The 55,314-nt window shown below is 70.2% G+C and carries 54 protein-coding genes and 1 pseudogene (2 of these 55 running past the window's edge); 32 read left to right on the top strand and 23 right to left on the bottom strand.

Going from position 1 to position 55,314, the window contains the following annotated elements:
- Positions 1–974 carry the 5' portion of a sugar transferase gene (locus tag ACFQ9V_RS11015; RefSeq protein ID WP_382459201.1) on the bottom strand. 550 nt of this gene lie to the left of the window's left edge, so only the first 974 of its 1,524 coding nucleotides appear in the window; the start codon lies at positions 972–974; its stop codon lies off the left edge, out of view.
- Between the two features lie 423 nt (positions 975–1,397).
- Here ACFQ9V_RS11015 and ACFQ9V_RS11010 point away from each other — a divergent pair, with 423 nt between their 5' ends.
- The gene (locus ACFQ9V_RS11010) at positions 1,398–2,111 is read left to right on the top strand and encodes an SOS response-associated peptidase (RefSeq protein ID WP_382459200.1); all 714 of its coding nucleotides are present in this window, start codon (positions 1,398–1,400) and stop codon (positions 2,109–2,111) included.
- A gap of 86 nt (positions 2,112–2,197) precedes the next feature.
- Here the strand turns inward: ACFQ9V_RS11010 and ACFQ9V_RS11005 are convergent, their stop codons facing one another.
- From ACFQ9V_RS11005 to mgrA, 4 genes are all read right to left on the bottom strand, one after another.
- A complete protein-coding gene (locus ACFQ9V_RS11005) occupies positions 2,198–2,872 on the bottom strand; it encodes a DUF3800 domain-containing protein (RefSeq protein WP_382459199.1) in 675 nt (224 codons plus the stop codon).
- Positions 2,873–2,972: 100 nt separating this feature from the next.
- The gene (locus ACFQ9V_RS11000) at positions 2,973–4,076 is read right to left on the bottom strand and encodes a DUF998 domain-containing protein (protein WP_382459198.1); all 1,104 of its coding nucleotides are present in this window, start codon (positions 4,074–4,076) and stop codon (positions 2,973–2,975) included.
- 74 nt (positions 4,077–4,150) lie between these two features.
- Positions 4,151–5,743 (bottom strand): hypothetical protein, encoded by a 1,593-nt coding sequence (locus tag ACFQ9V_RS10995; protein WP_382459197.1) that lies wholly within the window; start codon positions 5,741–5,743, stop codon positions 4,151–4,153.
- Between the two features lie 326 nt (positions 5,744–6,069).
- Positions 6,070–7,107 (bottom strand): L-glyceraldehyde 3-phosphate reductase, encoded by a 1,038-nt coding sequence (gene mgrA / locus ACFQ9V_RS10990; RefSeq protein ID WP_382459196.1) that lies wholly within the window; start codon positions 7,105–7,107, stop codon positions 6,070–6,072.
- Between the two features lie 90 nt (positions 7,108–7,197).
- Here mgrA and ACFQ9V_RS10985 point away from each other — a divergent pair, with 90 nt between their 5' ends.
- Positions 7,198–7,383 carry a hypothetical protein gene (locus ACFQ9V_RS10985; protein WP_382459195.1) on the top strand — a complete coding sequence of 62 codons (186 nt, stop codon included), beginning with the start codon at positions 7,198–7,200 and terminating at the stop codon, positions 7,381–7,383.
- An 8-nt stretch (positions 7,384–7,391) separates the two neighbouring features.
- Here ACFQ9V_RS10985 and ACFQ9V_RS10980 read toward each other — a convergent pair whose 3' ends face one another.
- The gene (locus ACFQ9V_RS10980) at positions 7,392–7,550 is read right to left on the bottom strand and encodes a hypothetical protein (RefSeq protein ID WP_370054869.1); all 159 of its coding nucleotides are present in this window, start codon (positions 7,548–7,550) and stop codon (positions 7,392–7,394) included.
- A gap of 74 nt (positions 7,551–7,624) precedes the next feature.
- Here ACFQ9V_RS10980 and ACFQ9V_RS10975 point away from each other — a divergent pair, with 74 nt between their 5' ends.
- From ACFQ9V_RS10975 to ACFQ9V_RS10945, 7 genes are all read left to right on the top strand, one after another.
- On the top strand, positions 7,625–9,019 hold the full coding sequence (locus tag ACFQ9V_RS10975) for an FAD-binding oxidoreductase (protein ID WP_382459194.1): 1,395 nt from the start codon (positions 7,625–7,627) through the stop codon (positions 9,017–9,019).
- A 25-nt stretch (positions 9,020–9,044) separates the two neighbouring features.
- Positions 9,045–9,848, top strand: a complete 804-nt coding sequence (locus ACFQ9V_RS10970; RefSeq protein ID WP_382459193.1) for an alpha/beta fold hydrolase — start codon at positions 9,045–9,047, stop codon at positions 9,846–9,848.
- Between the two features lie 61 nt (positions 9,849–9,909).
- Complete coding sequence (locus ACFQ9V_RS10965) at positions 9,910–10,326, top strand: hypothetical protein (protein ID WP_382459192.1); 417 nt, start codon at positions 9,910–9,912, stop codon at positions 10,324–10,326.
- Positions 10,323–11,549, top strand: a complete 1,227-nt coding sequence (locus ACFQ9V_RS10960) for a serine/threonine-protein kinase (RefSeq protein WP_382459191.1) — start codon at positions 10,323–10,325, stop codon at positions 11,547–11,549. The genes ACFQ9V_RS10965 and ACFQ9V_RS10960 overlap by 4 nt, the downstream gene beginning before the upstream one ends.
- 61 nt (positions 11,550–11,610) lie before the next feature.
- Positions 11,611–11,928 (top strand): hypothetical protein, encoded by a 318-nt coding sequence (locus ACFQ9V_RS10955; RefSeq protein WP_382459190.1) that lies wholly within the window; start codon positions 11,611–11,613, stop codon positions 11,926–11,928.
- A gap of 62 nt (positions 11,929–11,990) precedes the next feature.
- On the top strand, positions 11,991–13,436 hold the full coding sequence (locus tag ACFQ9V_RS10950; protein ID WP_382459189.1) for an alpha/beta hydrolase: 1,446 nt from the start codon (positions 11,991–11,993) through the stop codon (positions 13,434–13,436).
- Complete coding sequence (locus ACFQ9V_RS10945; RefSeq protein ID WP_382459188.1) at positions 13,433–13,951, top strand: hypothetical protein; 519 nt, start codon at positions 13,433–13,435, stop codon at positions 13,949–13,951. Before ACFQ9V_RS10950 ends, ACFQ9V_RS10945 begins: the two co-directional genes overlap by 4 nt.
- A 7-nt stretch (positions 13,952–13,958) precedes the next feature.
- Here the strand turns inward: ACFQ9V_RS10945 and ACFQ9V_RS10940 are convergent, their stop codons facing one another.
- On the bottom strand, positions 13,959–14,660 hold the full coding sequence (locus tag ACFQ9V_RS10940) for a FadR/GntR family transcriptional regulator (RefSeq protein ID WP_382459187.1): 702 nt from the start codon (positions 14,658–14,660) through the stop codon (positions 13,959–13,961).
- A 145-nt stretch (positions 14,661–14,805) separates the two neighbouring features.
- Between ACFQ9V_RS10940 and ACFQ9V_RS10935 the strand changes: the two genes are divergently transcribed.
- A complete protein-coding gene (locus tag ACFQ9V_RS10935; protein ID WP_382459186.1) occupies positions 14,806–16,251 on the top strand; it encodes a GntP family permease in 1,446 nt (481 codons plus the stop codon).
- A 1-nt stretch (position 16,252) separates the two neighbouring features.
- On the top strand, positions 16,253–16,774 hold the full coding sequence (locus ACFQ9V_RS10930; protein WP_382459185.1) for a gluconokinase: 522 nt from the start codon (positions 16,253–16,255) through the stop codon (positions 16,772–16,774).
- Here the strand turns inward: ACFQ9V_RS10930 and ACFQ9V_RS10925 are convergent.
- Positions 16,740–17,270 carry a DUF2127 domain-containing protein gene (locus tag ACFQ9V_RS10925; protein ID WP_382459184.1) on the bottom strand — a complete coding sequence of 177 codons (531 nt, stop codon included), beginning with the start codon at positions 17,268–17,270 and terminating at the stop codon, positions 16,740–16,742. The two genes, ACFQ9V_RS10930 and ACFQ9V_RS10925, sit on opposite strands and share 35 nt — an antisense overlap.
- A 307-nt stretch (positions 17,271–17,577) precedes the next feature.
- Between ACFQ9V_RS10925 and ACFQ9V_RS10920 the strand changes: the two genes are divergently transcribed.
- From ACFQ9V_RS10920 to ACFQ9V_RS10890, 7 genes are all read left to right on the top strand, one after another.
- Complete coding sequence (locus ACFQ9V_RS10920) at positions 17,578–18,159, top strand: alternate-type signal peptide domain-containing protein (RefSeq protein WP_382459183.1); 582 nt, start codon at positions 17,578–17,580, stop codon at positions 18,157–18,159.
- A 49-nt stretch (positions 18,160–18,208) separates the two neighbouring features.
- A complete protein-coding gene (locus tag ACFQ9V_RS10915) occupies positions 18,209–19,813 on the top strand; it encodes a fibronectin type III domain-containing protein (RefSeq protein WP_382459182.1) in 1,605 nt (534 codons plus the stop codon).
- On the top strand, positions 19,810–20,394 hold the full coding sequence (locus ACFQ9V_RS10910) for a signal peptidase I (RefSeq protein ID WP_382459181.1): 585 nt from the start codon (positions 19,810–19,812) through the stop codon (positions 20,392–20,394). The genes ACFQ9V_RS10915 and ACFQ9V_RS10910 overlap by 4 nt, the downstream gene beginning before the upstream one ends.
- A 134-nt stretch (positions 20,395–20,528) precedes the next feature.
- On the top strand, positions 20,529–21,293 hold the full coding sequence (locus tag ACFQ9V_RS10905; RefSeq protein WP_382459180.1) for a polyprenol monophosphomannose synthase: 765 nt from the start codon (positions 20,529–20,531) through the stop codon (positions 21,291–21,293).
- Positions 21,294–21,307: 14 nt separating this feature from the next.
- On the top strand, positions 21,308–22,672 hold the full coding sequence (locus tag ACFQ9V_RS10900) for a hypothetical protein (protein WP_382459179.1): 1,365 nt from the start codon (positions 21,308–21,310) through the stop codon (positions 22,670–22,672).
- Entirely contained in the window at positions 22,669–24,024 is a 1,356-nt protein-coding gene (locus ACFQ9V_RS10895) for a glycogen debranching protein (protein ID WP_382459178.1), read from the top strand. The genes ACFQ9V_RS10900 and ACFQ9V_RS10895 overlap by 4 nt, the downstream gene beginning before the upstream one ends.
- 100 nt (positions 24,025–24,124) lie before the next feature.
- Complete coding sequence (locus tag ACFQ9V_RS10890) at positions 24,125–25,459, top strand: LCP family protein (RefSeq protein WP_382459177.1); 1,335 nt, start codon at positions 24,125–24,127, stop codon at positions 25,457–25,459.
- On the opposite strand, the gene ACFQ9V_RS10885 is transcribed toward ACFQ9V_RS10890, so the two are convergent.
- Entirely contained in the window at positions 25,413–26,474 is a 1,062-nt protein-coding gene (locus ACFQ9V_RS10885; RefSeq protein WP_382459176.1) for an acyltransferase family protein, read from the bottom strand. The genes ACFQ9V_RS10890 and ACFQ9V_RS10885 overlap by 47 nt on opposite strands.
- Positions 26,475–26,679: 205 nt before the next feature.
- On the opposite strand from ACFQ9V_RS10885, the gene ACFQ9V_RS10880 reads away from it, so the two are divergent.
- Entirely contained in the window at positions 26,680–27,876 is a 1,197-nt protein-coding gene (locus ACFQ9V_RS10880; protein ID WP_382459175.1) for a mannosyltransferase family protein, read from the top strand.
- Positions 27,877–28,065: 189 nt separating this feature from the next.
- Here ACFQ9V_RS10880 and ACFQ9V_RS10875 read toward each other — a convergent pair whose 3' ends face one another.
- On the bottom strand, positions 28,066–28,329 hold the full coding sequence (locus ACFQ9V_RS10875; protein ID WP_382459174.1) for a hypothetical protein: 264 nt from the start codon (positions 28,327–28,329) through the stop codon (positions 28,066–28,068).
- A gap of 154 nt (positions 28,330–28,483) precedes the next feature.
- Between ACFQ9V_RS10875 and ACFQ9V_RS10870 the strand changes: the two genes are divergently transcribed.
- Positions 28,484–29,854 carry a DUF1254 domain-containing protein gene (locus ACFQ9V_RS10870; protein WP_382459173.1) on the top strand — a complete coding sequence of 457 codons (1,371 nt, stop codon included), beginning with the start codon at positions 28,484–28,486 and terminating at the stop codon, positions 29,852–29,854.
- A 118-nt stretch (positions 29,855–29,972) separates the two neighbouring features.
- The gene (locus ACFQ9V_RS10865) at positions 29,973–30,914 is read left to right on the top strand and encodes a helix-turn-helix transcriptional regulator (protein ID WP_382459172.1); all 942 of its coding nucleotides are present in this window, start codon (positions 29,973–29,975) and stop codon (positions 30,912–30,914) included.
- Positions 30,915–30,957: 43 nt separating this feature from the next.
- On the opposite strand, the gene ACFQ9V_RS10860 is transcribed toward ACFQ9V_RS10865, so the two are convergent.
- Together ACFQ9V_RS10860 and ACFQ9V_RS10855 are read right to left on the bottom strand one after the other, a co-directional pair.
- Positions 30,958–31,824, bottom strand: a complete 867-nt coding sequence (locus ACFQ9V_RS10860; protein WP_382459171.1) for a nucleotidyl transferase AbiEii/AbiGii toxin family protein — start codon at positions 31,822–31,824, stop codon at positions 30,958–30,960.
- A gap of 49 nt (positions 31,825–31,873) precedes the next feature.
- Positions 31,874–32,422 (bottom strand): hypothetical protein, encoded by a 549-nt coding sequence (locus tag ACFQ9V_RS10855; protein WP_382459170.1) that lies wholly within the window; start codon positions 32,420–32,422, stop codon positions 31,874–31,876.
- Positions 32,423–32,804: 382 nt separating this feature from the next.
- On the opposite strand from ACFQ9V_RS10855, the gene ACFQ9V_RS10850 reads away from it, so the two are divergent.
- Positions 32,805–33,140, top strand: a complete 336-nt coding sequence (locus ACFQ9V_RS10850; protein WP_382459169.1) for a hypothetical protein — start codon at positions 32,805–32,807, stop codon at positions 33,138–33,140.
- A gap of 319 nt (positions 33,141–33,459) precedes the next feature.
- Complete coding sequence (locus tag ACFQ9V_RS10845; protein WP_382459168.1) at positions 33,460–35,163, top strand: SulP family inorganic anion transporter; 1,704 nt, start codon at positions 33,460–33,462, stop codon at positions 35,161–35,163.
- Between the two features lie 161 nt (positions 35,164–35,324).
- On the opposite strand, the gene ACFQ9V_RS10840 is transcribed toward ACFQ9V_RS10845, so the two are convergent.
- The 6 genes from ACFQ9V_RS10840 to ACFQ9V_RS10815 are packed head-to-tail and all read right to left on the bottom strand — an operon-like array spanning position 35,325 to position 41,438.
- On the bottom strand, positions 35,325–36,464 hold the full coding sequence (locus ACFQ9V_RS10840; protein WP_382459167.1) for an enolase C-terminal domain-like protein: 1,140 nt from the start codon (positions 36,462–36,464) through the stop codon (positions 35,325–35,327).
- On the bottom strand, positions 36,454–38,298 hold the full coding sequence (locus tag ACFQ9V_RS10835; protein ID WP_382459166.1) for a thiamine pyrophosphate-requiring protein: 1,845 nt from the start codon (positions 38,296–38,298) through the stop codon (positions 36,454–36,456). Before ACFQ9V_RS10835 ends, ACFQ9V_RS10840 begins: the two co-directional genes overlap by 11 nt.
- A gap of 36 nt (positions 38,299–38,334) precedes the next feature.
- On the bottom strand, positions 38,335–39,966 hold the full coding sequence (locus tag ACFQ9V_RS10830; protein ID WP_382459165.1) for a GMC family oxidoreductase: 1,632 nt from the start codon (positions 39,964–39,966) through the stop codon (positions 38,335–38,337).
- Positions 39,963–40,601, bottom strand: a complete 639-nt coding sequence (locus ACFQ9V_RS10825; protein ID WP_382459164.1) for a gluconate 2-dehydrogenase subunit 3 family protein — start codon at positions 40,599–40,601, stop codon at positions 39,963–39,965. The genes ACFQ9V_RS10830 and ACFQ9V_RS10825 overlap by 4 nt, the downstream gene beginning before the upstream one ends.
- Complete coding sequence (locus tag ACFQ9V_RS10820) at positions 40,598–41,062, bottom strand: hypothetical protein (RefSeq protein WP_382459163.1); 465 nt, start codon at positions 41,060–41,062, stop codon at positions 40,598–40,600. Before ACFQ9V_RS10820 ends, ACFQ9V_RS10825 begins: the two co-directional genes overlap by 4 nt.
- 28 nt (positions 41,063–41,090) lie before the next feature.
- Positions 41,091–41,438: a hypothetical protein gene (locus ACFQ9V_RS10815; protein WP_382459162.1), complete on the bottom strand. Its 348-nt coding sequence runs from the start codon at positions 41,436–41,438 to the stop codon at positions 41,091–41,093.
- Between the two features lie 155 nt (positions 41,439–41,593).
- Here ACFQ9V_RS10815 and ACFQ9V_RS10810 point away from each other — a divergent pair, with 155 nt between their 5' ends.
- The gene (locus ACFQ9V_RS10810) at positions 41,594–42,616 is read left to right on the top strand and encodes an SDR family oxidoreductase (protein WP_382459161.1); all 1,023 of its coding nucleotides are present in this window, start codon (positions 41,594–41,596) and stop codon (positions 42,614–42,616) included.
- Positions 42,617–42,776: 160 nt separating this feature from the next.
- Complete coding sequence (locus ACFQ9V_RS10805; protein ID WP_382459160.1) at positions 42,777–43,046, top strand: ATP-dependent DNA ligase; 270 nt, start codon at positions 42,777–42,779, stop codon at positions 43,044–43,046.
- Here ACFQ9V_RS10805 and ACFQ9V_RS10800 read toward each other — a convergent pair.
- Together ACFQ9V_RS10800 and ACFQ9V_RS10795 are read right to left on the bottom strand one after the other, a co-directional pair.
- A complete protein-coding gene (locus ACFQ9V_RS10800) occupies positions 43,024–43,740 on the bottom strand; it encodes a GAF and ANTAR domain-containing protein (protein ID WP_382459159.1) in 717 nt (238 codons plus the stop codon). The genes ACFQ9V_RS10805 and ACFQ9V_RS10800 overlap by 23 nt on opposite strands.
- Positions 43,741–43,762: 22 nt before the next feature.
- Positions 43,763–44,410, bottom strand: coding sequence for a GAF and ANTAR domain-containing protein (locus ACFQ9V_RS10795; RefSeq protein ID WP_382459158.1), 648 nt, complete (start codon positions 44,408–44,410; stop codon positions 43,763–43,765).
- Between the two features lie 166 nt (positions 44,411–44,576).
- Here ACFQ9V_RS10795 and ACFQ9V_RS10790 point away from each other — a divergent pair, with 166 nt between their 5' ends.
- On the top strand, positions 44,577–45,731 hold the full coding sequence (locus tag ACFQ9V_RS10790) for a fatty acid desaturase family protein (RefSeq protein WP_382459157.1): 1,155 nt from the start codon (positions 44,577–44,579) through the stop codon (positions 45,729–45,731).
- Between the two features lie 22 nt (positions 45,732–45,753).
- Here the strand turns inward: ACFQ9V_RS10790 and ACFQ9V_RS10785 are convergent.
- Positions 45,754–46,695 (bottom strand): annotated as a pseudogene (locus ACFQ9V_RS10785) (LacI family DNA-binding transcriptional regulator); the annotation flags it as partial.
- A 140-nt stretch (positions 46,696–46,835) separates the two neighbouring features.
- Here ACFQ9V_RS10785 and ACFQ9V_RS10780 point away from each other — a divergent pair.
- From ACFQ9V_RS10780 to ACFQ9V_RS10765, 4 genes are read left to right on the top strand one after another with little or no spacing between them, the layout of a single operon-like run.
- The gene (locus ACFQ9V_RS10780) at positions 46,836–48,218 is read left to right on the top strand and encodes an ABC transporter substrate-binding protein (protein WP_382459156.1); all 1,383 of its coding nucleotides are present in this window, start codon (positions 46,836–46,838) and stop codon (positions 48,216–48,218) included.
- A gap of 46 nt (positions 48,219–48,264) precedes the next feature.
- The gene (locus tag ACFQ9V_RS10775; protein WP_382459155.1) at positions 48,265–49,188 is read left to right on the top strand and encodes a carbohydrate ABC transporter permease; all 924 of its coding nucleotides are present in this window, start codon (positions 48,265–48,267) and stop codon (positions 49,186–49,188) included.
- 3 nt (positions 49,189–49,191) lie between these two features.
- A complete protein-coding gene (locus ACFQ9V_RS10770; RefSeq protein WP_382459154.1) occupies positions 49,192–50,133 on the top strand; it encodes a carbohydrate ABC transporter permease in 942 nt (313 codons plus the stop codon).
- 4 nt (positions 50,134–50,137) lie between these two features.
- Entirely contained in the window at positions 50,138–52,225 is a 2,088-nt protein-coding gene (locus ACFQ9V_RS10765; RefSeq protein WP_382459153.1) for a glycoside hydrolase family 2 protein, read from the top strand.
- An 83-nt stretch (positions 52,226–52,308) separates the two neighbouring features.
- Here the strand turns inward: ACFQ9V_RS10765 and ACFQ9V_RS10760 are convergent, their stop codons facing one another.
- Positions 52,309–52,971 carry a DUF1345 domain-containing protein gene (locus tag ACFQ9V_RS10760; protein WP_382459152.1) on the bottom strand — a complete coding sequence of 221 codons (663 nt, stop codon included), beginning with the start codon at positions 52,969–52,971 and terminating at the stop codon, positions 52,309–52,311.
- Between the two features lie 87 nt (positions 52,972–53,058).
- On the opposite strand from ACFQ9V_RS10760, the gene ACFQ9V_RS10755 reads away from it, so the two are divergent.
- Positions 53,059–53,931 (top strand): alpha/beta fold hydrolase, encoded by an 873-nt coding sequence (locus ACFQ9V_RS10755; RefSeq protein WP_382459151.1) that lies wholly within the window; start codon positions 53,059–53,061, stop codon positions 53,929–53,931.
- Positions 53,932–54,039: 108 nt separating this feature from the next.
- Positions 54,040–54,621 (top strand): Dps family protein, encoded by a 582-nt coding sequence (locus tag ACFQ9V_RS10750; protein ID WP_382459150.1) that lies wholly within the window; start codon positions 54,040–54,042, stop codon positions 54,619–54,621.
- 64 nt (positions 54,622–54,685) lie between these two features.
- On the opposite strand, the gene ACFQ9V_RS10745 is transcribed toward ACFQ9V_RS10750, so the two are convergent.
- Positions 54,686–55,314 carry the 3' portion of a glucose 1-dehydrogenase gene (locus ACFQ9V_RS10745; RefSeq protein WP_382459149.1) on the bottom strand. The gene runs 268 nt beyond the window's last position, so the window shows 629 of its 897 coding nt (coding positions 269–897); its start codon lies beyond the right edge, outside the window; it ends in the stop codon at positions 54,686–54,688.

The following is a 55,314-nucleotide window of genomic DNA, read 5'->3' as shown; positions in this document are numbered from 1 at the left end:
GCGAGACCGGACGCGAAGAAGTCGAAGGCGCGCTTGAGCACGTGCTTGCCACCCTCGAACTGCGGGATCTCGACCTGGATGAGCGGGAGCCCCTCGACCGGCCGGAAGTGGATGCGCGGGCCGGCGATGTCGGTGAGCGGCGCCGCCAGCACCAGCTCGGTCGCCGTCCCCTCCAGCTTCCACGCCAGGCGGCGGACGAAGTCCCCGCCGCTGAGCGCCCGGCCGGCGACGATCACAGTGTCGACGCCGAGCCGGGCGGCCGCCTCTGCGACCCCCGACAGGTCCGAGACGACGGGCACCTCCCGCTCCGGGGAGGCGATGCGGCGGCTCAGCTCCGCATCCTTCTTGGCGCCTGTCCGCTTACCGGTGTCGAGAGCGGCGCCTACGACGTTGTATGCCGCTCCCGAGTTCGCGTGTATCTGGCGCACGACCGTGTCGACGTCGTCGTACCGGCCGACCACCAGCGCGCAGGAGAGGTAGTGGTCGAACATGCGCTGCCGGATCAGCCAGTGCCGCCACAGCCAGCGCGAGAACAGGACGCCGCCCATCCCGAGCGGGAGGGCGAGGACGAAGTAGCCGCGGGCGATGTCGACCTTGCCCACGAGGAAGAAGATGGCGAGCAGCCCGAAGGTGATGGCTGTTGCCGCCACGACGCGACGGTACTCGGTGACGCCGACGCCCACGACGCGCGGGTCGCGGGTGTGATAGGCCGTGAGGGCGAACATCCAGGTGGCCGCGATGAGCAGCGAGACGGTGAGGTAGTCGACGCGGAAGCCGTCGCCCGTGGTGGTCGGGGTGTCCTCGAAGCCGAAGCGCACGAAGATGGCACCGATCGTGCTGAGGAGGATGAGGGCGGTGTCGGTCGCGAGCAGGCGGTAGCGGTAGTGCTTGGCCCAGCTCCGCTCGGAGCTGAGCGGGCGGGCGTTGGCGTGCGCGTGGGTGAGCGTGCCGAGGCGGGGGCGGAGGACGGTCACGGTGCCGCCTCCGTCTCCGCGGGGTGCGCCGCGAGGGCGCGCGTGGAAGAGCCGACGGCGGCTTGGGGGAAACCGTGGTCTCGAACGGATTCACCGCCGCCGGCTCCGTTCCGCGAGGGACGACCAGTGCGCCACGTGCTCCGCGCGCCCCTGCTGGGGTCGAGTGCGTGAGGCGCTCGGTGCGATCGTGTCGGGTTCACGGGTCGTCCCTGGGTTCGGATGGTGCGTTTTCGGGTTGAGTGAACCGGTGGAGAGTCTTCGCGCCGGGTTCGGGTCGTTCCCCCGTCGTAAAGTGATTGTTCCTCATCAATTCACAAAGGTGAGAATACATCGTTTTTAGGGGGGACGGGGACCCGCGTTCGGGGGGTGCGGACGTTCGGCGGCCTCCTGTCTGCTGTCGGAGGTCGCGCCTAAGCTGGCTGCATGTGCGGGCGCTTCGCGTTGGACAAAGAGACCGACGACATGATCCAGGACTTCGTCGCAGAGGGCGGCGACTTCCGCGACTGGCGCCCGAGCTGGAACATCGCGCCGACCGACCCCATCCCGGTGTTCCTGGAGAGCAAGCGCGGCGACGAGCCCAGCGTCCGGCGCCTGGAGCTCGCCCGCTGGTCGCTCGTGCCGTCCTGGTCCAAGGAGCTCAAGACCAAGGTGCCGACCTTCAACGCCCGCGCCGAGACCGCCGCCGAGAAGCCGATGTTCAAGGCGTCCGTGGCCTCCCGCCGCGCGATCATCCCGGCTCGCGGCTACTACGAGTGGCAGACCGACCCGGCGACCAAGAAGAAGACGCCGTACTTCATCCACTCCGCCGACGGCGACCTCCTCGGGTTCGCCGGCCTCTACGCCTGGTGGGCCGACCCGGCGATGTCCCGCGACGATCCGGAGCGCTGGCACCTCACGGCGACCATCCTCACCTCGGACGCCGTGCAGACGCTCTCGGACATCCACGACCGCAACCCGGTGCCGCTGCCGCGCGAGCTCTGGGACCACTGGATCGACCCCACGGTGGTCGGCGACCAGGCGCTGGTCGACGAGGCCGTGCGCGCGGCGCTGCCCGTGGCGGACGCGCTGGTGTTCGACCGGGTCGGGCCGGTCGTGGGGGACGGCCCGGAGCTGATCAGGCCGGTCGAGGGGGAGTAGCAGTTGCGAACCACGCCCGTATGCCTCATACTAGTTATGCGGACCCGCCCCACACTCGTGGATGAGCGGGTCTTGCTGTTTAACGACTAGACGCGTTTCGGGCCGCCGTTGACGTCGCTCCCGAGCAGGTGATCGTCGTACCAGCGCCAGCCGAACTCGTTGCCCCTGTGTCGGTTCAGATGTGTGAAGACGCAGTACGCGACGAGGTCCGCCATCTGCACCCACTGCGACCGAGCGGAGTCGTGCATCATCGGGTCCTCGATGATGTGCCGGTCATCGAGTGACAGAGAGCGGTGTGCGTTGAAGTAGTTCGGATCGTCGCCGTTTCCGTCCATGCTGACGAATGCGGAGTCGCCCGCGGCCTGATGCTCCGAGTTCCAGGAGTCGATGAGAGTGCGATACACCTCGCCGCGTTCGTCGTAGTAAGCGCGTCCAGTGGCCGAGGTCGTCCTCCAGACCGCCCCGACGGCGAGGTCGGGGCATGCCTCCAACGTCTTCAGGCAATCCACTGCGACGGCCCGACCGAGTGTCTTCCACTCGACTCGGTCCTCACTCGGGCGCATGGATATCCGCGCGCGCCCATTGACGAACTTTGTAGCGTGCAACTCCGTCGCCGGCGGAATCTGATGCTCGCGGTACAGCCGCTTGCGGAGTTCGAGAATCGACCTCAGCCCGTGCCGCCACCGCTCGGGTGCGACTTCGACCCACCCGTACACGATGAGGCCGCGGTCCACCGAGCCGGAGTCGTCGACATAGAGCATGCGAGTGATCGTCATGTGTGCTTCCCGTTCCTGGGGGTGTAGCGCCCGGAGGGATCGGGGGAAAGGTGTTCGCGGGCTGAGCTAATACAGTGAAAACATATTACTGTATCGCTGCGCCGCGCACATCCCTCCCCGCCGCCACGCTCACCCGCAGGAACACGATGATCCAGCTGAAGATCAGCACCGCAGCCACCAGCTCCACCGCGGTCAGGTTGTAGTACCCCACCGCGAAGAACAGCGTCACCAGCACGATCACGCCGATGAACACCCAGCCGAGCACGTAGAAGGTGCGGGGGAGGTGCGGCATCGCCCAGCGGATGCCGACCGCGAGCACGCAGAACACGACGGCCATCCCGGTCGCCGCCGTGTTGTGCAGCAGGAAGAAGTGGTTGACCGGGAAGAGCCCGACGCAGGCGAGCATCGCGCCGACGACCACCAGGGCGGCGCGGACCTGCAGCTCGCCGCGCGACGGGCGCCGGTCGGGCCCGCTGTCGGTGGCGTAGCGGGCGATGGCCGTGACGAGGACGCCGCCCACGATCACCGTGATGTTGAAGGTCGCCGACGACCAGTCGTCCGTGATGCCCAGCACGCTGAGGTTCTGCCTCCACCAGTGCGGGTTGGACGCCGTGAGCATGCTGGTCAGTGCCCCGACGACGAGGAACACCGCCAGCACTGCCGACAGCAGCAGCGGGTTCATGTTCGCCGCCGCGAGGAACACGTAGTAGCCGGTGACCGCGGCCGCCGTGCCGACCAGCAGGGTGGCCGGGATGGCGAAGACCTGGGCGTCCTGGAAGCTGCGGGCGAGCACGTCGCTCAGCACGGTCCAGAGCAGCAGCACCACGACGGCGTGCGCGACGGCGATGGCGAGCGAGTCGAACACCTCGATCGCGGCGCCGATCCGGGAGCGGTGCTCCTTGGGGCGGCTGTACCAGGGGATGCTCCAGCTCGCGACCCGTCCGCCGCCGTAGACGACCAGGGTCACGGCGCAGCAGGCGGCCGCCGCGAACTGGCCGACCGATCCCGCGCCCGAGATGGAGAGGTTGTGTCCGGCGAAGACGAAGAAGGCGATCAGGCAGACGGCCACGAACGCGACGCCTCCCGCGCCCAGCGCCAGCGACTCCACGGAGGCCGCGTGCAACCGGCGGGAGAGGCGATCGGCCGCGCCGTGCTCGCCGACGCCGTGTTCCGAGACGGCTTCCCTCATGGTCTGAGTGTAGGCAGCGGCGCCCGCTCTGAAGAGGGGCTGCTCAGCGCGCCCGCGCCCGCGCCTCAGCGCCGTCAGCTCGAGCGGGTCAGCTCGATGAGCATGCTCCTGTGCGTCGGGACGGTGCGCCCGGTCTTCTGGAAGCCGAGCGCCTCCAGGTCGGCCAGGCCGTAGCTGTGCAGCCGGCCGTCCACGTCGTTCTCGATCAGCCACACCCGCGTGAGGCCGTCGAAGCGGCCGCGCTCGGCGGCCTGGGGGACGGTCCAGACCTTGTCGGCCCAGCCGATGTTGTGGGTGTAGACGGTCCGCAGCGTCGGGTCGCTGACGCCCGCGAAGCCGGCGGAGTAGGTGCGCATGGCGAGCCGCGGCCGCTGCGACGGCCGGGTCGACTCGTCGAACACCACGGCGTCGCCCGGCTGCCGCACCGACGCCATCGCGCTGCTGACCTCCGACCAGTCCGAGTCGTTCTTCGAGTACGGTCCGCGCTGGCCCAGGTAGGCCGGAGTGCTGATCGCGATGAACAGCAGCGCGCCGGCCCCGGTCGCAGCGACGGCGGGGATCGCGCCGCGTCGCGCGACGGACCGGCCGAGGACGAGCAGGCCCTCCGCGATGAGCAGCGCGGCCGCCGGGGCGGCGAACGTGGAGTAACGCCCGGTGTACATCGGGACGACCAGGTTGATCAGCAGCATCGCCCCGGTCGGCAGGATGAGCCACGCCGCGCCGACGAGTGTGGCGCTGATGGGAGCGGGGCCGATGGGCTCCGAGGCGGCGGTCCGTGCCGCCCTCGCGTCCCGTCCCCAGCGGCCGTGCACCCACGCGCCGATCGCGACCAGGATCAGCGCCCAGGCAACGAGGGCCACCCAGCCGTTGTCGAACCACGGCTGCCACAGCAGGCTCGGCACATCGAAGGGCTGGTCGGCGAGGTAGCCGATCTGGCTGCGCTCGAAGTACGCGAGCAGGCCGAGCGGCGCGAGCGCCACCAGCACGCAGCCGGTGGCGATCAGCCAGGCCCGCAGCGTCGGCCGGGACGCCCGGGAGAGGAGCAGGATGCCGAGATGCGCGAGCAGGAGCGACGCCGTATAGAGGAAGAGGTACGAGGTGAGGGCCATGCCCGCCGCGTAGACCGCCCAGCACGTGCGGCGCACCGACGGGGGAGCCGAGCGTCCGCCGCCGTCGATCAGCCACACCAGCAGCAGGGTCAGCCAGGCCGCGGCGGCGGCCGTGAACGCGAACGACCGCGCCTCCTCGCCCGCGTAGGTCATGCGGGGGAGGACGCAGGCGACCAGACCGGCGACGATCGCCGCCTTCGCGCCGCCCCGGCGCCCAGCCAGCAGCGTGACCGCTGCGACCGCGAGGCCGATTGCCACGGCGCTCGGCAGGCGCAGGGCGAACGGACTGTCGCCCGCGAGCCGGATCCAGCCGTGCATGCCGAGGTAGTAGAGCCCGTGCACCGCGTCGACGTGGAACAGCATCGGGATGAGCGTGGACACCGGTCGCTTCGCCGACAACAGCGTGGCCGCCTCGTCGCCCCAGAGCGAGGGGATCCAGCTCCCGGCTGCGCAGATCACGGTGGCGACGAGGCCGAACGCGACGGCGATGATCCACGGCCGGACGGCGCGCAACGGCGGGGCGGCGGCCTCGCGTTCTGTCGCTGTCAGCGTGCTCATCCCACCCCGTCCCTCTCCACGCACATACCGGGACCAGCCAAGTAGACGTCCCCGGGGAGACCCTGAAGGTCTGCTGCGGAAACACATATTTCACACGCCGGCCTTCCGCCGGGTGGAAAGGGCGCCGGGTGGAAGGGCGAAAGTACTGGATCCCGGGTGGCGGGCGCACTCGCCCTGCCGCCCGGGATCCGCCCCACACGCGCCGGGAAGACGGGGTGTCCGTGATCCACGCTCCGCCGCATCCAGCGCGATGAAGGGAACAGTACGTGGCCGTGCGAATCCGGGGCAGGGGATTAACGCCGCGCTCCGGTGGTGGTACGACCCGTCTACAGCTCCCCGCGCCGTGCGCCGGCCCAGAGGTCGACGCCCGCGTCGACAGCGAGCGCGTCGATCGCCGCGAGCTCCTCCGCCGTGAACTCCAGGGCGTCCAGCGCGCCGACGTTCTGCTCGAGCTGGGCCACGCTACTGGCGCCGATGACCAGGGAGGTGACGCGCGGGTCGCGCAGCGCCCAGGCCAGCGCGAGCTGGGCGAGCGACTGCCCGCGGCGCTCGGCGATAGCGTTGAGCCCGCGCAGTCGCTCGACGGCCTCGTCCGTGAGCCAGTCCGCGTCGAACGACGTGCCGGCCGCGGCGCGGGAGCCCTCCGGCACGCCGTCGAGGTACTTGCCGGTCAGCATCCCCTGGGCCAGCGCGGTGAACCCGATGACGCCGACGCCGAGCTCGCCCGCGGCGTCGAGCAGCCCCTCGGTCTCGATCCAGCGGTTCAGCATGGAGTAGCTGGGCTGGTGGATGAGCAGCGGCGTGCCGAGCTCGCGGAGGATCTCCGCGGCGCGACGGGTGTCCTCCTCGCCGTAGGAGGAGATGCCTACGTAGAGCGCCTTGCCGCTGCGGACGGCGGTGTCGAGCGCCTGCATGGTCTCCTCGAGCGGCGTGCTCGGGTCGGGCCGGTGCGAGTAGAAGATGTCGACGTAGTCGAGGCCGAGCCGGGACAGCGACTGGTCCAGGCTGGCCAGCACGTACTTGCGGCTGCCGCCGCCCTGGCCGTACGGGCCGGGCCACATGTCCCAGCCGGCCTTGGACGAGACGATGAGCTCGTCGCGGTACGGCCGCAGGTCCTCCTGCAGGATGCGGCCGAAGTTGAGCTCGGCGGCGCCGTACGGCGGGCCGTAGTTGTTGGCGAGGTCGAAGTGCGTGATCCCGAGGTCGAAGGCGCGGCGGACGATCGCGCGCTGCGTCTCGAACGGGCGGTCGTCGCCGAAGTTGTGCCAGAGCCCGAGGGACAGCGCGGGCAGGTCGAGACCGCTGCGGCCGGTGCGGCGGTACAGCATCCGGTCGTAGCGGGACGGGTTCGGTACGTAGGTCATGTCACCAGCCTTGTCGACGGGAGCGGGTTCGTCCAACACGGGACGGCGATCCGATTGTTCTCCCGCACGGATGAATCGATTGTCACGGCGATGCAGGCGGGCGTCGCGCTCGGCGCCGCCGGGCTGGTGCTGCTGTTCCTGATCGCGATGGGCGCCGCCCGCGCCGCCATCCCCTCCGGGCGGGTGCGACTGACGGCGCTGGGACTGCTGTTCTGCGCGATGGCCGCTGTCGCGCTCGTCGGGGTGGTGCTGTCGGCGATCGCCGCGATCGGCTGAGGCGGCTCCTAGCTCTTCGACGCCCCTCGCCGCATCCAGCCGACGATCGCGGTGATGACGAAGAAGACGATCCCGAGGATCGCCAGCCAGATCAGCCCCTTGACGGCGAAGCCGAGGATGGCCAGGACGAGCCAGATCACGAGCAGGATGATAATCAGAGCAATCATGATCACACCGAACTCCTTGCAGGTGAGTTCGTCAACAGGCCGGGCGCGGTGCGCGTGGGGATAGCATCCCCGTTATGCACGATGTCGTCGCCGCACTGAGCGCGGTGCTCCCTCCCGCATCGCTCCTCACCGAGCCCGCCGAGCTGGAGCGCTACCGGCACGACGACGCCGAGTGGGCGGAGTCCGCCACGCCCGCCGCCGTCGTGCTCGCCGCCTCCGCGGAGGAGGTCGCCGCGGCCGTGCGGGTCGCGGCCGAGCGGGGCGTCCCCGTCGTTCCGCGCGGCGCCGGCACCGGTCTGTCCGGCGGGGCGAACGCGGTCGCGGGCTGCGTCGTCGTGTCGCTGGAGCGGATGACCGCGGTGCGCGAGGTGAACGTCGAGGAGCGGTACGCCGTCGTGGAGGCCGGCGTCATCAACGACGACCTCCGCCGCCAGGTCGCCGCCTACGGCCTCTGGTACCCGCCGGACCCCGCCAGCCAGGCCATCAGCACGATCGGCGGGAACGTCGCCACCAACGCGGGCGGCATCTGCTGCGTGAAGTACGGCGTCACCCGGGACTACGTGCTCGGGATGACCGTGGTGCTCGCCGACGGCTCCATCGCCCGGCTGGGCCGCACGACCGCCAAGGGCGTCACCGGCTACGACCTCACCGCGCTGATGGTCGGCTCGGAGGGCACCCTCGGCATCGTGGTGGACGTGACCGTGAAGCTCCGGCCCATCGGCGGCAGGGAGGAGCGCGCCGTCATCGGCTACTTCCGCTCGCTCACCGACGCCGGCCGCGCGGTCGCCGCCGTCTCCGCCGCGGGGATCGTGCCCTCCGCGCTCGAGCTGATCGACCGGATGTGCCTGCACACCGTCGCCGAGTGGCAGGGCTGGCAGCTCCCGGAGCACGCGAACGCCCTCCTGCTCGCCTCCGTCGACGAGGTCGGCGCGTCGGGGGAGGAGCTCGCCGGCCGCGTCGCCGAGCTGTTCCTCGCCGCGGGCGGCGCGAACGTGGAGCGGGCGACCGATCCGGAGGAGGTCGCCCGGCTGTTCCTCGCCAGGCGGCTGGCCTACCCGTCGCTGGAACGGCTCGGCCCCGTGCTCACCGAGGACGTGTGCGTGCCGCGCTCGGCCGTGCCGGAGATGCTCGCGCGCATCGAGCGGATCGCGGCCGGCGCGGACGTGGTGATCGCCAACATCGCGCACGCGGGCGACGGCAACCTGCACCCCCTGATCATCGCGCCGGAGGGCGACGACGCCGCCAAGGAGCGCGCGAAGGCGGCGTTCGACCTCATCGTGGAGTCGTGCCGCGAGCTCGGCGGCACGGTGACGGGCGAGCACGGCGTCGGCCTCCTCAAGCTGCACGGGGCGGCTGCTGAGCTGAGCCCGGTCGTGCTGCGCATGCACGCGGCGGTGAAGCACGCGCTGGACCCGCAGGGCATCCTCAACCCGGGCAAGGCGTTCCCGGCGCCCGCCGCCCTATCCTGACCTCCCACCGATCGAAAGGCGCCCCATGCCCTCCCTCACCGCCGACGACGGAGTCCGCCTCGACTACACCGACTTCGGCGACCCGAGCGGCCGTCCCGCCGTCCTGATCGCCGGCTTCAAGGCCCCGGCGACCACGTGGCGCTACCAGGTGCCCGCGTTCGCCGACGCCGGCTACCGCGTCCTCGCCGTCGACCTGCGCGGCCACGGGACCAGCGAGCACCCGGAGGACGGGGTGGACATGGCACGCCGCGGCCGGGATGTCGCGGCCGTGTTGGAGGGGCTCGACCTCCGGGACGCCGTGCTGGTCGGCGGGTCGATGGGCGCGAACACGATCTGGTCGTTCCTCGCGCAGTCCGGCGCCGAGCGCGTTGCCGCGGCGGTCTCCATCGACCAGACGCCGAAGATGCTCAACGACGACGGCTGGCCGTTCGGCTTCTACGGCTACGACGCCGCCAACCGCGACACCTACTTCGCGACCGGCATCCCGGAGACCGGCCACGGCACGCCGATGGCGAAGCGCGGGCTGCGGCTGGTGCGCCTGATGACGGCGATGAAGGGGATGAACCGCGAGTTCACGCCGGGCGAGCTCGCGCTGCTGCACGACCACGCCGTCGCGGACTGGCGCCCAGCGATCGCGGCCGCCGGCATCCCGCTGCTGTTCGTCGCGGGCGCGGAGAGCGAGTACTGGCCCAGCGGGCACGCGGCGGCGTCGGCGGCGCTCGCCGCGGACGCGACGGCGGTCGTGCTCGACGACGACGGCCACGCGGCGAACATGGAGCAGCCGAAGGCGTTCAACCGGGCCGTTATGGAGTGGCTCGCGGCGCGCTGACCTGGATACGCGGCTCCCCGGGTCGACTTCCGGCCGTTCAGCGACTACTGTGCTCTGGGCTATGAGACGACTACCCATCGCGGCTGCCGCCGTCGCCCTCGCGCTCGGCCTCAGCGGCTGCGCCGGGGGATCGACGTACTCGGCAGACACGGCGAGCACACTGCAGCACGGTGTGCTGAGCGTGGCGACGGCAGCGGAGGGGAAGGACTACGCCGGCGCGCTGACGCAGCTCGCCTCCCTCCAGCAGCGCAACGACGCCGCCCTCAAGGCCGGCGCCATCGCGGCCGACCGGCACGACGCGATCGCGAAGTCCCTCGCGGCTGTCAAAGCCGACCTCACCCACCTCCGTGACGCCGCTCAGAACGCGCAGTTGCAGCAGCAGCTCCAGCAGCTCCAGCAACAACAACAGCAGCAGCAGCAGGACAAGAAGGGCAAGGACAAGAAGGGCGGCGGCGGCGACGGAGGTGACGGCGGATGAGCGCGACGGGTCGCACACCGGCCGCGGCGCCTGACGCCGGCAGGATCGCCGACCGTTACCGGCTCCTGAAGCGCGTCGGCTCCGGCGGCATGGCGGAGGTCTTCCGCGCCCACGACGAGCTCCTCGGCCGCGACGTCGCCCTCAAGGTCTTCCGCCGCGAGTTCGCGTCCGCCGACGATCTGCGCCGGCAGAAGGGCGAGGTCCGGCTCCTCGCGAACCTGTCCCATCCGTCGCTGGTCACCCTGTTCGACACCACGTCGGACGACGAGGGCCGCGGCGTCCTGGTGCTGGAGTTCGTCGACGGCACCGACGCGGGCGCGCGTCTGAAGGAGGGGCCGCTGCCCGAGCCCGATGTGGCCGCGCTCGCCGTGGACGTCGCCCGGGCGCTCGCCTACATCCACGGCAGGGGCGTGGTCCACCGCGACATCGCGCCGGCCAACATCCTGCTCCCCAGCGCGACGTCCTCCGGCGTCCACGCGAAGCTCACCGACCTCGGCATCGCCCGCCTCATCGACGACGCGCGCATCACCTCCACCGGCTTCGTGATCGGCACGGCGAGCTACCTGAGCCCCGAGCAGGCGGCCGGCCGTCCGGTGGGCCCGCCGAGCGACGTGTACTCGCTGGGCCTCGTCCTGCTGGAGTGCCTGACCGGCACGCGGGAGTTCCCGGGCAGCGGAGTGGAGTCGGCCGTCGCACGCCTGTCCCGCGACCCGGACGTGCCGGACACGCTCGACGCGGAGTGGCGCCGCCTGATCCGCTCGATGGTGGCCCGCGAGCCGGACCACCGGCCGACCGCGGCGGTCGTGGCGGAGGAGCTCGCCGGGCTGCTGGCGCGCGACACGGCGCCGGCGAGCGCCGACGAGGGGCTGGAACGCACCCTGCTGCTGCCGTCGCCCGGCGAGGCGCCCGAGGCGCAGGAGGCGCGCGAGCCCACCGCCGCCACCTCCCTCCTCCCCGGCACCCGCCCGGAGCCTGTCGCACCTCGGACGACCGCCGCGACCTCCCGGATGCCCCGCCCCCTGCGCGGCGTCCGCCGCGGAATCCTCGGCATCCTGCTCGCCTGCGCCGCCCTCGTCGTGGTGGTCATCGGGATCGCCCTCGGCTCGATGGCCGGGGGAGGGCAGCCGTCACCGGACCCGGTGAAGTCCTACCCGGCGGTCGGCGGCACGCTCGGCGACCACCTCAAGCAGCTCGAGCACGACGTGTCGAACTCCGGGCCGTAAGCCCGAGCGGCTGGGCGTGGAGTTTTCACGCCCAGATGGTTTCGTGTAATATTTATCCGCTATGGCGGAGATTGAAGTTCGACCCGACGACGCCCGTGCTGCGTCGGCGAAGCTCGCGGCTGTCGCGGAGGCCATCGACCACGACGCGGCCGTGTTCCGATCAACGGGCGAGGAGCTGGCATCCTCCGTGCGCCACGCCCGCATCGGGTGGGCGCTGACGGAGCTGGTGCAGGGCCTGACGCCCGTCCCCGCCGAGGCGGCCGGCCGGTTCCGGACGCTGGCACGCACGGACGCCGAGGCCGTGGACGGCAAGGTCGCGGCGGACCTGGACGGCGCACGGATGTTCGCCGCGATCCCGGCGCCGGTGGTGGCCACGTGATCCGCGAGAGCGACCTGCTCGACCTGGCGGACGTGGACCCGACCCGCGCCGCGGAGGCCGCTGTGCTCTATCGGGACACCGCCGCGCGCCTGGTCGGGCACGCGCGCGACGCGGAGATCGCGCAGAGCCGATTCGCCGAGAGCTTCCGCTCGCGGAGGATGCCGGACACCGTGGCCCGGTTCGTGGCTCCGGAACGGGCGGCGCTGGAGGACGTCCACGCCACCGCCGGGGACCTCTGCCACGTGACCGAGGCCGCATACCATGCGCACCGCGAACTGGTCCGGCGGCGGGACGAGCTGCTGGACGCGGTGCAGCGGATGTACGCGTGGGAGATCCCGCCCCTCATCGAGGAGTGGATGGCCGCAACCGGAGCGATGCGCTACCCGGAGTTCGACGAGGTCCCCGCAGCGCTGGACCGCGAGGAGAGCGCGCGCTGGGAGGTCGCCGGCTTCAACCGGGCCGTCGAGGAGTTCGCCGCCGAGTTCGAACGGTCGATCCGGACGCTCCACGTGACCGCGCGGGAGCGGGGCGCGCAGCGTGCGGCGGTGGTGGCCGCCTCCGCCTCGACCCTGTCGGCGGCGAAGCTGACGGCGATGTCTCCCGCGCAGGTGGCGGCGTGGTGGGCGTCTCTGTCGCCGGCCGAGCGGCGAAAGTACCTGGAGAAGCTGCCCAGTGTGATCGGAGGCCTCGACGGGGTGGATGCGGCGTCGCGTTCTGCGGCGAACCGGGCGGAGCTCGAGCGGGCGCGGACTCAACTCAAGAAGATCGGGAAGGACGATCCGGGTTACGAGGCCGCGCAGGTGAAACTGCGTGCGATCGACGCGATCCGGAAGAAGCTCGGCGGCAACCCTGATGGGTGGACGGAGGCGAGTAGGAACCTCTACTACCGACAGCAGGACCTTGCCCACAAAAGCGGTGAATCGGCCCGCGTTGCAGTGGTCGCGTGGATCGGTTACGACGCTCCGCGAGACTTCCTTGAGGTGAACAACAGCTCGGCCGCCCGATCAGGTGGGAAGACGTTGGCGGGCGCGTTGGAAGGGACGCTCGCCGCACGCGGGTGGCCGGGGCAGTCCGAGCACCTCTCCGTCGTCGGGTTCTCCTACGGGTCTGCCGTGGCCGGGGAAGCGTTGAAGCGGGCGCCGGCCGGGGCATTCGTGTCGGTCGGGTCTGCGGGCATTCCGACGGACGTGGCCGGCCGACTCACGTATCGAGTTCCTCTGAACGTTCCCGATGGCGGGGTCTCCTCCGGTCAGGCCGGCGCCGATCTCGTCGCGACTCTCGGAAGGTTTTCGAGTGGGCGAGCGGATCCCTCCGACCACGGAGCTGTACCGTTCAGCACCGATAATGCCCACACACCCGACGGGAAGACGACCGCCGGGACAACCGATCATGCGGCGACGGTCCACGCCAGTGACCCAACGAAGTACGGGTACTACGACGAGGGCACGACCTCGCTCTTCAGCATGGCCGCCCACACGATGGGCCACCCGGAGGCGGTTGCGAAATGAGCAAGGGCATGGTGGTAAGCATCGTCCTCGTTTCGGCCGGTATGACGCTCAGCGCTTGTGCGTCGGCTCCCCCAACTGGAAAGGCACTTCCTTCGATGACATCTCCGTATCCGACCCCCGACGAATCACGAGCGACCACTCTGGAATTGTTCGAGGCGACCCGGGAGTTGATTGGCGGAACCGCCTGGGAAACTGACGGCGATGGGTATGGGACCTGCACACTGCCCGACGGCAGCGCAGGGGCCAACTACACTCGCCAGGATGGTCTCATCGGGGCAACGATCGACTCCGTGGCTGTGGCGAAGCAGATCGCGGAGCTGTGGGAATCCGGAGGCGATACGGGAGTCACGGTCAAGCTTTATCCCGATGGTGTCGGCTACGACGTCACCGATCCGGTGGATGCGAGGCGGCGATATCTACACGTGACCGTCACGGACTACTCCGCAACGATCCACATGTCCGGCGGCTGCATCCCCGGCGATGCTGACGAGCTTACCCACGCCCTCGTGAGCTGAGCCCCGGCTACCCGCCCGCACCCTCCCGCGCCATCGCCTGCACCGCAGCGTCCGCCTCCTCGACGATCGCCCGCATCGCCGACTCCGCGCGCGCGCCGTCCCCTGCGCGCACCGCCCCCGCGACCTCCTCGTGCAGCCGGATCGCCTCCGGGTTGGCGGTGTGCGGCATCAGCGCGTGCGCCGTCCGGCCGGACAGCGCCTCGACCACCGCCTTGCTGAGCGTGCGGAAGCCCGGGTTGCCGGAGGCCTCCAGCAGGATGCGGTGGAACGCCTGGTCGTAGGCCAGATACTCGCCGTGGTCGGCCGCGCGCTGGGTGGACGCCATGCCGACGATGGCCTCCGTCAGTGCGCCGCACTGCTCGGGCGTCGCGCGGGCGCTGGCGAGGCGGGCGGCGACGGGCTCGATCGCCAGGCGCAGCTCGCTCAGGTTGCCGAGCGCGGCGAGACGGTCGGGGCCGGCGAGGCGCCACGCGACGACCCGCGGGTCGAGCACGCGCCACTCGGTCACCGGCTGGACGACCGTTCCGCGGCGCCGTCTGGCCTGCACGAGGCCGAGCGCCTCCAGCACCCGGATGCACTCCCGGAGGACGGTGCGCGAGATGCCGAGGTTCTCGGGCGTCAGCACGGAGCCCGGCGCGATCTCGCCGGTGACGATGCGGCTGCCGACGGACTCGATGGCCAGCTCGTGGAGGGAGTCCGTGGGAGGCATTCCCTCATTATCGAGGATTCCTTACGTGCGATCAAACACCAGGCGAACGCGATTAATGCTTATGAAAACGATGGCAACTTCGTATTTACCTGATTTATCTGTAGGGTGGCCGAGCACACGTCACCATCACTGACCAAGGACGCTCATGATCACCTTCCTGTCCGGCGCGCTCCGCGTCGCCGCGGCCGCCGCACCGCCGGCCCCCCACCCGGCCTCCTCCGAGGCGCAGCTGATCCTCGCCGCCGTCGTCGGAGTCGCGGTCATCGTGGTCCTGATCACCTGGCTGCGGATCCACCCGTTCCTCTCCCTCCTCCTCGGCTCGCTCGTCACCGGCCTGGTCGCCGGGATGGCCGCCGACGCCGCGACCACGAGCTTCATCACCGGCTTCGGCGCGACGGAGGGCAGCGTCGGCATCCTCATCGCGCTCGGCGCGATGTACGGCAAGCTGCTCGCCGACTCCGGCGGCGCCGACCGCATCGTCGACACGCTGGTGTCCCGCACGAGCGTCCGCGCCCTGCCCTGGGTGATGGGCCTCGTCGGCGCGATCATCGGCCTGCCGATGTTCTTCGAGATCGGCCTCGTGCTGCTCATGCCGGTCATCATCCTGGTGACGCGCCGGTCGAAGCTGCCGCTGATGCGCGTCGCGCTCCCGGCCATCGCCGGCCTCTCGGCCATGCACGGCCTGGTCCCGCCGCACCCCGGCCCGCTCGTGGCCATCGGCGCGCTCGGCGCGAACCTCGGCGTCACGCTCGCCTTCGGCGTGCTCGTCGCCATCCCGGTCATCATCCTCGCCGGTCCGGTGTTCAGCCGCTTCGCCGCCAAGTGGGTGCCCGTGGACGTCCCCGGCCTCTTCCTCGGCACCGAGGGCGACGACGACGAGCAGGGCGCGGCGGAGGCCGCGGCCCAGCGCAAGCGCCCGTCGTTCGCTCTCGCGCTCATCAGCATCCTGCTGCCCGTCGTGCTCATGCTCGGCAAGGCCCTCGGCGACATCACCGCGCCGAACGCCACCGCAGAGTGGAAGACGATCCTCGACTTCCTCGGCACCCCCGCCATCGCGCTGACCATCGCCGTGCTCGCGGGCTTCTTCCTGCTCGGCATCCCCGGCGGCATGAATCGCAAGTCGCTGCAGGCGAGCCTCACCGCGTCCCTGCCCCCCATCGCCGGCATCCTGCTCATCGTCGGCGCAGGCGGCGGCTTCAAGCAGGTGCTCGTGGACACCGGCATCGGCCAGGTCATCGCGTCCTTCGCGCACGGCAGCAACGGCATCGGCATCCTGCTGCTCGCCTGGTTCATCGCGGCGCTGATCCGCGTCGCCACCGGCTCGGCGACGGTCGCGACCGTCACCGCGGCCGGGATCATGGTTCCGCTCGCCGCCCACCTCTCGACCCCGATGGTGTCGCTGCTGGTGCTCGCGATCGGCTCCGGCTCGCTGTTCCTCTCCCACGTCAACGACGCCGGGTTCTGGCTGGTCAAGGAGTACCTGGGCCTCAGCATCCCGCAGACGCTGCGGAGCTGGACCGTCCTGGAGTGCATCGCCTCTGTTGTCGGCCTCGCCGGGACGCTGGTGATCGCCCTGGTCATCGGAGCGTGACATGACCGCGAGCCAGCTGAGCACGATCGTCGTCATGGGTGTCGCGGGCTGCGGCAAGTCCACCGTCGCCGCCCTCCTCGCCGACCGGCTGGGCTGGGAGCTGCTGGAGGGCGACAGCCTCCACCCGGCCCGCAACGTCGAGCGCATGAGCGCCGGCGTCCCGCTCGACGACGCCGACCGTGCTCCTTGGCTCGCGGCGATCGCGGGCCGCGTCCGCGAGGGCGCCGCGGCCGGGAGGCCGCTGGTGGTCGCCTGCTCGGCGCTCGCCCGGCGCTACCGCGACGTCCTCCGCGGCCACGGCGTGGTCTTCGCCTACCTGTCCGGCACGCGCGAACTGCTCGAGAGCCGCATCGCCGCCCGCAGCGGCCACTTCATGAAGCCCGGGATGCTGGACTCCCAGCTCCGCACCCTCGAGCCGCCGCAGCCGGACGAGGCGGCCGTGACGGTCGGCATCGATGCGGAGCCGGAGGCGATCGTCGCCGGGATCCTCAGCGGGCTGGGTCTGGTGGCGGCGGCCGCCTGAACACCCAGTCGACCGTCCCCCGCCACGTCGTCCGCAGCTCGCGTCCGCGCCGCCACTCCCGCCAGGTCAGCCAGATGATGACCGCGTCGAACACCGTCAGGACCGCCACCGCGACGGAGGGCTTCGTCACCAGTTCGTAGAGCTGGAAGATCAGGAACACGCCCAGCGCCGCCATCGCCCACGGGTAGACCCGGCGCGACCCGACGAGCAGCGCGACCACGATCGCCAGCTTCACCACGCCGTGCAGCAGCAGGTACGCGGCGACGAACAGCACGCCGCCGGCGTGGAGGCGGGCTGCGCCGTGGACGATCAGGTTGGCGATGAGGTCGTGCGGGTCCTCCGACAGCTCCTCCGCCGTCACCCGGTTCGCGGCGCTGAGCAGTGTGGCCGGAGTGGTGAACAGCAGCAGGACCCCGCCCACCAGCTCCACCAGGCCGTCGAGCCCTTTGAACAGCACGCCGACGAGGAACACCAGGTCGAGCACCCGTTCCCGCATCGTGTCCTCCCGGCCGCATGCTACCCGGCGTGACCCCTGATCTGGGTGCGCGGACATTCTTGTCCTCCAATATGAGGACCGGTATCGTCCGAAGTGGGCCGACGTGACCTACCCGACAATCTGGTCGCGGGTGGCCCACCGAGTGGAACCCGACCCTCCCCTCGTGCACCGCCCTTCGGGAGACCGGAGGATTCAGCTCGAACGTCGACCTAGCGACGTCGGGGCCGCAACACACGTGCGTCGTCGCACGTGCGCTGACCCCTGCGCTGTGTGTGACGACGCTCCGAACAGATTGTGAGCACGTCCCATGAACAGGTTCGCCAAGGGCGCGATCGCCGGCGCGGCCGGTATCCTCCTTCTCCTCAGCGGCGCTGGCACGTTCGCGCTGTGGAACGGCTCGGCCAGCGCCGCGGCCGGCTCCGTCCAGTCCGGAACGATGACCATCGCGGCCGACGCCGCCGCCGGCACGTGGAGCGTGGTGCACGGCTCCGGCTCGGCCACCGCGATCCCGAACATCGCGAACTTCCGCGCCGTCCCCGGCGACGTGCTGACCTTCACGCAGAAGGTGGACGTCACCGCCACCGGCGACAACCTCTCCGCCATCCTCAGCGTCGACCCCACGTCGATCAAGACCGGAGACGCCTCCCCGGCCAGCGCGGCCCTCGTCACGGCGCTCACGAGCGGGATGACCGTCGTCGTCGGTGCGCCGCTGCCGACCGGCGTCACCGCAGGTTCCGCCGCGAACACCTACAACGTCAGCGGGACCACCGGCACCAAGGTGCTGACCGTCTCCGTGACGCTGCCGTTCGACCCCACGACGACCGGCACGGTCGCGCAGGGCGGCACCGTCAACCTGAGCGCGCTCGGGTTCAAGCTGGCCCAGCAGTAACGCACGCGGACCAGCGCACGAGCGGAGCCGAGGGGAGGTGCGAAGAGACATGAAGCGCTTCGCCCTCCCCCTGACCGCCGCCGGCGCCGCGCTGGCCACGTTCCTGCTGATGCCGGGAGCGGGCACCTACGCGCTGTGGAACGGCCTCGCCGCAACGAAGGCCGGGGCGATCACGGCCGCGACCGTCGCGGTGAGCGTGACGATCCCGCAGCCCTTCGACACCGTCTTCAAGACCGGGCACACCACCACCACGGGAGGCGTGGTCGTGACGAACACCGGAAACGTCGATGCGACGTTCGGCGCCGCCGCGACGCTTACGTCGGGGACGTCCCCGGCCCTCGCCTCCGCGATCGGTGTGATCGCTTGGCCCGCCGCCGGCGCGGCCTCCTGCACGTCCACCGCCACTCCGCCGTCCGGGTCGTACACCGGCACCCTGGCCGGCCTGGGCGCGCTCGGGCAGACGACAGGCACCCTGTCCGCAGGCGCGTCGGCCGCGTTCTGCATCCGCGAGACCATGAACGTGGCGTCCGCGCCGGGGATCGCGAGCGGCTCCGCGGTGAACGTGGCCTTCTCCGCGACAGTGACGGCCGGGACGACCTGGAGCGCTTCGGCCTCCGCGAGCATCGCCCAGACCTTCGTGGACGACATCGCACCGTCCGCGCCGACCGGCCTGTCCGCGCGCACGTCGACGTCGACGCCTGTCGTGCTCTCGTGGACGGCCGCGACCGACAACGTCGGCGTCACGGGATACGACGTCTACCGGTCAGGGACGACCGCGTCCATCGGCTCCACGACTTCCACCTCGTTCACGGACACGGGCGCCGCCGCGAACACGTCGTACACGTACACCGTCTACGCCCGCGACGCGGTGCTGCTGACGTCACCGGCCGCGAGCCTGTCGGTCGACCGCACCGCCCCGACGACGCCGACGCTCTCGCTCACCGGGACCACCGCCTCCACTGCCACGCTGTCGTTCGCGGCGACCGACAACGTCGGCGTGAGCGCCTACACCGTGTCCCGCGACGGCACGGTGATCGCCACGGTGGGCGGCGCGACCACCAGCTACACGGACACGGGACTGACCGTCGGCCTCCACCGGTACACGGTCACGGCCTCCGACGCCGCGGGCAACGTCTCGCCGTCGTCCTCGGCGGTCTCCGCCGCCGGATCCTACGTCTCGGGCTCGTGGTATCAGCTCGTGAACGCCGCGAGCGGGCAGTGCGTCACGGTCCCGTCGCCGATCGCGAACGGGAAGGTGCTGACCCAGTCGGCGTGCGCCGCTCCGGTGGACGACGCGCAGGCCTGGCAGCTCGCGGGCTCCGGCTCCACCGTGACCGTGACCGCCGCCCTCCCCACCCCCGCCAGCGGCCAGTACCTGTGGGCCGGCTCCCGGACCGCGCCCGTCAGCCTGACCTCCGCGCCCAACAGCGCGAACGGCTCGTCCCAGTGGGCGTTCACCCTCCAGGCGGACGGCTCGTTCACCCTCAGCAACACCATCACCGGGAACAACGGCAACGGCAACGGGAACGGCAACGGCAACGTGACGACCCTGTGCGCCACAGCGACGGCGGGCGGCGGAGGCCAGCTCACCACGACGACGTGCACGGCCGGCGCGTCGACCCAGTCCTTCTTCCTCAGGCAGGTGACTCCGTGAGCGACACCGAACCGCGCCCTTCCACGTCGCTGCTGCAGTACGTCGTCACCGGCCTCAGCGTCGGTCTGCTCGGCCTGGTGCTGTTCGTCGCGGCCGTGGTCATCGTCATCCCGCGGGCCGCCGGCGCCACCCCGGTGACCGTGCTGACCTCCTCGATGGAGCCGTCCCTGCCGCCGGGGACGCTCGTCGTGGTGAAGCCGAAGGCCGTCCACGACATCCACGTCGGCGACGTGATGACCTACCAGATCCGGTCGGGCGACCCGGCGGTCATCTCGCACCGGGTCATCGCGATCACGACCTCCACCACCAACGGCATGACCTTCACGACGAAGGGCGACAACAACGCGGAGGCCGACCCTCCCGTGGTGCCCGCGCAGGTGCGCGGCGTGGTCTGGTACAGCGTCCCGCTGATCGGCTACGTCAACAGCGCGCTCGACCAGAGCCAGCGCTCATGGGTGCTGCCAGCGGTCGGCGTGCTGCTGATCCTCTACGCGGCGTGGATGTTCCTGCGCGGCACGGCCTCGTCGGTCCGGCGTCGGTCCTCGCGCGCCGCGGACGGTGAAGAGCCCTCCACTCTGTGAGCCCTCTCGCCCGATCCGGCCGTCCCGGAGCGGATCGATCGGAGACGCATAACGACTTCTCAGGCTCCATCCCGAATTCTGTGCCGAACCTTGGAGGCGGTGGCGTGGAATAGAAGGGAGAGCGAGGTCGGAAGATGGAAGAGCAATACGGGATGCCGGCGGAAGGCGTCTCGGTCGTCGTGCCGACCTTCAATGAGTCGGGCAACGTCGCGGAGCTGGTGCGAAGGCTCGCGGCGGTGCTCGACGCAGACGCGAGCGAGATCCTGATCGTCGACGACTCGACCGACGACACCGCACGGGTCGCGGCCGAGAGCGCCGACCACGTGCCGCACCGGGTGCGCGTCGTGCACAGGGAGGACCCCGTCGGCGGCCTGTCCGGAGCAGTGATCACCGGGATGGCGCTGGCCGTGCACCGCTGGGTCGTCGTCATGGACGGCGACCTCCAGCACCCGCCGGAGGACCTCCCGCGGCTGATCGCGGCGGGCGAGGAGCGCGGCGCCGACATCGTTGCCGCCTCCCGGCACCTCGACGGGGGCAGCGCGGGAGGCCTCGACGGGCTGCTGCGCCACCTCGTGTCGTCCGGCAGCACGCTGGCGGCCCGCGCGCTGTTCCCGCGCAGGCTGCGCGACTGCACCGACCCGATGACCGGGTTCTTCGCGGTCCGCCGCGACGCGCTCGACCTCGCCTCGCTGCGCCCGCAGGGCTTCAAGATCCTCCTGGAGGTGCTGCTCCGGCACCGCCTGACGCTGACCGAGGTCCCGTTCGCGTTCGGCGTCCGCACGGCGGGCGTCTCCAAGGCGACCGTCGCCAACGGCGCCGCGTACCTGCGGCAGCTCGTCGCCCTCCGCCTCCGGTCACCCGCCCCCGGGCTCGCGCAGGCCGCGGCCGAAGTCGTGTGACGGAGGTGACGGGCATGACCGTCGCGCCGATCGTCCCCCGCTCCCGGAGCCACCGGGTCCGGGACGCGGTCGGCCGCCGGCCGGTCCTGCTGCTCGTCGCGCTCGGGCTGGCCTGCGCGGTCGTGGCGTGGCTGCGGCTCCCCGCGACCGCGCACGACACCTTCTGGGCGGAGGACGGCCGCACCTTCGTCTCGTCGGCCGCGCTGGGCGGTCCGGGCGTGCTCCTGCAGCCCTATGCCGGTTACCTGCACACCGTCCCGCGCCTGGTCGCGGCGGTCGTGGTGCTGCTGCCGGTGTCCTGGTGGGCGCTCGCGACGACGGCGGCCGCGTGCGCCATCGCGGGCGGCCTCGCGGTGGTCGTGTTCGTCTGCGCCCGCGAGCTGGTGCCGTGGCTGCCCGCCCGGATCTTCGTCGCCGGGCTGACCGTGCTCGCGCCGCTCGTGCCGCGCGAGGTGCTGGGGAATCTGGCGAACCTGCACTCCCTCATACTCTGGACGCTGTTCTGGATCGCGCTGTCCCGGCCGCGGACGACGCGCGCCGCCGTCGCGCTCTCGGCGGTGGCGCTGCTCGGCGCGCTGACGGAGATCCAGGCGCTCTTCCTCGCGCCGCTCCTGCTGGTGCGCACGCGCGACAGGAGGGTGTGGATCGTGCGCGCCGGGCTGATCGCGGGGATGGTGGCGCAGCTCGTCGTCACGCTGGCCTGGCCGCGCGCGGAGAACACCAACCCCGCCGTCGACCCGCTGTCGATCGCATACGGCTACCTGATCAACGCCGTCCTGCCGCTCGCGGTCCCGCAGTCGCAGCTCGGGCACGTCCTCGCCGCGACCGGCCCGGCCGTCGCCCTCCTGGTGCTCGCGGTCGTGCTCGCGACCGCGCTCTACGTCGTCCTCCGCGGGACGCGCGGGCAGCGGCTGCTCGTCGCCGCGGCGCTGGCCGGATCGGTCCTGCTCTACATCGTGAGCGTGGCGACCAACCCGAACACCTTCTACGACTACGCCGGCCTGACGCCCACCCAGCTCGACTCCGTGTGGTTGACCCGCTACGGCGTCGTCCCGTCGATGCTCCTCGCGCTCGTACCGGCGGTGGCCGCCTCGATCGCGTACGGCCGGCGGAGGTTCCGCCGCGGCCGCGCGCAGTGGCCCGCGTGGTCCGTGCTGGCGGCGGCCGGGCTGTGCGCGGCGCTGATCCTCGCGCAGCTCGGCCCGCAGTGGACCCGCCGCTCGGACGGCCCCGCCTGGCAGCCGCAGGTCGCGAGCGCCGCCGAGCAGTGCCGCCGCGACGACGAGTTGAAGTTCGTCAACCTGAGGGAGACGATCGGGTGGAAGGTGACGGTGCCGTGCCGCTACCTCGACGACGGAACGGCGGAGGACTCCCGATGACCACCATGCCTGCGTCGCCGGCCGTCGGGGACATCGCCCGCGCCGCCGCCGGCGTCCTGCGCCGCAACGACGCCGGCGCCATGACCCGCGCCGCGCCCGGGCTGTACCCGCACATGTGGAGCTGGGACTCCGCCTTCATCGCGATCGGGCTGGCGCGGTTCGACGTGCCGCGCGCGATCCGCGAGCTGCAGACCCTCCTCGGCGCGCAGTGGTCCACCGGGATGATCCCGCACATCGTCTTCAACCCGGACGAGCCGGGGTACTTTCCCGACTTCGGCCGGTGGGGGACCGAGCGCGCGGCGGCGCGACCCGAAGGCGTACAGACCAGCGGGATCTGCCAGCCTCCCGTGCACGCGATCGCGGTGCGGCACATCCTCGACCGGGGCCGCGAGCGAGGGGGAGCGGACGCGGCCGCCGCGGAGGAGTTCGCGCGCGGCTCGCTCGACGCGTGGGCCGCCTGGCACCGCTGGCTGGCGTCGGTCCGCGACCCCGACAGGTCCGGGCTGGTGGAGATCCACCACAGCTGGGAGTCCGGCTTCGACAACTCGCCGCGCTGGGACGCCGCCTTCGCCCGCATCCACCCCGGCGAGGTGCCGCCCTTCCAGCGCCGCGACACGCTGCACGTCGCCGACGCGAGCGAGCGCCCGACGAACGAGGAGTACACCCGCTACCTCTGGCTGGTCGAGCAGCTGAAGTCGGTCGACTACGACGACGCGGCGGCGCTGGAGGTCGTCGACTTCCGAGTGAAGGACGTCTTCTTCTCGGCCGTCCTCGCCGTCGCGAGCGACGTCCTGGCCGACCTCGCCGACGAGTTCGGCCGCACCGACCTCGTGCCGGGCCTCCGCGACATCGCCGACCGGTTCCGCCTCGGCGTCCGCTCCACCATCGACCCGGCGACGCAGCTCGCGCGCGACTTCGACGTGCGCGCAGGCGAGTGGATCGGCGCCGAGACGATCGCCGGCTTCGCCCCGCTGTTCGCGGGCACGTCGGCCGGGATCGCGTCCGGTCAGACCGCGCTGCTGCGCGGCGAGCGCTGGATGGGCGACCCCCGCCTGCGTTTCCCGCTGCCGCCGTCGACGTCCCCGGCGAGCCCGGCCTTCCGGCCGTCGACGTACTGGCGCGGCCCGACCTGGCCCTTCCTCACCCTCCTCCTCGGCTGGGCGGTCGACCGGCACGGCGACCCGGAGCTCGCCGCCGACCTGCGTACGGCCTCCCTCGCCCAGCTCGCCGACCTGGCGTTCGGCGAGTACTACCAGCCGTTCACCGGGGAGCCGCTGGGCAGTCACGACCAGTCCTGGACGGCGGCCGCGGCGCTGGAGTGGGCGGGACAGCTCGGGGTCGGGGCCGGATAGCGCAGGCTCCCCGAACTGGGGTGCGCCGGGCGCTGGATCGTTTGGTGTTTCACATGTTCAGACAGTGCATGTCTTCGGCTCCATCCGCTATTTTCTGGGTGTGAATCACACACCGGGCCCGCACGCCCACCCGACCGAGGGGTCGCTCCGACGGCCTCGCCGGTCGCACGGCGTCGCCATCCGGCACGGCCGCCTGCCCCGGCGGAGGCCGCGGACCTTCGTCGTGCGGTTCCTCGTCGCGCTGGTGACGGTCGGCATGGTGAGCACGGCGAGCGTCGCCGCCTACGCCGTGCTCGACACCGTGCGCTCGATCAAGCCCGGCATCCACCTGGTCACCGCGAAAGGCAAGTCGCTGACCGCGCAGAACGTCGCGACCGTCGGCGCCGAGAGCGGGGCGGTGAACATCCTCCTCGCCGGCACGGACACCCGCACCGGGCAGGGCGGCCAGTTCAACACCCAGGACGAGCTCTCCGGCAGCTCGGGGGCCGGCAGCAACGACGTGACGATGGTGCTGCACGTCTCCTCCGATCACCAGCACGCCGAGGTGATCTCGATCCCGCGCGACCTGATGGTGCCCATCCCGGAGTGCCCCGGTCCGAACGGCGGCACGGTTCCCGCCACCGACCAGGCGATGTTCAACACGACGCTCTCCCGCGGCGGCCTCTCCTGCATCGTCCTCACCGCGGAGCAGTTGACCGGTCTGACGATCAGCGACGCCGCGCTGATCAGCTTCGACGGCGTGATCGCGATGTCCAATGCGGTCGGCGGCGTGACCGTGTGCCTCGCGACGCCGCTGGACGACCCGTACGTCGGCCTGAACCTCCCGGCCGGCACCCAGACCCTGGTGGGCGCCCAGGCGCTCGCCTTCGTCCGCAGCCGCCACGGCATCGGCGACGGCAGCGACCTGGGCCGGATCAGCAACCAGCAGCTCTTCCTCTCCGCGCTGCTGCGCAAGATGACGAGCGCGGGAGTCCTCAGCAACCCGCTCACGCTCTACCAGCTCGCGCACGCCGCGGTCACCAACGTGCAGCTCTCGGACACGCTGACCCAGCCGACCACCCTGGTCTCGCTGGCCCTGACCCTCAAGACAGTCAGCCTCTCGAACATCGTCTTCCTGCAGTTTCCGGCCGCTGCCGACCCGGACGACCCGAACCGCGTGGTCCCCGCGACCTACGCGGCGAGCGTTCTCAAGAGCGCGCTCCAGAACGACGCGCCCATCACGCTCACCGGGACGCTCGGGTCCGGGACGGTCGCGGCGCCTGGCACGACGCCGGCTCCGAGCGGCACGGCCGCTCCCACCCCGACGGCAGCGCCCACGCCCGCCCCGACGGGCGCCGCGGTTCCGACACCCGTTCCGACGTCCACGGACGTTGCCCTGCCCTCCTCGGTCACCGGCCAGACGGCGGCGCAGCAGACGTGCACGAAGGGGAACTGACCGCCGGCTCCACCCCGGTCAGCCAAGCGGACGCGCGGGTCGCCAGCGCTGCCAGCGCGACAGCCCACGGGATGAGTAGGCAGAGCGCGAACAGCAGGCCGCTCGGCACCGGCGGGCCGTAGGTCTTCATCAGCCAGAGGACCAGCGGGTGCGTGAGGACCACCATGAACCCGCCGTACGCCAGCACGGTGACCACGCGGCCGACGCGCGGCGGAGCCTTCCGGAACAGCGCCTCGGCCACGAGGACCAGCCCGAACGAGATGGCGACGGCGACCGCCGTGCTGAGCACCGGGGTGCCGAAGTCGCCCTGCTTGATGTCGAGCGGGCGCGTCGTCCCGGTGAGGACGAGGACGGCGGAGACCGCGAGCAGCGCCGCGCCCACCAGCGCCGGCCGCGCGATGCGGGGGCGGAGAGCTCTGGCGATGACACCGAGCGCCAGGAAGGCAACGCACGGCACCGTGGACCCCACCGACAGGGGCGTGTTCGCGAGCTGCGGCCCGGCCGTGACGCTCAGGATCAGCCCGACACCGGCGACCGCCCAGGTCACCGGCCGCGGGAGCAGCCAGAGCATCCGCAGCAGGACCGCAGAGAAGAACAGCGCTGTCACGAACCAGAACGTCGTGAACGGCAGCGCGGAGTTCTCGCCGTCGGCGAGGGGCCCGGCCAGCCGCTGCCAGGTGGTGTCCTCCAGCTGCAGGTCCAGGATGAGGAAGACCGCCCCGATCAGCACCAGCCAGGTGAGCATCGGCCGCAGCAGGGTCCGGAACCGCGTCAGGAGCTCGCGTCCGAGGGTGCGGTGCGGCGACCAGAAGTAGCCGGCCAGGACGAAGAACAGCGGGACGTGCCAGCTGTAGAGGAGAGTCCTCGTCGTCGGCGAGACGAGGGTGTGACCGGCGACGACCGCGACGATGCCGAGGACGCGCACCAGGTCGACCGCGCCGGATCGGGGCTTCGCGGCCGGCTCAGGTGCGCGCGCGGTCGTCTCCTCCGCGGTGCTCATCGTGGTGGTGGTCATGTACGGAACCGTCCCCTCTCCTCCTGTCTCGCGAGTCGGTCGTCCTTCGATCGAACGCGCGTCTTCCCCAGACTTCACTGAGATCCAGCGATTACCCCCGGTTCTCTGAGCGCTTTCGATGGTGAACAGACGGCGACTCCGGTCTCCGTGGGAGGTGGCTCCGGTTGGATGGACCCGTGGTGGAGATCGTGCCGGAGACGGCGAGTTGACGAGCACGCGGACGTCCGAGCGCCCGCTCGCGCTCGGCACCCGGCTGGCCGCCCGGCTGCGGTCGAGAGCGGTGGTCGTGCCCGTCACGCTGTGGACGGTCGCGCACGCCGCGATCGTCGGCTGGGCGCTGGTCGTGCGCGCCGCCGTGCTCGTGCTGAGCGGCCACGCCGCCGCGGTGTCGCCTGCCGCGCTCTTCTTCCACTGGGACAGCGTCTACTTCGGGTCGATCGCCCAGCACGGCTACGTCGGCCCGGGCACCGGCCCCACCTGGTCGGCCTTCTTCCCGGGCTACCCCGCGGCCGCCCGCGTCGCGCTCGCCGCTGTCGGGTTCCCGCATCCCGACCACCAGCAGGTGGTGATCGCCCTGGAGGCCGTCGCCGCGATCGCCTCGCTGGCGGCGTCGCTGCTGGTGTGGCGCCTGGCGCACCGCCACTACGGCGACCGGGTGGCGGTCGCGGCGACCGTCCTGTTCGTCCTCGGCCCGTACGCGGTGTTCCTGGTGGCCCCGTACTCGGAGGCGCTCTTCGTCGCCTTCGCCCTCGGCGCGTGGCTGTGCGCAGAGCGCGGCCGCTGGTGGGAGGCCGGCGCGCTCGCCGCGTGCGCGTCCGCCACCCGGATCGACGGCGTCTTCCTGATCGCCGGCCTCGCGGTCGCGGTCGCCGTCCGCCTCCACAGCCGCGGCGAGCCGTTCCTGCTGAAGGCGTTCGGGACGGCCGCGATCGGCTCCGCCGGCATCCTCGGCTACTGGGCAGCGCTCTGGGCGTGGACGGGGAACCCGACCGCGTGGTTCACCGCGCAGCACACGGGCTGGCACCGCGCGCTCACCTGGCCGTGGATCACCCTGCGCGACACCGTCGAGTCGGTCTTCGTCCCGCCGTGGCCGCACGGCCTCCAGAACGCCCTCGACCTCGTCTTCGCCGCGCTCATCGTCACCGCCCTGATCGTGTTCATCCGCCGCCGCCAGTGGGCGGCCGTCACGTACGTCGGCCTGACGGCGCTCGCGATGATGACCAGCACCACCTACCTCTCGATCGCCCGCTCGACGGTCGTGCTGTTCCCCCTGACCCTCCTGGTCGCGACGACCGTCGGGGATGACCGGCGGCGCTGGATCTTCCGCACGGTGCTCGCGGCGGGACTGGTCCTCCTCGCGCTCAACACGGCGCTGTTCGTGAACGCGGTGTGGGTGGACTGACGCCGCTCACGCTCGATCGTCGCCGGAGGCGTCACCATCGATCTCTCGGAGTAGCGATTGCTGTGCCTCGGGCGTCAGAATCGTCGACCAAAGGATCTCAGTTCACGGAGCGGAATATCGAGCGTAGGCACATCGATTTGCAGATCCGAGAGTGCTCTCTTGGTCGGGCGGACGGGCAACGGCCACGGGTTACTCCGTCGGGAGTCCGCCAAGCTCCTCGAGCTCGGCTGCGCTCATGCCGGTCAACACCGACACTGCGGCAGACTTCGATCCATCGAAGCGCGACAGGGACTCCTTGATCGCCGCGTTCAGTTCGTCTCGATGCGCCTCAACGTACTCGCGGACAGCATCGCTGACGATGTCCTTCTTCGTGCGACCGAGGAAGTGTGCGGCATCGCTGATAAGCCGATCGGTAGTCGCATCGACCTTCACTGGGCTCTGAGTGGCGGACATTGTTCCAGTCTCTCGTCGGGGTGGTACCAAAGTACCCTAGTAGCCATATCTCTTCAATGGCTGACAGCATCGTGACGCCGCTCCGAGATCCGGACTAGACACCCTCCCCCCTCTGCCGCGACCCTGTCAGGGAGTTCGAGCGAAGGAGGCCACGGTGGTGGATGACGGGGCGCCCGCCGGTTTCCCGACGGCGGCGGAGGCAGCGCAGGCGTATGACGAGATCGACCTGAACAGGGCGATCCAGAGCTATCGGCAGTTCTTCCCGACCGTCTCCGGGTACATGATCCTGAAAGGCAATGACGACCTGGGCCTGGTGCTCAACGAGGTGTTCGGCACCCTCGCGACGGAACCCAAGCACGTCGGCCTGACCCTCAACTCCGACACGCCCTATGCGCCGATCCTGCTGGACCTGAGTGACGGCCCGATGGTCATCGAGCTGCCGGCCGGGCCGCTCATCTGCATCGCGATGGACGTCAACCAGCGCTGGGTGCTCGACATGGGGCTCCCCGGCCCGGACGCAGGGCAGGGTGGTCGCCACCTCCTTCTCCCGCCGGGCTACGAGGGCGACATCCCGGACGGATACTACGTCGGCCGGGCGACGTCGAATCGGCTGATCGTGGGCGTCCGGTCGCTTCCAATCGGCGGCGACGTCGGGGAGGCGACGGAGCGGCTGACCACCGTGAAGGTGCACCCGCTCACCCCGTCCGCGGACTGGACGGACCCCGTCTTCCGCGACCTCACGCCCCTCCCTCAGGACACCACGCCGGACTCCATCGAGGGCACCATCGGCTTCTGGCGCGCGCTGCACACCATCGTCGACGAGGAACCGCCCGTGCCCCTCTACCGCGTGGGGTACGGCGAGCTGGCGGCCCTCGGCATCGAGAAGGGCCGGCCGTTCGCGCCGGACGAGCGGATGGCCGGGATCCTCACCAGGGCGGCCGCGATCGGCGACCAGCAGCTTCGCGTCGAGTCCTTCGCCGACCGGCGCCCGGACCGCATCGTCTGGCCCGGCGAGCGCTGGGAGTGGGCGGCGCTGCGATTCGAGAACGGCGACTTCGACACCCCGGACGCGGTCGACACCGTCGCCAGGGACAAGTGGTTCTTCCAGGCCATCGGCGCCAGCCCCGCGATGTTCCGCCGTGACGCGAAGGCCGGCTCGCTCTACTGGCTCGGCCTCCGCGACTCCGAGGGCCGGTATCTCGACGGCTCGAACCGGTACACGCTGACGGTCCCCCTTCCCGTGCCCGGCACGCTGTTCTGGTCCGTGACCGCGTACGACGCGCAGGCGCGCAGCCAGATCCAGAACAGCGTCGGGCGCTCCCTCCTCAGCTCGCTGTTCGACTTCCCGGACGCCACGGGCGACGCCATCACACTCGAGTTCGGGCCGGACCGCCCCGACGCCGACGACGCGCACTGGATCCAGACCGTCCCGGGTCGGGGCTGGTTCGTCTACTTCCGCATCTACGGCCCGCAGGGCGCCGCCTTCGACCGCAGTTGGAGCCTGCCGGACTTCTCGCGCGGGTAGCCGGGTCCGAGGAGGCCGCCGAAGCGATCGGCGCGTCCGTCTCCGAGTTGGACGCTAGCCGCGACGACGAGGAGGGCGGACACTGGGATGCACTCGCCCTCGTCGTGAGGAGGCTCCTATGGGCACGTTCCGGACAGCTGTCTCGACCACGGACTCCGACTACGCGATGTCCTTCCTCAATGACATGTACTCCGGCGTGGAGATGGACCCGCACCCGGAACGGTTCGCCCTCGATCTCTCCGCCGCGGGCGACGAACGCTTCGCCATCCTCCACGAGCAATGGACGTCGAGCGGCCGCTTCCAGATGGAGCCGCAGCCGATCGTCATCGTGGTCGAGGTGACGCAGGGGGCGTGGGACTGCAGCATCGGACGCAGCGCTGTCGACACCACCCGGCCGAGCCTGTTCCCGCCGGCACCGGCCGTGGCCTCGTGGCGGGACTCCTTCACCGTCAACGGCACGCAACTCGACGCCCGTGAGATCGACGCCTTCGCCGCCGAGCACTTCACCACCCCCGGCCTTCGCGTCAGGTTCGACGGAAGCGCCCCCGTCTCGATCCCGCTCCAGCGATCGTGGGAGGCGACCACTGCGTTCGTGCGCAACAGCGTCGTCGTAGAGGACGAACTGCTCGGCAACCGCCTGATCCGCGACCGGGCGTTCGAGGTCCTGATCTCCTGCCTGCTCATCACCTTCCCGAACAACACCCTCGACCTCCCGCTCGGCCGTGATGGAGTGCGAGCGACTCCCGCCGCTGTCCGCCGAGCGATCGCCTTCATGGAGGAGCACCTCAGCGAACCGCTCCGGCTGGAGGACATCGCCCGCGCGGCCCGGCTGTCCCCGCGGGGCCTGCAGGACGCCTTCGTCCGCATCCTCGCAACCAGCCCCACCCGCTACCTGCGCAGCCTCCGGCTGGAAGCGGCCCGCACGGACCTCCGAGCGGCGCGGCCCGGCGACTCCGTCGCGACCATCGCGCACCGTTGGGGATTCGCCCACCTGCCGCGCTTCGCGGCCGCGTACCGGGAGGCGTTCGGTGAGAACCCCGCGGAGACGCTTCGCGGGTGACCCGGCGAAACCCCCGGATTCCGACTTCCGTGCCCTCGCAGTCCTACGCCGCGGCTATCTGGTCGATCCAGACGTTCACTTCGCTGATCGCCTCCCCGAGGCTCAACTCAACGCCCGTCTCGGCGGCAACCCTCTGATAGTCGGCTCTCCAGATTTCGTTGGACACCACAACAGGCGGCCAAGTCCGTTCTGTGTGGCCGGCGAGTGCCGCTTCAGCCGCACGACCATCGAATACTCCAACAGCGGCGACGCGTACGTCAGTCAGAGGGATGCCTTCGTCGAAAAGCTGCTGCCTCATGAGCAGAAGGTCGACCACGTCACGAACGCGGTCGTTCTTCGTGTGCGGCGGATCATGCGGGTCTGTGCACGCGTGAAGCTTTTGAGCCACCTGGTATGCGAGCGAGATCGTGGCGATTTCGTCTGGGGACTCCAAACCGAAGAACCCGAGGTCAGCCACGCGGATGTGCTCCTCGGTAGGTTTCATCTCACCATCGGCAAATGCAACCTCCACCTGAATCCGGCGGAACGTCCGACCCTTGATCTCGACGATCACATTGAACCGCCGCGGTTTCGCTCGTCGGGCGGGCACCTCGATCATCTCGATCTCGGTTCGACGCAACGTGAAGGGACCCCACGGTTCACGGATCGCCTCATCAAGCTTCTCAACGAAGTCATCGACCTCGCCGCGGAACATTGCATCGACGTCCTTTGTCGCGCGCGCTGTCAACGACAGGCGCCGTTCGAGAAACGCTCCACCCTTCAAGAGGAAGAGAGTGCCCAACTCGGGATCGGACACACGCTGCAGCGCGGCAACCACAATCGTCGACGCGATCTGCCACGAAAGCCTGCCGGAGTCGCCGACGCCCAACCGGCCGGCGGCTTGACTCACCCATTGGTTCAGGATATTCACGCTACTGGGTGTGCGGTCTCTCTCGGGAGCGAAGCCAGATCGGGTCGAGTCATCGGCGAGCAAGCTCCCTACGAAAACGAGCAGCGTCCGTCTCCGTGATCGCTCCCCTGCGGCGAGCGGTCGTGATCGCGGTCACCAACAGATTGTGAGGCGTACCGAATTCGATGCACTGACGGATGGCAGTTGCCACCGTCACCGTCGGGATACCTTCCCACCAGCCGACCTCCGGCGCGTCAAGGTCTTCATTGTGGAGTACATATCCTTCACCGCCGTCTCGGCGGATACGCTTCGCCTTCGGCACGGTCAGGTGAATCTGATCCGGATTCACTTCGCAGAGTTCATACACTGCCAAAGCCGTCTCGTGGCTGAGAGCAGCATTGTCGGCGCCGGTCCAGAGGACAGCAAGCATGTAGTCATCACGCTCGGTAACAGGGAGCTGATCAAACCGGTAAACACCATGCGTGACATGACGAAGTTGGTGACGGTTTGCGAGTTTCGCCAACTCGACATTGCTAACGCCGAGTTCACGCGCCATACGCGTAGTGACAAATCCGTACTGTTCGGTTGCGACTTCCCACAAGTCAGCTTGCATAGTCATTTACGATCCTCCTTCCCGCGTCAAAACTATACCGCTTTCGGGATAGTTTTGACATCAAGAGCGGCACAAACCCCGGCGACACCTTCGTAACCATCGCGCACTGCTGGGGCTTCGCCCACATGCCGCTTCGCCGTCGCGTACCGGGAGACTTTCGGCGAGAACCCTGGGCAGACGCTCCGCGGCTGACTCCGGAGGTGTCGAACCCGCCCCGTGACTGTGCGAGCCGGATCACGCGGCGGTGATCCTCTCGGCGCGGATTTCGCGCTCACTGTTTCCCCGGCGGGCGCGGTCTGTTTACCATGTTGCTGTTGTATTCACGGCCGAAGAGCGCTGGGACCCGGCCCAGCGTCTGCTTGCTCGCCTTCCGCCGTGTGGGGACGGGGTGATCGGCATGGTGCTTGCTTTAACGGAGCGGTTCGAGCTGGAAGGCAGACGATACAGCCTCTACGAAGGCGAGCGCTGGCTGTTGTTCCGGGAGCACTCCGGCAGCGCGGTGTGTGTCGGCTCGATCATCAGGTCGGGGCTCGGGTTCATCGTGTCGGCGTGGGCGAAGCCGGGGCCCATGGTCATCGTGCAGACGCTCGAGTCGGCGCTCGAGCAGTTGCTCATCACCGATGCGCCGCTGATCGAAGACGACGAGGAGGACGAGGAGGCTTCTCGATCCCTCGTGACGGGGGTGGAGGCAGCCCGCTCGGGCGTCAGCCTCCTCGATCGGTAGTCACCCGGAACGGTGGTGCCGGGCACTCCGGGCGCCTCGAGCGATGGCAGCGGCGGCGTCCGGCCCGATGGCGGCAAGGATCCTCCTGATGACGCGGACCCCCGCCGCGATCAGGAGCACTGTCACCGCCAGGAACACCCAGCCGATCCATCCGGCACTCGGGGACGGAGCGCTGTCCTGTGTCTGACTCATGATGCCGACTTGCCTCTCCGACGTTGCCTTCTGAGCGGAATGATGCAGCCCGGACGTGCGCGCGGCAACAGCGGATTTCCGCCGAGCCGCCTTGTCGGACCGGAGGACTCTGCGGTATGACGAGCGCATGCCCAGGACGCGCGGACTCCGTCGAGACCTGGTCCCGATCGTCGGCCAGCTCCGCTCCTATCGACGTGCGTGGCTTCGCGGCGACGTGATCGCCGGGGTCACCGTCGCAGCCCTCATCGTCCCGAAGAATCTGGGGTACGCCGGCATCGCCGGCATCCCCTTGCAGAACGGCCTCTACGCGGCCGCTGCCGGCGCGATCCTCTACGCGGTCTTCGGGACGAGCCGGCAGATCTCGATGGGACCCAGCTCCGGTCTCGCGGCGGTCGCGGCCAGCGCCGTGCTCGCGGCGGGCATCACCGGCGAGCAGGACATCGCCTCGTTCGTCGCCGGCATCACCCTCGCCTCCGGCGTCCTGTTCCTCCTGCTGGCCGTCTTCCGGATGGGCTGGATCGCCCAGTTCCTCTCACGGGCAGTGGTCACCGGCTTCCTCTTCGGCGCGGCGATCGACGTCGTGATCGGGGAGCTCCCGAAGCTCACCGGAACCGAGACCAGCGGAGCCAACCCGCTCCAGGAGCTGTGGTCGTGGTTCGGGACGCTGAACGACGTGCACGGGACGACGGCGCTCGTCGGCGTCATCTCCCTCGTCGTCGTCTTCGGACTCCGGGCGATCGCCCCGCGGGTTCCCGGCGCCCTGGTGCTCGTGGTCGGCGGCCTGCTGGCCTCGGCACTGTTCGGCCTCGGAGCCAAGGGTGTTGCGTTGGTCGGGGATGTGCCGCGCGGCTTGCCGGTGCCGCAGCTCCCGAACGGTCAGCAGTTGTGGGACCACGCGGGCACGGTCGCGCTGGCCGCCGTGGCGCTGGTCATGATCGGCTTCTCCCAGACCGCCGGCGACGCGCGCACGTTTGCGGCCAGGCATCGCTATCAGATCGACATCAACCAGGAGTCGGTCGCCCAGTCCGCAGCGAACATCGGCGCGGGTCTGTTCCAGGGGATGCCCGTGTCGACCAGCCTGTCGGCGAGCTCGCTGAACGACCGTTCGGGGGCGAGGACCGGGCTCGCCTCGCTCACCTCGGGCGTGACGGTGCTGCTGACGCTGCTGATCCTCGCGCCGCTGTTCTCCATCCTCCCCAAGGCGGTCCTCGGAGCGCTGATCATCGAAGCCGTCGTCAGCGGCATGATGGACGTCCCGGAGATGCGGCGGCTGTTCCGGGTGAAGAAGGTGGACTTCTGGATCGCCGTCGTCGCACTTCTCGCGACCCTGGTCTTCGGCGTGCTCGCCGGCGTGATCATCGGTATCGGGCTCTCCCTGGCGTGGCTGGTCGCCGTGGCCACGCATCCGGAGATGCCGGCCCTCGGTCGCGAACGGGGCACCCAGGTCTTCCGCGAGCTCGACACGAACCCGGGTGACGAGCGCGTGCCCGGCGTGGCCGTCGTACGGTTCGACGGCGGCCTGTTCTTCGCCACCGCCGATGCGCTCGAGGACCATCTGCGCAGCGTCATCCAGGCGGACCCGGACCTGACCGGGATCGTCCTCGACTGCGGCGGCATCAACTTCATCGACGCCCAGGGCGCCGCCACGCTGGCGGATGTCGTGACCCTGACCCGGGACGCCCGCGTCCGCCTCCGCCTGACTCGGCTGAAGCCGGGCCCGCGGGCCGTGCTCGAGCGCGAAGGAGTGATCGGACTCATCGGTGTCGACCACATCCACGGCAACATCCACCGCGCCGTCGAAGCGGAGCGCAACGATGCCGGACTCTCGTGATCCCGGCGCGCGCCCGGTCATGAATCTGGCCCCTCATCGTCTCGGGTCACGATGCGGGGCCAGTACTCAGACACCATGCCTCCGACATGTGCGCAGGCGCAAGTAGACACGATCGTCCACGTGGATCGTGGTCGCGCAATCCGGATCGGCTCGAGTCGCGGTCACCGATCCGACTGCACCGCGAAGCTCTGCACGCGGTGCGCCTCGATGTCCGGTTCGCGCAGGGCCAGCCCGTGGCCGGGCGCGGAGCGGTCCGGGACGAGCCGGCCGTCACTCAGCGCGGGCAGTCCGTCGAAGAACTGCGCCTCGATGCGCGCGTGGTCGTGGAAGTACTCGACATTGATGGCGGGTCGATCGGCTGCGGCGACCGAGGCGTGCAGCGCCGGGGCGGTGTGAGCGGAGAGCGGCACTCCGAAGGCCGACGCGAGCGAGGCGGCGATCCCGAAGCCCGTGATCCCGCAGCGCGTGGCGTCGGCCTGGAGGACGTCGACGCAGCCGCCGGAGACGAGGTCGCGGAAGTCGGCCGGCGTGTAGGCGTACTCGCCGGCGGCGACGCGGATCGGCGCCGGCATCCGGTCGCGCAGGAGCCGGAGTCCGCGCCGGTCCTGGCTGGACACCGGCTCCTCGAACCAGGTGACGCCCGCCTCCGTGAACAGCTCTGCCAGTCGGAGGGCCTGCTTGCGCTCGTACGCCCCATTGGCGTCGACGAAGAGCTCGACAGCGGAGCCGATCGCCTCGCGGGCCAGAGCCACCCGACGCGGATCGTCGGCCGGGTCGGAGCCGACCTTCATCTTCACCGAGCGGAAGCCCTGGGCGGCCCACGACCCCAGCTGGTCGGTCAGCTCGTCGTCGGTGTAGTCCGTGAAACCTCCGCTGCCGTAGGCCTCGACGCTCGCGTGCGCCCCGCCCAGAAGCTGGGTCAACGACGTGTCGCACAGGCGGGCTTTCAGATCGTGGAGCGCGATGTCGACGGCCGCGATCGCGCCGGCACTCACGCCCGCCCAGCCGATGTTGCGGGTGGCCCGCGCCATCTCCCAGTACAGGCGCTCGGTGTCGAACGGGTCCGCGTTCTCGATGACGGCCCAGAGCACATCCTGGACGATCTGGAGGCTTGCGGGTGACGTGTACGCGTAGCCGAGCCCGGTGGCGCCGCCCGTCTCCAGGGTGACCACCAGGATGCCGGTGCTGTCCCAGCGGATGGTCCCGTCGCTCTCCGGCCGCTTCCGGTCCTCGGTCGCGGTGGGCACGACGAAGGCGTCGGCCCGGATCGACCTGACCCGTTCCGGCCCGCTATCGTGCATCGCCGTCCCCGTCGCCGGGCTTGCCGCGGTGGAGCGCGCCCTTCACCCGCTCGACGCCTTCGGTGATGAGCGACGTCGCCGAGTCCTTGATCGCGCCGAGCCCGTCCGGGTCGCCCTTCAGCAGCGCGAGGCCGGTGTTCTTCGCGAACTCGAGCGTGATGTGGGGTGGCAGCGGCGGCACGTTCTTGCTGGTGTGCGCATCGATGAGCGTCACCCCGGGATGCGCGAGGGCGGCATCCCAGGCCGCCTCGATCTGGTCGTCCGAGGTGACCGTGATGCCCTGGAAGCCGAGGAGCTGCGCCCAGCCCGCGTAGTCGACCGATTCGACGTCCTGGGAGGTCGACCAGACCGGATTGGCGTCCTCCGTGCGCATCTCCCACGACACCTGGGTGAGGTCGTCGTTGTGCAGCACCAGCACGACGAAGGTCGGGTTCGACCACCGCGACAGATACTTCTTGATCGTGATCAGCTCGTTCATCCCGAGCATCTGGAACGCGCCGTCGCCGATCGTGCACACGACCGTGCGGTCCGGGAAGGCGAACTTCGCCGCCTCCGCGTACGGCATCGCGGCGAGCATGGTCGCCAGCCGGCCGGAGAGGTCGCCGCGCATCCCGTCGCGCAGCCGGATGTACTGGCCGTACCAGTCGGCGGTGGTCCCGGCGTCGGCGGTGACGATCGCGCCGGCCGGGAGGCGCTTGTTCAGCTCGTGGTAGACCCGGCGCGGGTTCACGCCGTCGTCGTAGTGCTGCTCGGCCTGCGCGGCGAGCTCGTCGTCCCACTCCCGCATGCCGGAGGCCGCCTTCTCCTGCCAGGACAGGTCGGCCTTCTGCGTCAGCAGCGGGAGGAGCCCGGCCAGCGTCGTCTTCACGTCGCCCCAGATGCTCACGTCGGTGGGGTAGCGCAGCCCGAGCTGCTCGGGCCGCAGGTCGATCTGCACCGCCTTGGCCTGCCCGGTCTTCGGCAGGAACTGGCCGTACGGATAATTGGTGCCGAGCAGGACGAGGGTGTCGCAGTCCTGCATCTGGTCGTAGCTGGGCCGCGAGCCGAGCAGGCCGAGCTGCTGGGTGTGGAACGGCACGTCGCCCGGCACGACCTGCTTGCCGCGCAGCGTCGTCATGACGCCGGCGCCGGTCAGGCGCGCGGCCGCGAGGACCTCCTCCGTCGCGCCGACCGCGCCGTGCCCGACCAGGAAGGTCACCCGCTCGCCGGCGTTGATGATGTCGGCGGCCGCCCGGAGCTGCTCCGCGGGCGGCGCGATGGCGGTCGACGGCGGCACGGCGCTCGACCGTGACACCCACATCTCCGCGCCGGGTTCCGCCATCTCCATCCCCTGCACGTCGTGCGGCAGGATGACCACGCACGGCTGCTTGCGGGTGATCGCCGTGCGGAAAGCGGTGTCGATCACGGCCTGCGCCTGTTCCGGCGACACGATCGTCTGCACGTACTCCGCGACGTCGGAGAAGGTCTGCTCCAGCTTGCTCTCCTGCTGGTTGAAGGTGCCGAAGGAGTTGAGCCCCTGCTGGCCGACGATCGCGACCACCGGCTGGTTGTCCATCTTCGCGTCGTAGAGGCCGTTCATCAGGTGGAACCCGCCGGGGCTGGAGGTCGCGATGCAGACGCCGACCTCGCCGGTGAATTTGGCGTGCGCCGTCGCCATCAGAGCGCAGATCTCCTCGTGCGTGGGCCGGATGTACTCCAGCCCCTCGCCCGCGCGCTCGGCCTTGCCGAGCATTCCGTCGAACTCGCCGATGCCGTCGCCGGGGAAGGCGAACACCCGCCGCACGCCCCACTCCCGAAGCCGTCCGATCACGAACTCGCTGACTGTCGTCGCCATTTGTCGTACCTCTTTCACTTCTGCCGATGCCGGCTTTCAGTTCTCCGGATGCCGGATGAGACGGTCCGCCGCGCGTGCGGCGACCGCCACGATGGTGAGCGCGGGGTTGGCGCTGCCCTGGGTCGGCAGCACGCTCCCGTCGGTGATGAGCAGGTTGGGCACGGCGAACGACCGGCAGTCCGCGTCGACGACTCCCTGCGTTTCGTCCGCGCCCATGCGTGCGCCGCCGACCAGGTGGGCGTAGCGCTGCACGGTCATGGTCTCCTGGGCGCCCGCGGCCTCCAGGATGCGCTCCATCGTCGCCTGCGCGGCCTTCGCCAGCGCGCGGTCGTTGTCGCACTGCGAGTAGGAGAAGTGGGCGATCGGGAGGCCGTAGCGGTCCTTCTCGTCGGCCAGCGTGACGCGGTTCTCGGCCCGCGGCAGGAACTCGCAGAGCGCCCCGAGGCACGCCCAGTGCACGTAGTCGGTCATGTAGCGGCGCAGGTCCGCACCCCAGTGGCCCTGCGCCATGACGTGCTCCGCCCAGGTGATCGGCAGCGGTGAGACGGTCTGGATGGAGTACCCGCGCTTGTAGGGCTTGGCCGGGTCCGTCTCGTAGAACTCCTCCGTGCTCACCTCGGGTGGCGGCGCCTTCCACATCCGGATCTCCTGCTCGAACCGGCCCGCGGTCTGCGGCGCGCCCTGCACCATCAGGTAGCGGCCGACCAGGTCGAAGTCGTTGCACAGTCCGTCCGGGAAACGCGCCGACGCCGAGTTGAGCAGCAGCCGCGGCGTCTCGATGGAGTACCCGGCGATCGCGACCATCCTGGCCTTCTGGAACCGCGGGACGCCGTCCTTCACGTAGTGCACGCCCGTCGCCCGGCCGGTGGACTGGTCGACCTCGATGGAGGTCACCATGCTGTCGGCCCGGACCTCGGCGCCGTGCGCGAGCGCGTCCGGGATGTGGGTGATGAGCGGCGACGCCTTGGCGTTGACCTTGCAGCCCTGCAGGCAGAACCCGCGGTAGATGCAGTGCGGCCGGTGCCCGAAGCGCCCGTTCGGGATGGCCACCGGCCCGACCTTCGCCTCGATGCCCGCCGCGAGCGCGCCGCGCAGGAAGGTCTCCCCGTTGCCCGACACCGGATGCGGCCGGTGCGGGTAGCGGTGCGGGTCGCCCCACGGCCAGTCCTCGCCCGCGACCGGGAGCTCGTTCTCGATGTCGTCGTAGAACGGCGCGAGCTCGGGGTACTCCAGCGGCCAGTCCGCCCCGACGCCGTCGCCGCTGAGGGTGTGGAAGTCGCTCGGGTGGAAGCGCGGCACGTACCCGGCATAGTGCACCATCGAGCCGCCGACGCCGCGGCCGGAGTTGTTCGAGCCGAGCGGCACCGGGTCGTCGCCGCCGATCTGCCGCGGCTCGGTCCAATAGAGGTGGTGGGAGCCGGCCTCGTCGCTCACCCAGTCGCGCGCCGGGTCCCAGAACGGGCCGGCGTCGAAGGCGACGGCGTTCCAGCCGGCGCGCGCCAGGCGCTGCAGCAGCACGGAGCCTCCTGCCCCGCAGCCGACGATCGCGATGTCGACCTCGTCGCTGTCGGCGAAGCGGCGCATCTGCTCGGCGAGCCGGGGCTCGACCTCCGAGCCGTCCGGCGTCAGCAGCCAGGCGGAGTCGTTGCGGTCGCGGACCGTACTCATTGCGACGCCCCGCTCTGGGGGAGGTCGTCCGGTCGCGCGTCCGCGACCTCGAACGGCTCGCGGCGGTCCACGCCGAGGTTCTTGTAGCCGCGCGGGTAGGCCGGCCCGGCGAAGCCGATCTCATCCCAGGCCGCGGGATGGCTGTAGAACGCCGTGCACGCGTACCGCGTCCACAGGCTCCAGATGCGCGAACGGTGGAAGCCGCGCCATTCGCCCTCACCGCCGGTGATGCCCGAGAGGAGGTCGAGCTGCTGCTCCTCGCCGCACTGCGCGAAGGCACAGCCGTGAACGGCGTGGGCGTCGGCGTCGAGGGCGGCGAGGCTCGTCCTCCACACCTCCCCGTCGTCGGCCATCGAGTCGTAGTGCCAGCCGTCGGTCTCCTTCCCGGCCAGCCGGGCGTCCACCATCGATGTCACCGGAACGCGGCGGTCCTCGGGATGCTGGTCGAGCAACCGGTCGAACAGGGCGGTCGCGGCCGCTTCCTGCGCCGCGTCGAAGAAGCGGATGTCCGTTGGACGGCCGACGCGCGAGAGCACGACTGAGCGCGTCTCCTCGTCCCAGTGCTTCGCCTGGTCGAGCACGTGGAAGCCGGGGAAGCGCTCGGGGACGTCGTCGCTCAGGTTGCGCGCGGTCACTTCTCCCGCCTCAGGACGGCGGCCAGCAGACCCATCCCGCCGACCAGGGTGACCAGCAGCGGTGCGAGCAGCGGCGGCCCCATCTCCAGGTTGTAGCGGAGGTTCCGCCAGCCGCCGGGCTTCTGCCCGATGCCGCGGGCGTGCAGCCAGACGCCCTGCAGACCGTTCGCCACGATCGTGGCCGAGGCTATCGGGAGCGCCGTCTTCGCGGCCGTCCTGCTGAAGAAGCCCGCCACCCCGGCGACCGCGCCGACCGGACCCAGGATCACGGGGACCCACATCCACCGGTTGCCGAAGCTCGCCTTGTCGTGCTCGAAGTAGATCTCGGCGGCGGTCACCAGGGCGCCCGCGGCCGTCAGCGCCGAGAGCGAGCGCTCGAACCGGCCCGTCTCCACGTTCCTCACCAGGCGGTCGATCCCGACGGCGGCGCTCTGCGCTGGCCGTCGCGCGGCTCGTCTCATCCCTTTTCGCGTTCGTCGCACGCCGGCCTCACTCGCCATCGATCTGTTCGAGCAGCTTCTTGGAGGCGCGCGCGATGTCGTCGTGGTCGTTCTGCGCCGCGCGGCTCTCCAGCGAGATGACGCCGCAGCGATGGACCTTGGCGAAGTCGCCGTAGGGGAAGCTGTAGCGCCCCTTCGTCTCCTCGCTCTTCTCGGAGTCCTCACCGAGGTGCCAGAGCGCGTACTGCTCCCACCCATGCTTCTCGATGTAGGCGTTCTCCTCGTCCGCGCTCGGTGCGTCCTCGCTCCATGCGTCCCGCTCGTCGCGGACCACCGTGCCCTTCCCGACCAGCGAGCGGGCGTGGTCGAGGGCCTTCCGGTTGAGCTTGACGGTCATGGTGGTGCCTTCCTGTTCGTCCCGACGCCTCACCCCGGATGGAATGCCCGGTTGTGCGTGAACGCAAGGGGTTGACCGGATTCGGAGGCAGCGCGGAGCATCGGCGTTGGATCGCACCGTGGACCGCAAGGAGCCCAGATGAGCGAGGTAGACAGTTGAGCCGCATCGAGACGCTGGAGGGCGCCGTCGTCGTCGTGACGGGCGCCAGTGGAGGGGTCGGCCGCGCCGCCGCCGTCGAGTTCGCGCGGCACGGCGCGAACGTCGCGCTGCTGGCCCGCGGCGAGGCGGGGCTGGAGGCCGCGGCCGGCGAGGTGCGCGACGCCGGCGGCCGGGCGCTCACCGTACCGGTCGACGTCGCCGACGCGGACGCCGTCGAGGCCGCCGCCGAGCGCGTCGTGGGCGAGTGGGGCCGCATCGACGTGTGGGTGAACTGCGCGTTCTCGTCCGTCTTCGCGGAGGTCGGCCGGATCACCCCGGACGAGTTCCGCCGGACCACCGAGGTGAGCTACCTCGGCTTCGTCTACGGCACGATGGCCGCACTGCGCCGGATGCGCCCGGCCGGCGGCGGGACCATCGTGCAGATCGGCTCCGCGCTCGCCTACCGCGGCATCCCGCTGCAGTCGGCATACTGCGGCGCCAAGCACGCGATCGTCGGGTTCACCGAGTCGGTGCGCGCCGAGCTGATGCACGACCACAGCGACGTCGCGATCACGATGGTGCACCTGCCTGCCATGAACACCCCGCAGTTCCGCTGGCTGCTGTCCCGCCTCCCGAAGCAGGCGCAGCCGGTGCCGCCGATCTACCAGCCGGAGGTGGCCGCCCGCTCGATCGTCCGTGCCGCTCTGCGGCCGCGGCGGGCGTACTGGGTGGGCGTGTCCACGGTGGAGACCATCATCGGCAACCGGCTGATCCCCGGCCTCCTCGACCGCTACCTCGGCAGGACCGGGTTCGCCTCCCAGCAGACCGACGAGCCGCGGCCCGCCGACCAGCCGGCCAACCTGTGGGAGCCGGCGGACCGGGAGGTCGACCACGGCACGCACGGCCCGTTCGACGACCGGGCGAAGCGGACGAGCGTGCAGGCCTGGGCCTCCCGCAATCGGCGCCCACTCGGCGCCCTCGGCGCGGCGCTCGTCGCAGCCGCTGCGGTGACGGTCGGCGGTCGCGCAGCGCGACGCTGAGCAGTATCCTCGTAGGTGACCCTGGACCCGGTCACCGAGCGCTCGACGCAGAAGCCCAGCGCGGATCATCCGGTTGAACGTGAGGACGGGGATCATGGGATTTCTTCATTACGGACAGTCCGATTTCACGATCAACATCGAAGATCGAACGTTGGCGCACGTGAAAGTCGTGATCCTGACGCTGCTTCGGGAAGGGCAGAGCGTCGCGTTCACCTTCGCTCACCCGACGAGCGACGGGTCGGGCCGGGACACGATCTGGATCACTCCCGCGAGCGAGTTGAGGTTCCAGTTCCTGGGGAGTCGTCCACCGCACCTCAACAGGGAGTGGATCGCGGAGATGCTGCGCGCAGCAGCCGTTCAGCCCGGGCTGCACGTGACGGAGGAGCCCCATGAGGAGACACCCGGGCTCAGCGTCTCTGCGCGTCCCTGATGATCTGCTCGGCGATCACCGAGAGCCGGGTGCCCGAGTTGCGGGCACGCGAACGCATCTGCTCGAACGCCTCTGCGAAGCCGATCCCTTCGAGTTGCGAGAGCACGCCTTTGGCCTGCTCGATGAGCACCCGGCTGTCCAGCGCATGCTGCAGCTGCTCCCGGGCGATGTCGGCGTGCCGCAGGGCCCGCTCCTGGAGGATGCCGATCGTGGCCACATCGGCCAGGGCTTGCGCGGCGGCGGCGTCGTCGGGGGAGAGCGGGCCGGCTTGGTCTCGGAACAGGTTCAGCGAGCCGATGGTGTCGTTGCGCAGCCGGAGCGGGATGGCGTGCATCGATCGATAGCCGACGCCGGAGGATTCCGCGGCGAAGCGCGGCCACCGCGCGTAAGAGGCCGCGATGTCGTCGACGGTCACCAGCCGACCGGTCTGATACGCATCCACGCAGGGGCCCTCGTCCGCCTCGAGTTGAAGCAGGCTGATCAGCTGACTCCGCTCGCTCGTCGACGCGACCACTTGGAGCGTCCCGGTCGAATCCGGGAGGAGGATGCCGGCGTCGGTCGCGTCGAGGATCAGGGCGCAGCGTTCCACGAGGGTGTGCAGGAGATCGACGATGTCGTACCCGATCACCAGGGTGTCCGCCAACTCGACGAACGTCTGGAGAAGCTGTTGTTCTCTGCCTGTGGAGCTCGCCATCCTCCCAATTTACAACCGTGTGTCAGAGCTCGAAGGTGATCTTCCGGTCGATGATCCGGGTGGCGATCTCGCGCACCGGGAGGCCTTCGGCGAAGGCGCGGGCGCGGATGAGCAGGAGGGCGTCGGCAGGGCTGACCTTCGCTTGCGCGATGACCATCCCGGTCGCCTGGTGGACTTCGCGGCGCGAGTAGGGGCTCTCCGTGACGTGTCCGCCTTCCTCCGCCGGGCGACGTGCCACGGCCTGACTGAGGACCTGCATGGCCGCGACGCCGGCCAGCGTCTCGGCGTGGCCGATGTCCGCAGCGGTCAGGGGTCTCGAGGTGTCCAGATACAGGTCGACGGCGCCGATCCCGAGGGCGCCGACGCTGAGCGGGAAGGCGAACACCGAGTGGATTCCGGACGAGGCGATCGCGCTGGACAGACTCGGCCACGCGGAGTCCGGCGAACCCGCGGTGATGAGGACGGGGGAGCGGGTGCTCAGCGCCTGCCAGCAGGGGCCCTCGCCCAGATCGATCTGGAGCTCGTCGAGGCGGGCAGCGAGAGCGTCGGTCGCGCACACGGTCTCCACGTCGAACGGGTCCTGCAGCGTGGAGATCGCAGCGCGCGCGATGGGCAGCGACTCCAGGAACGGCTGGCACAGCGTCGGCGGAGCAGATCGGTCGAGAACCATCTCTCACCAGCCCTTTCGCCTGCGCATGCCCGGTTTCGCGATGCGGCCTGGGTCCAGGACTGCGTCCACTCCCACAGTACTCCGCACTGGCGTAGGTGCTGCTCGCGCGTACGCTGGCAGTACGTCGTCCTGGACCCTGACGTCATGAGCGTGAATGGGCGTGACGATGTCCGAGGTGTCCGAGAGTCGGCCGAGATCAGCAGCGGCCGGCAACGAGTACACAGCGCTGGCCTCCGTGATCAGGGAGTCCGGCCTGCTCCGGCGGCGATACGGGTATTACTGGACGAAGATCGTGCTGGTGCCTGTGCTCACCGGCGCGCTGGTGCTCGGCTTCGTGCTGGTGGGCGACAGCTGGTGGCAGCTGTTCACCGCCGTGCTCTTCGCCTTCCTGTTCACGCAGATCGCCTTCCTGGGTCATGACAGCGCGCATCGCCAGATCTTCCGCTCCGGCCGCTGGAACGACTGGGTGAGCCTGGTGGTCGGCGACCTGTTCGTCGGGATGAGCTACGGCTGGTGGCAGCACAAGCACACCCGCCACCACGCCAACCCCAACCAGGTGGGCGCCGACCCGGACCTCGAGCTCCCGGTGATCGCGTTCACCCCGGGGCAGGTGGCCACGCGCCCGGCCCCGCTGCGCTGGCTCCTCGGCCACCAGGGCTGGTTCTTCTTCCCGATCCTGCTGCTCGAGGGGCTGTCGCTGCACGCCTCCAGCGTCCGGCGCGTCCTCCAACGGGAGCCCGTCAAGCACCGTCCGGTGGAGATCGCGTTCCTGTCCGTCCGGATCGTCGGCTACCTGGCGCTGGTGCTGTGGGTCCTCTCTCCCGGCAAGGCGGCCGTCTTCCTGGCCATCCAGCTCGGCCTGTTCGGCTTCTACATGGGCATGTCGTTCGCCCCGAACCACAAGGGCATGCCGCTGGTGCCTCACGACGCCCGCCTCGACTTCCTGCGCAGGCAGGTGCTGATGAGCCGCAACATCCGCGGCAACCGGATGCTGGACTTCATGATGGGCGGCCTCAACTACCAGATCGAGCACCACCTGTTCCCGTCGATGCCGCGCCCGCACCTGAGACGTGCCGCGCCCACCATCCGCGACTACTGCCGCGAGCACGGCGTCCCGTACACGGAGACCGGCTTGCTGGCCTCCTACGCGATCGTGACCCGGCACATCAACCGCGTCGGTCTGGGCGACTCGGATCCGTTCAGCTGTCCGTTGCTGGAACTGCGCCAGACCCCCGCAACGACGGTGCCGCCCGCTGCGACGGTGCCGCCCGCCGAGCCCCCGCAGTGCTCTCGCGCGGGATCAGTTGATGGGGGGCGATGAACTCCTGCGCGTCCAGCGTCGGGTCGTCGATGCGGCCGGCGAGCCGTTTGACCGCGGTGCGGGCGATGAACGGGATGTCGAGTGAGACGGTGCTGAGGGAGGGGCGCGAGTACCGGCCCTCCTCGATGTCGTCGATCCCGATCACCGCGATGTCTTCCGGCACCCGTAGCCCGGCGTCGAAGACGGCGCGGACGGCGCCCATCGCGAGGAGGTCGGAGTAGCAGAAGATCGCGTCGGGGCGACGGTCCTGCGCGATGAGCGCGGCGGCGGCAGCGTAGCCATCCGCGCGCCCGTAGTGCGGCGCCGTCATCTGGAGGGCCTCGACCGGCTGGCGTCCGTGCTCCTCGAGCGCGAGCTGGAACCCCTTGGTGCGCTGGAGCGGGGTGGCGTACTCCTCTTTCGGCTGGGCGCCGATCGCGGCGATGCGGGTGCGGCCGCTCTCCAGGAGGTGCGTGGTGGCGTCGTGGGCGGCCTGGACGTTGTCGATCGCCACGTGATCGAACCGGCCGTCGAAGACGTGCTCGCCGAGCAGGATGATCGGCAGCTCCTCCGAAGCCTCGACGTCGTCGAGCTCGTCCCGCGTCGCGAGCGGCGCGAACAGCATCCCGTCGAAGAGGTTGCGCCGGCCTCCGCCACGCAGCAGCTGGCGTTCGCGCTCGTGGTCGTGCCCGGTCTGGTCGATCATGACCTGGAACCCGAGCGCGTCCGCCTCGTCGATCACGGCGCGCGCGAGCTCGCTGAAGAACGGGACGTCGATCTCCGGCACGACCAGGGAGAGCAGGCCGGTCTTGCCTGTGCGGAGGGTGCGGGCGACCGGGTTCGGGACGTAGCCGAGCTCGTCGATGGCGCGCATCACCCGCGTGCGCATCTTCTCGCTCACGTGCTCGTATCCGCTGACCACGTTGGACACCGTGCGCACGGACACCTGCGCTCGATCGGCGACATCGCGCAACGTCGCGGGCATGGCTCTCCTCTCGCAGTTTCCACATCCTATCGTTTGCAACGATTGCAAATGTGGGTTATGGTTTGCATACGTTGGCAAACCCACCGCGACGAGCGGATCCCCCCGGCCGACGTATCGTCGATCCTGCACAAAGGAGTGTCATGAAGCTCACACCCCGCAACGCCCGCGGCGCTGCTGTCCGCGTCGCGGCCGTGGCCACCGCGGCGCTCATCGCCGTCGGCCTGAGCGGCTGCGGCCCGGAGATCGGCTCCGGCAGCGCCTCCACCTCCACGTCCGACACCTCGGTCCTGAAGGCCCCCACCGCGAGCTCGCCGAAGGGCACCATCACCATCTGGGACCGCTCCGGCGACCTGTTCAAGGTGTTCGACGCCGCGATCAAGGACTTCAACAAGGTCTACCCGGGCATCACCGTCAAGCACGAGGCCGTCGACATCGACAACAAGCTTCAGAACACGCTCATCACCGGCACCGACGTGCCGGACGGGGTGTTCCTCGACGACGCCAAGGTCGGCGGCTACGTCGACTACCTCTGGAACCTCAAGGACGTGCTCGCGCCCTACACGAAGGACATCGCCAAGCAGAAGGTCGATGTCAACACGGTCAAGGGCGGCATCTACGGCGTCCCGTTCGACCTCGACCCCGGCCTCCTGTTCTACAACGCCAAGGCCCTGAGCGCCGCCGGCATCGACCCGAGCGGCATCCGCACCTACGACGACCTGATCGCCGCCGCCAAGAAGTACCAGGCATACAAGCCGGGGGCCAAGCCGATCCACCTGGAGCAGAGCACGTTCCTCGGCCAGCTCCAGCTGGAGATGTACGCGAGCCAGCTCGGCACCAGTCTCGCCGGCCCCGACGGCAAGCTCCGCCTGAACTCCCCGCAGTACACGAAGATCCTGACCTGGCTCGACTCGGTGCAGAAGCAGGGGCTCGGCACGCGCGCCGAGTACCTCAGCCCCAGCGACATCGGAGCCCTCGACTCCAGCAGCGAGGTCTTCTACCCGTGGGCGCAGTGGTTCGACTTCGCGCCGCAGCAGCAGCTGAAGACGACGGTCGGCGACTGGCGCGCCATGTCGCTGCCCGCCTGGTCGAGCGGCGGCGCCCGCAGCGGCGCGATGGGCGGCTCGTCGTTCGTGCTGCCCAAGGACGGTAAGAACTCGCAGCTCGCCTGGCTGTTCTACAAGTTCCTGATGTTCGACAAGGCCGGCTACACCGCCGTCTACGGTTCGAACAGCGTCTACCCGGGAGGTCTCAACACCTCCGTCCCCGCCTACCAGCCCGCAGCGAACCCGGCGAAGCCGCTGTTCCAGCCGATCCCGGCGATGGGCGACCAGGACCTGTGGAGCACGGCGATCAAGGCGGGCAAGCAGATCCCGGGCGGCGCTCCCATCCCGTCCTGGTGGACCGGGGCCGTTGACTACCTCGGCAACGACCTCCAGAAGATGCTCGACGGGACGATGACGCCCAAGCAGGTGCTCGACCAGTCGTCGACGGACATCCAGACCAACCTGATCGACCGCAAGTAGCGGCCGGACCGACCCCTCCGCCGAACGCGCACCACGAGGACATGACGTGACGACCACACTGACAGCACCGCCGGCGACCGGCCTCGGCAGAACGCGCCGTGGGCGCGGGCTGCCCTGGCGGCGCCGGCTCGCCCCCTACCTGTTCGTGCTCCCGTTCGTCGCGATCTTCCTCGCGTTCAGTGTCTACCCGCTCGTCTTCACCCTGCGCCTGAGCTTCACGGACTGGCACGGAGCGGGCGCGGCGGAGTGGGTCGGTCTCGGCAACTACGCCTACCTCCTCGGCAGCCCCGACTTCTGGTCGTCGCTGGCGAACTCCGGGATCCTCTGGCTGCTGATCGTCCCGGTGCAGCTCGTCGTCTCCGTGGTCATCGCCGTGCTGCTGAACACCTCGAGGCTCCGGCTGCGCGGGTTCTACCGGGTGGCGTTCATCGTCCCGTTCGTCACGCCGCTCGTCGCCGTGGCGCAGATCTGGATCGTGCTGTTCGACCAGAACTACGGTGCGGTGAACGCCGTGCTCGGCGCGGTCGGCCTGCCGCACATCGGCTGGCTGGTGACGAGCGCCTGGGCGAAGCCGACCCTCGCGCTCCTGTTCCTCTGGAAGACCACCGGGTTCGTCGTCATCATCCTGTTGTCCGGCCTCCAGTCGATCGACGGCAGCCTCTACGAGGCCGGATCCCTCGACGGCGCCGGCCGGATCCGGCAGCTCTGGAGCATCACGGTGCCGCTGCTGCGCCGCTCGCTGATGTTCTGCGTGGTGCTGCAGACCCTCGCGGTGTTCCAGATGTTCGCCGAGCCGTACGTGGTGACCCAGGGAGGCCCCTACGGGTCGACCACCACCGCCGGGCTCTACCTCTACAACCACATCACCCGGGCGGACCTGGGCACGGGAGCGGCCAACTCGTTCCTCCTCGTGATCGTCGTCATGGCGCTCTCGCTCGTGTTCGTCCGCCTCCTCCGAGCCAAGGACTGACCGATGGCCGACCTCGATATCCGCAGCGCGCCGGCGCACACCGCCCCCACGTCCGAGCGCACTGCTCCCGCGACGCCCGATCCGGGATCCCCTGCTCGTCCCCGGCGGACGCGCAGCCTCCACCTCGGCTCGCATGTGTTCCTGCTCGTGCTGACGGTGGCGTTCCTCGCGCCGGTCGCGTGGGCGATCCTCTCGTCGTTCAAGCCTGCGGCGGAGATCATCCGCGATCCGCTCGGCTTCTCCGGCTTCACCCTCGACAACTTCCGCGGCATGATCCAGGACGTCCCGATCGGTTCCGGGTTCCTCAACACCGGGATCGTGCTGCTCGTGAAGGGCGCGATCACGCTCTTCTTCGCGCCGCTCGCCGCGTACGCCTTCGCGAAGTACGACTTCCGCGGCAAGAACCTGATCTTCGGCGCGGTGCTGCTGACCTTGATGCTGCCGACGATCGTCCTCATCATCCCGCTGCTGCTGGAGATGAAGGAGCTCGGCTGGGTGAACACCTACCAGGCGCTCATCCTCCCCGGCTCCGTCGACGCGTTCGCGATCTTCTGGATGCGGCAGGTCATCGCCGCCGTGCCCGACGAGCTGCTCGACGCCGCCAGGGTCGACGGCTGCAGCGAGTTCGGGATCTTCTGGCGGGTGATCGTGCCCGTCATCCGCCCGGGCCTGGCCGGCCTTGCGGTGCTGACGATCATGAACATCTACAACGACTTCGTCTGGCCGGTCGTCATTGCGAGCTCCAGCCGGATGGCCACCCTCCAGGTGGTCCTGTCGACGCTGGCCCAGAACATCTCGGGCAACAAGATCGGCGCGGACTACGCGACCGTCACCGGCGAGCTGCTCGCCGCGGCGACCGTCGCGCTCATCCCCCTCCTCATCCTGTTCATCGTGCTGCAGAAGCACTTCATCAACGGCATCCTCGCCGGAAGCGTAAAGGGCTGACTCCATGACCATCGCAGAACCCGCTATCGACCTCGGCGGCACTGTCGACCTCGGCGCTGTCACCGACGTCGATGTTCCGAGGCCGGAGTACCCGCGCCCCGACCGCGACCGGTCGGCCGCCTGGCTGAGCCTCAACGGTCGCTGGAGCTTCGAGGGCGACGAGCGCACCCCCGACGAGATCGTGGTGCCGTTCGCCTGGGAGACCGAGGCCTCCGGAGTGCAGCGCACCTGGCTCGAGCACGCCGTGTACCGGCGCACGATTGTCGCCCCGGCCGAATGGGCGGGACGCCGGATCGTGCTGTGCTTCGGCGCCGTGCACCACCACGCGGTGGTGTCGATCGACGGCGTGGAGGTGGGCCGTCACTCCGGCGGGCACAGCTCGTTCGAGTTCGACGTCACCGGGCTGCTGGCGCCGGGCGGTTCCGCCGAACTGCGGGTGGAGGTCGACGCGCCCGCGGACAAGCGCGCCCTGCCGCACGGCAAGCAGCGCTCCATCCCGCGCGACGACTATGACGGCGTCGCCTTCACGCCCACCTCCGGCATCTGGCAGAGTGTCTGGCTGGAGGCACGAGGCGGCAGCTACGTCGCGGACGTCTCGGTGCGCGGCGACTCGCTCACCGGCTTCGACCTGGAGGGCGCCATCGCCGGCGACCCGGCGGACGGCCTCCGCCTGGTGGCCGAGGTCGCGGGGAGCCGTCTTGAGCTGCCCATCGCCGGCGGCCGCTTCCGTGGCCGCATCGAGCTCCCGGCCCCGCGACTCTGGAGCCCGGACGACCCGCACCTCTACGCGATCGAGCTCACCCTGGGGGAGGGCGACGCCGCCGAGCGGCTGGCCGTCACCGGCGGTCTGCGGCGAATCGAGACCCGCGGCGAAGCGCTCTATCTCAACGGCGAGCGCTTCTACCTGCGCGGGGTGCTCGACCAGGGCTACTGGCCGCGCACCGGCCTCACCGCACCGGACGCCGACGCGCTGGTCCGCGACATCGAGCTCGCCCGGGAACTGGGCTTCAACCTGGTGCGCAAGCACCTCAAGTTCGAGGAGCCGCTCTGGCTCGACTACGCCGACCGCACCGGCATGCTGGTGTGGGCCGAGCCGCCGTGCCCCAGCCGGTTCAGCACGGAGGCCGCCGAGGCGTTCGAGGCGCAACTCCCCGAGCTGGTCTCCCGCGACGGAAACCACCCGTCGATCATCGTCTGGGGTCTCTACAACGAGGAGTGGGGGCTGGACTGGGACATCCCCGGCAGCCCCGAGCGCGCGGCCGCGGCCGTGCACGCCTACGAGACGATGCGGGCGCTGGACGACACCCGCCCGATCGTGGAGAACTCCGGCTGGGCGCACGTCCGCACCGACCTCGTCGACTGGCACTACTACGACGAGAACCCGGCGAACTGGGCGCGCAACCTGGCTGAGCTGGCCGCGGGGGAGCGCGAGACGTTCGAGGTCAAGCTCGGCCCCGACTTCATCGTCGACAAGTCCTTCTACGGCTCGCCGGACTTCCCCCGCACCGGCGTCCCCATCCTCAACAGCGAGTTCGGCGCGGGCTTCACCAGCCTGGAGCGCGCCTGGCACGTCCGCTGGCAGACCCAGGAGATCCGCCGCCACGACCGCTTCGCCGGCTACGTCTACACCGAGCTCACCGATGTCGAGCACGAGATGGCCGGCCTGCTCGACGCCGACCGCCGCCGCAAGGACCTCGGCGGCCTGAACCCCGCGGACTCTTTCGGCCCTACGGTGCTGGTCGTGGATGTGGTGCCGGCCCACGCCGGCGCAGACATCCCGGTGCCCGTGGAGCCGTTGACGGTGTCCGTGCATGTGTCGCACCTCGGCCTGACCGAGGTCGAAGGTGTGGTGCACGCGGCCTGGGGCGCTGCGGGGTCGGCGCGATCGGGCGGGGCAGGCGCTGCTGCGTCCGCTCCGGTCGCCGCGGCACCGTACCGCCTCAGTGACGCCGCCGTGCTGACGGTGCCGGCGCCTGACGGCCCGGCCAGGCTGCACCTGTGGCTGACCGTCCACGGGCGGACGATGGCGCGGACCTTCGTGGACGCGGCTCCGATCGAGCAGCCGAATCGTCGCGGGTCGCGACCTTCCTGACGGAGCTCTGGCGAACCCCGTGGAGCACCGGCTGCGCGAGGGCGGAGCCGACCCCTGGCTGCCGGTGATCGCCTGTGTCCGGCTCAGGAGGCCAGGCTGGCGACGAGGTTGACCGTCGCCGCGATGATGACGGCGCCGAACAAATAGGACAGCAGCATGTGCCGCAGGATCGCGGCGCGGATCCGCTGGTCGGAGATGTCGGTGTCGGAGACCTGGAAGGTCATCCCGACGGTGAACGCCAGGTAGGCGAAGTCGAGGTAGCGGGGCGGGGTGTCCTCGTTGAAGTCGATCCCGTGCCTCCTGCTGCCGGCAGGCTCGTTGTAGTAGAGGACCGCGTACCGCAGCGTGTAGAGCGTGTGGACGAAGAACCACGACAGGGCGACGGAGGCCACACCGAGAGCGGCGATCAGGTCCTTCCCCGGCGCGGAGGCGTTCTTGATCTGACCGAGCAGCAGCACCAGCGCGGCGAGGCTGGCGATCGAGGCGATGAGCAGCAGGGTGTCGCTCGTCGTCTTGGACGGGTCCTCCGCCGCTGCGTGCCGCCCGGTCTCGGAGCCGCCCATCCGGGAGATGGTGACCCAGACCCAGGTGATGTAGACCGCGCACGCGACGGCCCAGCCCACTGCTGCGGCGTACGCCCACTGGCCGAACAGTGCCGTCACCGCTGCGGCGACGACACCGGCGGCGATCATGGTGGCGATGCGGATCCCGGAGATGTGCCGCGACGCCTGTTTGTCTGCGTTCATGCCACAGACGCTCCCACCACGAGGGCGCGCTTCCCAGGTCCCTGAGCAGGTCTTCATCAACTCCGGCCGGAGCGTACCGTGCGCAGCATGTTCGAGGGATTCGTGGAGGAGGACGTCACTGTCGGCGAGGTCCGCATCCACGTGCGGCACGGTGGCCGCGGCCCGGCGGTCGTCCTGCTGCACGGGCACCCGCGAACGGGGTCGACCTGGCATCGTGTCGCTCCCCTTCTCATCAGCCGCGGATTCCGGGTTGTCGTACCCGATCTGCGCGGGTACGGCCGCTCCTCCGCCCCGGACCCGCGGCGGGACCATTCGCAGGCCTCGAAGCGTGCGATGGCCGATGACGTGCTGGAACTGATGCGGACCCTCGGGCACGAGCGCTTTCTGGTGGTCGGTCACGACCGCGGCAGTTATGTCGCCTTCCGCCTGGCGATGGACCACCCGGAGTCGGTGGGCGCTGTCGCACTCCTGGACTGCATCCCGATCGTGGAGCATCTGGAGCGGATCACGCCGGAGTTCGCGGTCGCGTGGTATCACTGGTTCTTCTTCGCGCAGCCGGAGACTCCCGAGCGCGTGATCATGGCCGACCCGGACGCTTGGTACGGCGGCGACCCGGAGCTGATGGGCCGAGAGAACTTCGCTGAGCGCCGGAGAGCAATTCACGACCCGCGTGTCGTACGGGCCATGCTGGAGGACTACCGCGCGGGGCTCGGCGTGGACGCTGCAGCGGAGATCGCCGATCGCGCAGCCGCCCGCCGGATCACTCGGCCGCTGCTGGTCCTGTGGTCGGCTCGGGACGACCTGGAGACGCTGTTCGGCGACCCGCTGGGGATCTGGAGCGACTGGGCGGACACGGTGTCGGGCGGTCCGGTCCAGTCCGGTCATCACATGGCGGAGGAGGCTCCACAGGAGCTGTCGGCCGCGCTGGTCGAGTTCTTCGCTCCGACCACGGCCGGATGACCCGAAGCGCGGGATCCGCACCACGATTCGGCGGCAGGTCAACCCGCTGGCCGGTTGCGGGAGCCGAGCCTAGGTTCGCGCTGAACACGGACCGAAGGAGGGCCCACTGTGGCTACGACATCCAAGACCCCTGGCACGGCGACGAAAGCAGCGGCCGCGCCCCGAACGACGCGCGCGAAAGGTGCGGCGCCGGGCGAGCACGAGACCCGGCGCGAGAACGCGGAGAACGGGTTCGTCGCCTCGACGTCGCTGGCGGCCGACCTCCAACGGGTCCAGGTCGACCTGATCGAACTGTCCCTGCAGGGCAAGCAGGCGCACTGGAACATCGTCGGCCGCAACTTCCGCGACCTGCACCTGCAACTGGACGAGATCGTGGAGGCCGCGCGCGAGTTCAGCGACGCGGTGGGCGAGCGGCTGCGCGCGCTGCACGCGACCACCGACGGCCGGTCGCGGACGGTGGCGGAGACGACTGCGCTCGCGCAGTTCCCCAACGGCGAGATCGACACTTCCGACGCCGTCGACCTCATCACGGATCGGCTCGAGACCGTCGTGCGCACGATGCGCTCCGTGCACGACGAGGTCGACGCGGAGGACCCGACGTCCGCGGACCTGCTGCACCAGATCATCGACCGGCTGGAGCAGCTCGCGTGGATGGTCAGCGCGGAGAACCGGCGGCCGGCTGTCAAGTGAGCAGAACCGGCTGCGGGCGCGCCCTCGAAAGGGGCGCGCCCGCGGCTCTATCAGGTCCCGGTACTCATGGCGTCGGCATCCCACCCGTCACCGTGAGCGTCTCGCCCACCACATAGCTCGACTCCGGCGAGGCCAGGAACACGTACGCCGGCGCCAGTTCGGCGGGCTGCCCCGGCCGGCCGAGCGGGGTCTGCGACCCGAAGTCGGGCAGCTTCTCGGGAGGCTGGCCCGCGCTGACCTGCAGCGGCGTCCACACCGGCCCCGGCGCGACCGCGTTCACCCGGATGCCCTTCGGCGCGAGCTGCTGGCCCAGCGCCTTGGTGAAGGTGTTGATGGCGGCTTTGGTGGTGGCGTAGTCCACCAGCAGCTCACTCGGCAGGTAGGCCTGCACAGAGGTCGTGTTGATGATCGTCGCCCCGGCGGGCAGGTGCGGCAGCGCCGACTTGGTGAGCCAGAACATCGCGTAGACGTTCGTCTTCATCGTCTCGTCGAACTGCTCGTCCGGGAGGTCGGCCAGGTCGGTGCAGAACAGCTGCTTGCCGGCGTTGTTGACCAGGATGTCGAGGCCGCCGAACTCGTCGACCGCCCGGCGCACGACCTCGTCGCAGAAGGGCCGGTCGGTCAGATCGCCCGGGAGCAGCAGCGCGGTCCGGTTGGCGGCGCGGATCTGCTCGGCGACCGCCTGGGCATCCA

This window comes from Leifsonia sp. NPDC056665, assembly GCF_042791795.1.
Lineage (GTDB): Bacteria > Actinomycetota > Actinomycetes > Actinomycetales > Microbacteriaceae > Leifsonia.
The sequence above is the reverse complement of the archived record's forward strand: the minus strand, read 5'-3'. Positions and strand labels throughout refer to the sequence as shown.

Excerpts from the sequence above, each read along its gene's own strand:
- ACFQ9V_RS10815 (WP_382459162.1), bottom strand. The coding sequence starts at position 41,438 with ATGACCGTCAAGCTCAACCGGAAGGCCCTCGACCACGCCCGCTCGCTG.
- ACFQ9V_RS10980 (WP_370054869.1), bottom strand. The coding sequence starts at position 7,550 with ATGATTGCTCTGATTATCATCCTGCTCGTGATCTGGCTCGTCCTGGCC.
- ACFQ9V_RS10840 (WP_382459167.1), bottom strand. The coding sequence starts at position 36,464 with ATGCACGATAGCGGGCCGGAACGGGTCAGGTCGATCCGGGCCGACGCC.
- ACFQ9V_RS10895 (WP_382459178.1), top strand. The coding sequence starts at position 22,669 with ATGACCACCATGCCTGCGTCGCCGGCCGTCGGGGACATCGCCCGCGCC.
- ACFQ9V_RS10915 (WP_382459182.1), top strand. The coding sequence starts at position 18,209 with ATGAAGCGCTTCGCCCTCCCCCTGACCGCCGCCGGCGCCGCGCTGGCC.
- ACFQ9V_RS10905 (WP_382459180.1), top strand. The coding sequence starts at position 20,529 with ATGGAAGAGCAATACGGGATGCCGGCGGAAGGCGTCTCGGTCGTCGTG.
- ACFQ9V_RS10945 (WP_382459188.1), top strand. The coding sequence starts at position 13,433 with ATGAGCAAGGGCATGGTGGTAAGCATCGTCCTCGTTTCGGCCGGTATG.
- ACFQ9V_RS11005 (WP_382459199.1), bottom strand. The coding sequence starts at position 2,872 with ATGCTCTATGTCGACGACTCCGGCTCGGTGGACCGCGGCCTCATCGTG.
- ACFQ9V_RS11000 (WP_382459198.1), bottom strand. The coding sequence starts at position 4,076 with ATGAGGGAAGCCGTCTCGGAACACGGCGTCGGCGAGCACGGCGCGGCC.
- ACFQ9V_RS10760 (WP_382459152.1), bottom strand. The coding sequence starts at position 52,971 with ATGAACGCAGACAAACAGGCGTCGCGGCACATCTCCGGGATCCGCATC.
- ACFQ9V_RS10960 (WP_382459191.1), top strand. The coding sequence starts at position 10,323 with ATGAGCGCGACGGGTCGCACACCGGCCGCGGCGCCTGACGCCGGCAGG.
- ACFQ9V_RS10970 (WP_382459193.1), top strand. The coding sequence starts at position 9,045 with ATGCCCTCCCTCACCGCCGACGACGGAGTCCGCCTCGACTACACCGAC.
- ACFQ9V_RS10900 (WP_382459179.1), top strand. The coding sequence starts at position 21,308 with ATGACCGTCGCGCCGATCGTCCCCCGCTCCCGGAGCCACCGGGTCCGG.
- ACFQ9V_RS10935 (WP_382459186.1), top strand. The coding sequence starts at position 14,806 with ATGATCACCTTCCTGTCCGGCGCGCTCCGCGTCGCCGCGGCCGCCGCA.
- ACFQ9V_RS10795 (WP_382459158.1), bottom strand. The coding sequence starts at position 44,410 with ATGGTTCTCGACCGATCTGCTCCGCCGACGCTGTGCCAGCCGTTCCTG.
- ACFQ9V_RS10835 (WP_382459166.1), bottom strand. The coding sequence starts at position 38,298 with ATGGCGACGACAGTCAGCGAGTTCGTGATCGGACGGCTTCGGGAGTGG.
- ACFQ9V_RS10920 (WP_382459183.1), top strand. The coding sequence starts at position 17,578 with ATGAACAGGTTCGCCAAGGGCGCGATCGCCGGCGCGGCCGGTATCCTC.
- ACFQ9V_RS10790 (WP_382459157.1), top strand. The coding sequence starts at position 44,577 with ATGTCCGAGGTGTCCGAGAGTCGGCCGAGATCAGCAGCGGCCGGCAAC.
- ACFQ9V_RS10770 (WP_382459154.1), top strand. The coding sequence starts at position 49,192 with ATGGCCGACCTCGATATCCGCAGCGCGCCGGCGCACACCGCCCCCACG.
- ACFQ9V_RS10820 (WP_382459163.1), bottom strand. The coding sequence starts at position 41,062 with ATGAGACGAGCCGCGCGACGGCCAGCGCAGAGCGCCGCCGTCGGGATC.
- ACFQ9V_RS10845 (WP_382459168.1), top strand. The coding sequence starts at position 33,460 with ATGCCCAGGACGCGCGGACTCCGTCGAGACCTGGTCCCGATCGTCGGC.
- ACFQ9V_RS10855 (WP_382459170.1), bottom strand. The coding sequence starts at position 32,422 with ATGACTATGCAAGCTGACTTGTGGGAAGTCGCAACCGAACAGTACGGA.
- ACFQ9V_RS10875 (WP_382459174.1), bottom strand. The coding sequence starts at position 28,329 with ATGTCCGCCACTCAGAGCCCAGTGAAGGTCGATGCGACTACCGATCGG.
- ACFQ9V_RS10755 (WP_382459151.1), top strand. The coding sequence starts at position 53,059 with ATGTTCGAGGGATTCGTGGAGGAGGACGTCACTGTCGGCGAGGTCCGC.
- ACFQ9V_RS10995 (WP_382459197.1), bottom strand. The coding sequence starts at position 5,743 with ATGAGCACGCTGACAGCGACAGAACGCGAGGCCGCCGCCCCGCCGTTG.
- ACFQ9V_RS10865 (WP_382459172.1), top strand. The coding sequence starts at position 29,973 with ATGGGCACGTTCCGGACAGCTGTCTCGACCACGGACTCCGACTACGCG.
- ACFQ9V_RS10985 (WP_382459195.1), top strand. The coding sequence starts at position 7,198 with ATGCAGGCGGGCGTCGCGCTCGGCGCCGCCGGGCTGGTGCTGCTGTTC.
- mgrA (WP_382459196.1), bottom strand. The coding sequence starts at position 7,107 with ATGACCTACGTACCGAACCCGTCCCGCTACGACCGGATGCTGTACCGC.
- ACFQ9V_RS10780 (WP_382459156.1), top strand. The coding sequence starts at position 46,836 with ATGAAGCTCACACCCCGCAACGCCCGCGGCGCTGCTGTCCGCGTCGCG.
- ACFQ9V_RS10975 (WP_382459194.1), top strand. The coding sequence starts at position 7,625 with ATGCACGATGTCGTCGCCGCACTGAGCGCGGTGCTCCCTCCCGCATCG.
- ACFQ9V_RS10885 (WP_382459176.1), bottom strand. The coding sequence starts at position 26,474 with ATGACCACCACCACGATGAGCACCGCGGAGGAGACGACCGCGCGCGCA.
- ACFQ9V_RS10925 (WP_382459184.1), bottom strand. The coding sequence starts at position 17,270 with ATGCGGGAACGGGTGCTCGACCTGGTGTTCCTCGTCGGCGTGCTGTTC.
- ACFQ9V_RS10965 (WP_382459192.1), top strand. The coding sequence starts at position 9,910 with ATGAGACGACTACCCATCGCGGCTGCCGCCGTCGCCCTCGCGCTCGGC.
- ACFQ9V_RS10955 (WP_382459190.1), top strand. The coding sequence starts at position 11,611 with ATGGCGGAGATTGAAGTTCGACCCGACGACGCCCGTGCTGCGTCGGCG.
- ACFQ9V_RS10765 (WP_382459153.1), top strand. The coding sequence starts at position 50,138 with ATGACCATCGCAGAACCCGCTATCGACCTCGGCGGCACTGTCGACCTC.
- ACFQ9V_RS10930 (WP_382459185.1), top strand. The coding sequence starts at position 16,253 with ATGACCGCGAGCCAGCTGAGCACGATCGTCGTCATGGGTGTCGCGGGC.
- ACFQ9V_RS10940 (WP_382459187.1), bottom strand. The coding sequence starts at position 14,660 with ATGCCTCCCACGGACTCCCTCCACGAGCTGGCCATCGAGTCCGTCGGC.
- ACFQ9V_RS11010 (WP_382459200.1), top strand. The coding sequence starts at position 1,398 with ATGTGCGGGCGCTTCGCGTTGGACAAAGAGACCGACGACATGATCCAG.
- ACFQ9V_RS10800 (WP_382459159.1), bottom strand. The coding sequence starts at position 43,740 with ATGGCGAGCTCCACAGGCAGAGAACAACAGCTTCTCCAGACGTTCGTC.
- ACFQ9V_RS10830 (WP_382459165.1), bottom strand. The coding sequence starts at position 39,966 with ATGAGTACGGTCCGCGACCGCAACGACTCCGCCTGGCTGCTGACGCCG.